This is a genomic window from Halalkalibacter hemicellulosilyticusJCM 9152 (assembly GCF_000513115.1).
Lineage (GTDB): Bacteria > Bacillota > Bacilli > Bacillales > Bacillaceae_D > Halalkalibacter > Halalkalibacter hemicellulosilyticus.
Window position 1 is genome coordinate 115,343 of sequence record NZ_BAUU01000004.1, and the last position, 57,671, is coordinate 173,013.

Annotated in this window: 52 protein-coding genes, 5 pseudogenes and 1 riboswitch (2 of these 58 running past the window's edge); of the genes and pseudogenes, 47 read left to right on the plus strand and 10 right to left on the minus strand. The window is 38.8% G+C overall.

The window, feature by feature from the left end:
* From JCM9152_RS21215 to JCM9152_RS03515, 3 genes are all read left to right on the plus strand, one after another.
* Positions 1–740, plus strand: partial view of a DUF6792 domain-containing protein gene (locus JCM9152_RS21215; protein ID WP_052015534.1) — the 3' end only. 1,312 nt of this gene lie to the left of the window's left edge; the window shows 740 of its 2,052 coding nt (coding positions 1,313–2,052); the start codon falls outside the window, past its left edge; its stop codon occupies positions 738–740.
* A gap of 17 nt (positions 741–757) precedes the next feature.
* The gene (locus JCM9152_RS03510) at positions 758–1,090 is read left to right on the plus strand and encodes a hypothetical protein (RefSeq protein ID WP_035340965.1); all 333 of its coding nucleotides are present in this window, start codon (positions 758–760) and stop codon (positions 1,088–1,090) included.
* Positions 1,091–1,398: 308 nt separating this feature from the next.
* Positions 1,399–1,818 carry an alpha/beta hydrolase family protein gene (locus tag JCM9152_RS03515; protein WP_035340966.1) on the plus strand — a complete coding sequence of 140 codons (420 nt, stop codon included), beginning with the start codon at positions 1,399–1,401 and terminating at the stop codon, positions 1,816–1,818.
* 141 nt (positions 1,819–1,959) lie between these two features.
* Here JCM9152_RS03515 and JCM9152_RS03520 read toward each other — a convergent pair whose 3' ends face one another.
* Entirely contained in the window at positions 1,960–2,751 is a 792-nt protein-coding gene (locus JCM9152_RS03520; RefSeq protein WP_035340968.1) for a phosphotransferase, read from the minus strand.
* A gap of 372 nt (positions 2,752–3,123) precedes the next feature.
* On the opposite strand from JCM9152_RS03520, the gene JCM9152_RS03525 reads away from it, so the two are divergent.
* Positions 3,124–3,468 carry a hypothetical protein gene (locus JCM9152_RS03525; RefSeq protein WP_035340971.1) on the plus strand — a complete coding sequence of 115 codons (345 nt, stop codon included), beginning with the start codon at positions 3,124–3,126 and terminating at the stop codon, positions 3,466–3,468.
* Between the two features lie 97 nt (positions 3,469–3,565).
* Here JCM9152_RS03525 and JCM9152_RS03530 read toward each other — a convergent pair whose 3' ends face one another.
* Complete coding sequence (locus JCM9152_RS03530; protein ID WP_035340973.1) at positions 3,566–4,303, minus strand: MBL fold metallo-hydrolase; 738 nt, start codon at positions 4,301–4,303, stop codon at positions 3,566–3,568.
* 160 nt (positions 4,304–4,463) lie between these two features.
* Between JCM9152_RS03530 and JCM9152_RS03535 the strand changes: the two genes are divergently transcribed.
* The 9 genes from JCM9152_RS03535 to JCM9152_RS03575 all read left to right on the plus strand — a co-directional run bounded on the left by JCM9152_RS03535 (position 4,464) and on the right by JCM9152_RS03575 (position 16,130).
* Positions 4,464–5,465 carry a sugar-binding protein gene (locus tag JCM9152_RS03535; RefSeq protein ID WP_035340975.1) on the plus strand — a complete coding sequence of 334 codons (1,002 nt, stop codon included), beginning with the start codon at positions 4,464–4,466 and terminating at the stop codon, positions 5,463–5,465.
* On the plus strand, positions 5,462–6,886 hold the full coding sequence (locus JCM9152_RS03540) for a sensor histidine kinase (protein ID WP_052015536.1): 1,425 nt from the start codon (positions 5,462–5,464) through the stop codon (positions 6,884–6,886). The genes JCM9152_RS03535 and JCM9152_RS03540 overlap by 4 nt, the downstream gene beginning before the upstream one ends.
* Positions 6,883–8,463 carry a response regulator transcription factor gene (locus JCM9152_RS03545; protein WP_035340976.1) on the plus strand — a complete coding sequence of 527 codons (1,581 nt, stop codon included), beginning with the start codon at positions 6,883–6,885 and terminating at the stop codon, positions 8,461–8,463. The genes JCM9152_RS03540 and JCM9152_RS03545 overlap by 4 nt, the downstream gene beginning before the upstream one ends.
* Positions 8,464–8,760: 297 nt before the next feature.
* Entirely contained in the window at positions 8,761–10,188 is a 1,428-nt protein-coding gene (locus JCM9152_RS03550; RefSeq protein ID WP_052015538.1) for a sugar porter family MFS transporter, read from the plus strand.
* 375 nt (positions 10,189–10,563) lie between these two features.
* A complete protein-coding gene (locus JCM9152_RS03555; protein WP_035340978.1) occupies positions 10,564–12,162 on the plus strand; it encodes a xylulokinase in 1,599 nt (532 codons plus the stop codon).
* 404 nt (positions 12,163–12,566) lie between these two features.
* A complete protein-coding gene (locus JCM9152_RS03560) occupies positions 12,567–13,700 on the plus strand; it encodes a glycerate kinase (protein WP_035340980.1) in 1,134 nt (377 codons plus the stop codon).
* 240 nt (positions 13,701–13,940) lie between these two features.
* Complete coding sequence (locus JCM9152_RS03565) at positions 13,941–15,131, plus strand: DUF4317 domain-containing protein (RefSeq protein ID WP_035340982.1); 1,191 nt, start codon at positions 13,941–13,943, stop codon at positions 15,129–15,131.
* Between the two features lie 63 nt (positions 15,132–15,194).
* A riboswitch (guanidine-I (ykkC/yxkD leader) is annotated at positions 15,195–15,291 on the plus strand.
* A gap of 183 nt (positions 15,292–15,474) precedes the next feature.
* Entirely contained in the window at positions 15,475–15,816 is a 342-nt protein-coding gene (locus tag JCM9152_RS03570) for a DMT family transporter (RefSeq protein ID WP_035340984.1), read from the plus strand.
* Entirely contained in the window at positions 15,816–16,130 is a 315-nt protein-coding gene (locus JCM9152_RS03575; protein WP_035340986.1) for a DMT family transporter, read from the plus strand. The genes JCM9152_RS03570 and JCM9152_RS03575 overlap by 1 nt, the downstream gene beginning before the upstream one ends.
* Before the next feature lie 68 nt (positions 16,131–16,198).
* Here JCM9152_RS03575 and paiA read toward each other — a convergent pair whose 3' ends face one another.
* Together paiA and JCM9152_RS03585 are read right to left on the minus strand one after the other, a co-directional pair.
* Positions 16,199–16,717 (minus strand): spermidine/spermine N(1)-acetyltransferase, encoded by a 519-nt coding sequence (gene paiA / locus JCM9152_RS03580; RefSeq protein WP_035341123.1) that lies wholly within the window; start codon positions 16,715–16,717, stop codon positions 16,199–16,201.
* Between the two features lie 26 nt (positions 16,718–16,743).
* Positions 16,744–17,197, minus strand: a pseudogene (locus JCM9152_RS03585) (MarR family winged helix-turn-helix transcriptional regulator).
* Between the two features lie 235 nt (positions 17,198–17,432).
* Here JCM9152_RS03585 and JCM9152_RS03590 point away from each other — a divergent pair.
* From JCM9152_RS03590 to JCM9152_RS03655, 14 genes and pseudogenes are all read left to right on the plus strand, one after another.
* Positions 17,433–17,723, plus strand: a complete 291-nt coding sequence (locus tag JCM9152_RS03590; RefSeq protein WP_035340988.1) for an RNA polymerase alpha subunit C-terminal domain-containing protein — start codon at positions 17,433–17,435, stop codon at positions 17,721–17,723.
* Positions 17,724–17,814: 91 nt separating this feature from the next.
* Entirely contained in the window at positions 17,815–18,261 is a 447-nt protein-coding gene (locus JCM9152_RS03595) for a 2-thiouracil desulfurase family protein (RefSeq protein ID WP_035340990.1), read from the plus strand.
* Positions 18,262–18,361: 100 nt separating this feature from the next.
* Complete coding sequence (locus JCM9152_RS03600; protein WP_035340992.1) at positions 18,362–18,925, plus strand: DUF6434 domain-containing protein; 564 nt, start codon at positions 18,362–18,364, stop codon at positions 18,923–18,925.
* Between the two features lie 117 nt (positions 18,926–19,042).
* Positions 19,043–19,231 carry a hypothetical protein gene (locus tag JCM9152_RS03605; protein ID WP_035340994.1) on the plus strand — a complete coding sequence of 63 codons (189 nt, stop codon included), beginning with the start codon at positions 19,043–19,045 and terminating at the stop codon, positions 19,229–19,231.
* 62 nt (positions 19,232–19,293) lie between these two features.
* Entirely contained in the window at positions 19,294–19,620 is a 327-nt protein-coding gene (locus JCM9152_RS03610; RefSeq protein ID WP_035340996.1) for a hypothetical protein, read from the plus strand.
* A 42-nt stretch (positions 19,621–19,662) separates the two neighbouring features.
* Positions 19,663–20,205, plus strand: a complete 543-nt coding sequence (locus JCM9152_RS03615; protein ID WP_035340999.1) for a GNAT family N-acetyltransferase — start codon at positions 19,663–19,665, stop codon at positions 20,203–20,205.
* Positions 20,206–20,335: 130 nt separating this feature from the next.
* Positions 20,336–20,869: a GNAT family N-acetyltransferase gene (locus JCM9152_RS03620; RefSeq protein ID WP_035341001.1), complete on the plus strand. Its 534-nt coding sequence runs from the start codon at positions 20,336–20,338 to the stop codon at positions 20,867–20,869.
* Positions 20,870–20,955: 86 nt separating this feature from the next.
* Positions 20,956–21,213 (plus strand): hypothetical protein, encoded by a 258-nt coding sequence (locus JCM9152_RS03625; RefSeq protein ID WP_035341127.1) that lies wholly within the window; start codon positions 20,956–20,958, stop codon positions 21,211–21,213.
* Between the two features lie 129 nt (positions 21,214–21,342).
* Entirely contained in the window at positions 21,343–22,110 is a 768-nt protein-coding gene (locus JCM9152_RS03630; RefSeq protein WP_035341003.1) for a nucleotidyltransferase domain-containing protein, read from the plus strand.
* 238 nt (positions 22,111–22,348) lie between these two features.
* Positions 22,349–23,230 carry a GNAT family N-acetyltransferase gene (locus JCM9152_RS03635; RefSeq protein WP_035341005.1) on the plus strand — a complete coding sequence of 294 codons (882 nt, stop codon included), beginning with the start codon at positions 22,349–22,351 and terminating at the stop codon, positions 23,228–23,230.
* Positions 23,231–23,366: 136 nt separating this feature from the next.
* On the plus strand, positions 23,367–24,107 hold the full coding sequence (locus tag JCM9152_RS03640) for a class I SAM-dependent methyltransferase (protein WP_035341008.1): 741 nt from the start codon (positions 23,367–23,369) through the stop codon (positions 24,105–24,107).
* Positions 24,108–24,218: 111 nt separating this feature from the next.
* Positions 24,219–24,971: a GNAT family N-acetyltransferase gene (locus tag JCM9152_RS03645; RefSeq protein WP_035341011.1), complete on the plus strand. Its 753-nt coding sequence runs from the start codon at positions 24,219–24,221 to the stop codon at positions 24,969–24,971.
* A gap of 198 nt (positions 24,972–25,169) precedes the next feature.
* Entirely contained in the window at positions 25,170–25,523 is a 354-nt protein-coding gene (locus JCM9152_RS03650; RefSeq protein ID WP_035341013.1) for a DUF2200 domain-containing protein, read from the plus strand.
* Between the two features lie 107 nt (positions 25,524–25,630).
* A pseudogene (locus tag JCM9152_RS03655) lies at positions 25,631–25,939 on the plus strand (hypothetical protein).
* 102 nt (positions 25,940–26,041) lie between these two features.
* On the opposite strand, the gene JCM9152_RS03660 reads toward JCM9152_RS03655, so the two are convergent.
* A complete protein-coding gene (locus JCM9152_RS03660) occupies positions 26,042–26,806 on the minus strand; it encodes an IclR family transcriptional regulator (RefSeq protein ID WP_035341015.1) in 765 nt (254 codons plus the stop codon).
* A 553-nt stretch (positions 26,807–27,359) separates the two neighbouring features.
* Between JCM9152_RS03660 and JCM9152_RS03665 the strand changes: the two genes are divergently transcribed.
* The 10 genes and pseudogenes from JCM9152_RS03665 (at position 27,360) to JCM9152_RS03710 (ending at position 44,296) form a co-directional block, all read left to right on the plus strand.
* Complete coding sequence (locus JCM9152_RS03665; RefSeq protein ID WP_035341017.1) at positions 27,360–28,289, plus strand: dihydrodipicolinate synthase family protein; 930 nt, start codon at positions 27,360–27,362, stop codon at positions 28,287–28,289.
* A 101-nt stretch (positions 28,290–28,390) separates the two neighbouring features.
* Complete coding sequence (locus tag JCM9152_RS03670) at positions 28,391–30,367, plus strand: YjhG/YagF family D-xylonate dehydratase (RefSeq protein WP_035341020.1); 1,977 nt, start codon at positions 28,391–28,393, stop codon at positions 30,365–30,367.
* A 371-nt stretch (positions 30,368–30,738) separates the two neighbouring features.
* Complete coding sequence (locus JCM9152_RS03675) at positions 30,739–31,479, plus strand: gamma-glutamyl-gamma-aminobutyrate hydrolase family protein (protein WP_035341022.1); 741 nt, start codon at positions 30,739–30,741, stop codon at positions 31,477–31,479.
* Positions 31,480–31,496: 17 nt separating this feature from the next.
* On the plus strand, positions 31,497–32,132 hold the full coding sequence (locus tag JCM9152_RS03680) for a hypothetical protein (protein ID WP_035341025.1): 636 nt from the start codon (positions 31,497–31,499) through the stop codon (positions 32,130–32,132).
* Between the two features lie 297 nt (positions 32,133–32,429).
* Complete coding sequence (locus JCM9152_RS03685; protein WP_035341028.1) at positions 32,430–33,305, plus strand: DUF6359 domain-containing protein; 876 nt, start codon at positions 32,430–32,432, stop codon at positions 33,303–33,305.
* Between the two features lie 110 nt (positions 33,306–33,415).
* Complete coding sequence (locus JCM9152_RS03690; RefSeq protein WP_052015540.1) at positions 33,416–36,412, plus strand: 5'-nucleotidase C-terminal domain-containing protein; 2,997 nt, start codon at positions 33,416–33,418, stop codon at positions 36,410–36,412.
* A 443-nt stretch (positions 36,413–36,855) separates the two neighbouring features.
* Positions 36,856–38,786: pseudogene (locus tag JCM9152_RS03695) on the plus strand (fructose-1,6-bisphosphatase).
* 264 nt (positions 38,787–39,050) lie between these two features.
* Positions 39,051–40,943 carry a PTS mannitol transporter subunit IICBA gene (locus tag JCM9152_RS03700; RefSeq protein ID WP_035341030.1) on the plus strand — a complete coding sequence of 631 codons (1,893 nt, stop codon included), beginning with the start codon at positions 39,051–39,053 and terminating at the stop codon, positions 40,941–40,943.
* A 114-nt stretch (positions 40,944–41,057) separates the two neighbouring features.
* Positions 41,058–43,145, plus strand: coding sequence for a BglG family transcription antiterminator (locus JCM9152_RS03705; RefSeq protein ID WP_035341032.1), 2,088 nt, complete (start codon positions 41,058–41,060; stop codon positions 43,143–43,145).
* 6 nt (positions 43,146–43,151) lie between these two features.
* A pseudogene (locus JCM9152_RS03710) lies at positions 43,152–44,296 on the plus strand (mannitol-1-phosphate 5-dehydrogenase).
* 159 nt (positions 44,297–44,455) lie between these two features.
* Here the strand turns inward: JCM9152_RS03710 and JCM9152_RS22270 are convergent.
* Positions 44,456–44,575 (minus strand): annotated as a pseudogene (locus JCM9152_RS22270) (5-methyltetrahydropteroyltriglutamate--homocysteine S-methyltransferase); the annotation flags it as partial.
* Between the two features lie 260 nt (positions 44,576–44,835).
* On the opposite strand from JCM9152_RS22270, the gene JCM9152_RS03715 reads away from it, so the two are divergent.
* The 4 genes from JCM9152_RS03715 to JCM9152_RS03730 all read left to right on the plus strand — a co-directional run bounded on the left by JCM9152_RS03715 (position 44,836) and on the right by JCM9152_RS03730 (position 48,875).
* The gene (locus tag JCM9152_RS03715) at positions 44,836–45,708 is read left to right on the plus strand and encodes a helix-turn-helix transcriptional regulator (RefSeq protein ID WP_035341035.1); all 873 of its coding nucleotides are present in this window, start codon (positions 44,836–44,838) and stop codon (positions 45,706–45,708) included.
* A gap of 348 nt (positions 45,709–46,056) precedes the next feature.
* Positions 46,057–46,743 (plus strand): thiaminase II, encoded by a 687-nt coding sequence (gene tenA / locus JCM9152_RS03720; RefSeq protein WP_035341037.1) that lies wholly within the window; start codon positions 46,057–46,059, stop codon positions 46,741–46,743.
* Between the two features lie 73 nt (positions 46,744–46,816).
* The gene (locus JCM9152_RS03725; RefSeq protein ID WP_035341039.1) at positions 46,817–47,608 is read left to right on the plus strand and encodes an alpha/beta hydrolase; all 792 of its coding nucleotides are present in this window, start codon (positions 46,817–46,819) and stop codon (positions 47,606–47,608) included.
* A gap of 175 nt (positions 47,609–47,783) precedes the next feature.
* The gene (locus JCM9152_RS03730; protein ID WP_035341041.1) at positions 47,784–48,875 is read left to right on the plus strand and encodes an AI-2E family transporter; all 1,092 of its coding nucleotides are present in this window, start codon (positions 47,784–47,786) and stop codon (positions 48,873–48,875) included.
* A gap of 157 nt (positions 48,876–49,032) precedes the next feature.
* On the opposite strand, the gene JCM9152_RS03735 is transcribed toward JCM9152_RS03730, so the two are convergent.
* Positions 49,033–49,614: a DUF4256 domain-containing protein gene (locus tag JCM9152_RS03735; protein ID WP_035341043.1), complete on the minus strand. Its 582-nt coding sequence runs from the start codon at positions 49,612–49,614 to the stop codon at positions 49,033–49,035.
* A gap of 1,113 nt (positions 49,615–50,727) precedes the next feature.
* Here JCM9152_RS03735 and JCM9152_RS03740 point away from each other — a divergent pair.
* The 5 genes from JCM9152_RS03740 to JCM9152_RS03755 are packed head-to-tail and all read left to right on the plus strand — an operon-like array spanning position 50,728 to position 53,681.
* Positions 50,728–51,339 carry a TetR/AcrR family transcriptional regulator gene (locus JCM9152_RS03740; protein ID WP_035341045.1) on the plus strand — a complete coding sequence of 204 codons (612 nt, stop codon included), beginning with the start codon at positions 50,728–50,730 and terminating at the stop codon, positions 51,337–51,339.
* On the plus strand, positions 51,339–51,539 hold the full coding sequence (locus JCM9152_RS23905; RefSeq protein WP_369384514.1) for an ATP-binding cassette domain-containing protein: 201 nt from the start codon (positions 51,339–51,341) through the stop codon (positions 51,537–51,539). The genes JCM9152_RS03740 and JCM9152_RS23905 overlap by 1 nt, the downstream gene beginning before the upstream one ends.
* Positions 51,536–52,192, plus strand: coding sequence for an ABC transporter ATP-binding protein (locus tag JCM9152_RS03745; RefSeq protein WP_369384515.1), 657 nt, complete (start codon positions 51,536–51,538; stop codon positions 52,190–52,192). The genes JCM9152_RS23905 and JCM9152_RS03745 overlap by 4 nt, the downstream gene beginning before the upstream one ends.
* On the plus strand, positions 52,189–52,905 hold the full coding sequence (locus JCM9152_RS03750; protein ID WP_035341047.1) for a fluoroquinolone export ABC transporter permease subunit: 717 nt from the start codon (positions 52,189–52,191) through the stop codon (positions 52,903–52,905). The genes JCM9152_RS03745 and JCM9152_RS03750 overlap by 4 nt, the downstream gene beginning before the upstream one ends.
* Positions 52,902–53,681 carry an Rv2686c family ABC transporter permease subunit gene (locus JCM9152_RS03755; protein ID WP_035341049.1) on the plus strand — a complete coding sequence of 260 codons (780 nt, stop codon included), beginning with the start codon at positions 52,902–52,904 and terminating at the stop codon, positions 53,679–53,681. The genes JCM9152_RS03750 and JCM9152_RS03755 overlap by 4 nt, the downstream gene beginning before the upstream one ends.
* A 109-nt stretch (positions 53,682–53,790) precedes the next feature.
* Here the strand turns inward: JCM9152_RS03755 and JCM9152_RS03760 are convergent, their stop codons facing one another.
* The 3 genes from JCM9152_RS03760 to JCM9152_RS23115 form a co-directional block, all read right to left on the minus strand.
* Positions 53,791–54,636: an AraC family transcriptional regulator gene (locus tag JCM9152_RS03760; RefSeq protein WP_035341051.1), complete on the minus strand. Its 846-nt coding sequence runs from the start codon at positions 54,634–54,636 to the stop codon at positions 53,791–53,793.
* 68 nt (positions 54,637–54,704) lie between these two features.
* Positions 54,705–56,126: a sialate O-acetylesterase gene (locus tag JCM9152_RS03765; RefSeq protein ID WP_235715611.1), complete on the minus strand. Its 1,422-nt coding sequence runs from the start codon at positions 56,124–56,126 to the stop codon at positions 54,705–54,707.
* The gene (locus JCM9152_RS23115; protein WP_235715612.1) at positions 56,113–56,559 is read right to left on the minus strand and encodes a hypothetical protein; all 447 of its coding nucleotides are present in this window, start codon (positions 56,557–56,559) and stop codon (positions 56,113–56,115) included. The genes JCM9152_RS03765 and JCM9152_RS23115 overlap by 14 nt, the downstream gene beginning before the upstream one ends.
* Before the next feature lie 735 nt (positions 56,560–57,294).
* Here JCM9152_RS23115 and glpK point away from each other — a divergent pair.
* Positions 57,295–57,671: the beginning of a glycerol kinase GlpK gene (gene glpK / locus JCM9152_RS03770; protein WP_035341059.1), read on the plus strand. Its footprint extends 1,132 nt past the window's final position; 377 of the gene's 1,509 nt are visible here — the first part of the coding sequence; its start codon is at positions 57,295–57,297; the stop codon falls past the right edge of the window.

The window sequence follows — 57,671 nt, forward strand, 5'->3', positions numbered from 1 at the left end:
ACGATTTCCTTTTTGAATTTGAAACGTTTGGCAAGAGATTAGAAAAAGTAAATAAGGATTGGACGACCATCCAAACATATACATCGACAATCGTCGATTATTTTCATGTGAGTGCAGAGGCTCATAAGATGGATCATATTATTGATTATTTGGGCAAAAAGTCGGGTTCGGATATTTACAAAGTGTATGATCCTGAATCAAACGATATGATCTATGTTCATGACGGCTTAACGTCGGAGGCTTTGTTAGATAAGTTGGCGAATGTTAATTTATTTGGTGCAGTAGGTGGAACTAGTCGAACCAATCGCTCAGGTGGACAGGAAGTCTATGTGAATATTTCCTCGGCAATTCGAATTTTTCGAAAAGGGAAAGAGGTTTGTGCGAACTTATTAATGGAATTGTCGCGAATGCAGCAGGCGTATGAACGGGACGTACTTGGTGATGATGAGCGAAGGAAGCAGCGTTTGCGTCAGCAGATTCATCAAATGGAGCAGAACCCGAATGTGTATCAAAGGCAATTCTTCGGTCAAACGACGCAGGTCTACTCGATACGAAGAATTTCTGTACAAGAATTTATTCCGGCTTTGCCACAAACGATCACAGACTCTTTCGAGGAATTTTTTTACCACTATCGAAAAGACTTAAGGCAAACGACGATATTGATTGAAGAAATGAGAGTAGCCATCGAGACGTTGTTTGAACATGATGAACATATCTCGAACATTTTTAAATATGCATAGAGAAGGTGGAAACCATCATGATGAAAACGATGAAAGTGAATGTCCCCTTTCATAGCTATGAAGATTTAACCTACAAAGCGGCTCCCTTTCAACGACAATTGTTACGTATGAGAAGCGAGCACCAAGAGCTTAATCGCTTCATCCAAGGGGAATTAAAGCAATCAGAAGGAGCTGTCATTGAAGGAATGCTAGGTGCGATGAACCGCCAGCATGCCAGTACGATTGATATGATCGATACATACTATGATTTGATTGGCCGAAGCATGTCGGATTATTCAGGTTATATGAACCGAATGCGGAGACAAGATGTACTCGTGTATTATGAGATCGCGAATGGAGCGCTTCAGTAGACATGTAAGGTGACGGTGATTATTGCTATAAAAGTACAAGGAAATGCTGAAAAAGTGGCTGGGACAAAAGCAAAGTGTTTCTCTCTGAAGACGAACAAGTCAAATAAGTGTTAGCAACTTCCTTTGCTCAGGGCGAAGTGGATCACTTGCAACAATGAGATCGTACTCTCTTTTTGACTGAAACTCTTTTGTCCCAACTTCTTTCTATTAACCTAATACGTCAGATATATTTTTGCGAATTAATGACGATATTTTATAAAATATTTAAAAATGTATACGTTTCCATATTAAAAGATGTTTAAATAAAATTGTTAGATTTTCGATTACCACAATTCAAGGTGGCGGTAGTTTCTGCAGGAATTGGTAATTTAATTAGCAGCTATACACAAGTTGACTTAACGAATGCAATACCTGATTTTAATTACGGATGGGTAGAGGGTGGCCAAGCGAATATGGGTGCTACTTTATGGGAGGAACGAGAGCGTTTTATAAGAAATTCACCAATCTTTGATTTTCATAAAATTAACACGCCTGTTCTAATTGTGCAAGGGACGAGAGATCATATATGTCATGCGGAAGCAGGCCCCATATTTTCATCCTTAAATAGATTAGATAAAGTAGCGCAATTGGTCCTGTATGATGAAGAGCATTCTCAGGGTTCGTGGTGTCAAGCAAATGTAGAGGATTATTATAATCGCATTTTTGAATGGTTAAATAAATTTCTTTAGGGTCACTTTTATTATAAGTAGTCTGCATGTTGAGCATAAGTGTGATCAATCTTAGAGTAAGCGTGCTTTCAATTTGAGGAAAGCACGCTTTTCCGTTTGTATGATAAATGTTATAGAGCTTGAAGAAATCAACGCCCACGATTAAACCCACTCTCGTCCATACGTTTGAATAAACGCCATATCGTTTTGATAATGTTCAAGGTGCCCTTCTTCTATCATCTTTTGAAAGGCAGGATCACCTTCATTGGCTTTCCTTTCAATGGTTTGACATAAACCTTCTAATCGTAATAATACCGTTTCCAAATAATCATCTTTCCTTGTCTCACCATAAGAGTCAAAAAACAGTTGAACTCTTTGTTTTACACGGTTCGCATGCTGTGACGTTTCATAATAAACCTTTTCACCAGCTTCAGATAGATAAAACCTACTTAAAGGGACACATGTATAAAGTGTATAAGCGATATCCCAAAGTCTTGGACCAGGACCAGCAACATCAAAGTCAATAATGCCAACGGGTCTTTCATGGTTAAAAATAATGTTGTATCTAGCAAAATCATTGTGGCATAGCACTTCGAAATGAGGGGGAGTTTTGTCTATCGGCTGCCAATCATCTGATAATGGAAAGTCACTTACAGCGTCATGGTAAAGGCGTAACATTTTCGCGATTTCTTTCAGAGATTGATTAGACCACATGTATGCTTTTAAAGGGTCATTCCCAGCTTCACCTTCAATAAATGATAATACCTCTCTCCCTTTTTCATCAATACCTAAAAATTTTGGTGCGTAATGGTAACCTTTGTTCTCCAAATGCTTTAATAAAGAATGGATTTTCATACTGTCTCGCTTTAAATCTCGTCGCACCGTATCTCCTAAACGATAAACGTTAGACACATTTCCTCCTGTAAGCAATGACTCTTTTTCATGCTTTCCCATCGATAAATCCTCCTTTCTTTCTTAAGACTCACCTACTCCTATTACAAGAACGGACTTCTAGCTTCATTGACATACCAGTAATATTCGATAAAAGACGTTTCGTTCCTTTCATTATTTGCTGGAAGAATGATAAAAAAATCTTAGAGCTTCTACCAATATTTTAGTTATGATCCTAGTTTGTCGGGCGTACAAATGAGGGAATGGCTTAATTAAAAGAGATGTGTCGGCTCCATTTGTTACAAGGTTGGATGCAGGCAGAGCACGTCAACCCACTTTAATGTAGAGGGTAATTGAAAAGTTAGAAACCAAACTTTTTCAGTGCCCTTAATGTAACAACTAAGCACGACGTAATTGTTGGAGGGAGATGGAAAGATGATTGAACTAACATTTGTCCTGTATACGATGAATATGGGAATAGCTGTCTTTGTTAGTGGGTTTTATGGCTCATTCATGATTCAAAATACGGGAAAATTTGAGGTGCATTCGACGATCGCAGCGTGTATTCATGTTGTCTTAAGTGTGATTGCTATAAGTAGCTGGTTTCAACTTTCTTTGATTGTAAGTTGGTTTGAAATTATTGCTGGACTCGTACTAGGCTTATTCTTATTTATTATCGGACAAATAGCTTTATTTATATTCTTATATGAGCACAAGGAGAGGTGGATGAAGATTTACGATAGTCAGTTCGCCGAAGCAGGTCACTCCACTAATAGTTAACGTTGAGAAAGGAGAACCTCATTTCGCTATACAGAAGAAACAGGCCTTCTGTAAGAATGAGGTTTCGATTAAAGATTGGCGTGTCCTTTTACGAACCTTATGAAAAAGACAATCCTGCCTTTGCGAGTATTACCTCGCCATCAAATACTTCCTTCGCCCTTTTTACTAAATCTCGATGGTCGCCGAAATGAGGCAGGTGGGTGAGCACTAACGTTTGTACATTCGCTTCACGTGCCAGCTTTGCGGCGAGTACAGGGGTCATATGGCCTGTTTTGGCTGCATGCGTATCTTCATATAAGGAAGCTTCACAGATGAGAAGATCGGTACCTGCTGCAAATGTGACAAGCTCATCGCACCAAAACGTATCGGCTGTGTAGACGAACTGTTTCCCTGTTGTTGGATCTAGAAATTTCATAGCTAAGCAATAGGCAGAGTGCTCGGTTTTGCAGAAGGTTACCTGCCAAGGTCCGATTTGGACGGGCTTGTTTTCTTCAATAACATGGCCTTCAGTCACATCGTGAAAATGTAACGATTTGAATGCAGCTTTGTTCTTATTGTGTCCATAGATTGGAAAGAGGGTAGATGACTTGTGTAATTGATTATATATTAACCTACTATACTGTAAGCTCCCAACATCGGCTATATGATCATGGTGATAGTGGGAGAGAATGAGCCCGTCTAAGTTGTGCAAAGGTAAGTAATTTTGTAATTGAGCTAAGGCTCCACTTCCACAATCAATGAGCAAGTGGAAATCGTTTTGTTCTAGTAAATAGCAGGACGTTGCGGCGTTTTTCTCAGGGTATGCACCCCAAAATCCAATAATGGTTATTTTCATACGGATCTCCTTTAAGAGGCTTCTCTTTTGGAATGACTCTTTAATTGTGTGTGACTTATTAGACAGTGTGCCCCATGAATGAACGAAACATTTGATTCATTCCTGTAATAAGCGTAACATACAAGCATCTACTTATTATAGGATTGAGCAGGAGGGCAACATGAATCGGAAACCTATTCATTATTATGTCTTACTTTCGTTGCTTATTGTAGCGATTGGCTTTTCTTTTTATTATTATCAACAAGTGCAAACGTATGAACATAGGATTGATGATGAGATCGCTCCTGATTCATCACTTCCGACCTATCACTTTGTGTTAATCGGTGAGGAGATGAATCATGATTATTGGCGTTTAGTTGGAGAAGGGGCGAAGCAGACCGAAGAGCGTTATGATGTGTTTGTTGAGTATAAGGGGCCAAGCCGTTCGAATCCGGAGGAGCAACTGAAGCTGTTAGATATGGCGATTAAGTCCAAGGTTGACGGAATGATTGTGCAGGCGTTAAATGAGTCGTTCACACCGTTGATTAATCAAGCTGTAAATGAAGGCATTCCTGTGATGACAATAGATACAGACTCGCCAGAGAGTTTACGTGCTGCTTATATTGGAACGGATAATTATGTAGCTGGTCAATTAGCCGGTGAAGCATTAATTGAAGATACGAACGGACAGGCGACGGTAGGAATAATAACGGGTAGCTTTGACAATACGCATCATCAGCTACGTGTTCAAGGGTTCAAGGATACGATTGAAAAGGTTGATGGAATTGACATTGTAGCGGTGGAAGAATCGAACATTACGAGAGTGGAGGCTGAGGAGAAGGCATACACGATGTTAAGTGAGCATGATGAGATTACGGCGATGATTGGGACTAGCTCGTGGGATGGCATAGGAATCGTGGCAGCCGCCCAAACGCTTCAGAAGCAGGAGAGCTTGTACGTCATGACGTTTGATCCATTGGAGGAAAACATTCAATTACTCGAAACGGGCGAGTTGGATGCAATAGTAGAGCAACAGCCACTCGAAATGGGCTACAGAAGCATTGAGATGATGCTTGATCTTATTCAGGGGGACGTGGTGGACGAGATTTATCATACGAATGCATCCATTATCCGAAGATCGAACATAGATAGCTGGAAGCGTGAAAAGGGTGAGTCGCTATGATCAAGATTCGGACGAAGCTACTTATTTATTTTGTCGCACTCTTATTGCTAGTTGTCCTCGTCTTTTTCGTTCGCGAGCAAAGTCATCAGCGGGTGCTGGAGTTGAATGATGAAAGTGTTGAACAGCTTCTATTGCTTAATGAACTGACGAGAATGACGAGTGAAACGTTTCAATCATTGCAAATCTATGTCCATGAACCATTACCGCAAAACCATTCCTATTATGAAGAGGATCAAACCCAGCTCCTTCGCTTGCAGCAGGAGTTTCAGAGGACAGAAAAGGATGGTATTGCTAAGAAGAACTATTTGAATTTGCTTAGTAGCTTTCTTGAACAGACAGATCAAACGGTCGAAGGTGTTGAGCGACGAGATGTCCAGCAATATTCACTCTCGTTAAATGAAGCAGAAATCATCGCAGGTTATATTCATGAACAGACGCTTGAATTGATTAATGATGAATTGACAGATTATAAAGAGCTATCGCTATTAACAGAAGCGAAAATCTCCTATACAGAAAAGATGGGGACGGCGATTATTGGTTCGATTATTCTATTGAGTGTCCTGTTTGCCTTATGGTTCTCCGATGGAATTACGCGGACGATCGGACGTTTAACGAAGGCAGCTCAACGCATTGCTGGAGGGAATTATTCAGGTGAAGATGTCATTGTAGCAAGGAAGGATGAGCTGTGGTTTTTAACGAAGACGTTCAATGAAATGAAGAGGAACATTTTGCAATCTGTGACAGATATCGAAGAAAAAGCGAGGTTAGCGCAATCGCTTAAAGAAATGGAATTGAAAAGCTTACAAAATCAAATTAACCCTCATTTTCTTTTTAATACGCTGAATTCCATTTCGAAAACGGCCTATATCGAAGGGGCAGAGCGGACAAGTGATTTGATCTCATCGGTCTCAACGTTGCTGCGTTATAATATTGGCAATTTGAATCGAGAGACGGTATTGAAGGATGAAGTTCGAATTGTGAACGAATACTTTTTTATTCAGAAGACGCGCTTTGGTGATCGGGTGACGTTTGTAGAGGATGTTGATCCAGCGTGCTTATCGACGCCTATTCCATGCTTAACGCTACAGCCTATTATTGAGAATGCCTTTATGCACGGGATTGAAGAGATGAGCGAAGGAGCTCATATTGTTTTATCGATTCGTGAGGAGAATGAGAAGGTTTGTATTGAAATTAAGGATAATGGTGTCGGGATGGATCAGGAAACGATTGATCGATTACTGGATACTCACGCTAATAGGAAGGGAGGCTCTGGCCATTCGACTGGTATCGGGATGAGAAACGTCATGACTAGGTTGAAGTTGTTTGATAAGGAAAGCCAACTCCATATTGACTCTGAGCGTGGCAGTGGCACAACTGTAAGGATTTACGTAACAAAACAGGAGAGAGGAGAGAGACATTGATAAAGGTAATGCTAGTAGATGATGAGTCGCTTGAACGGGAAGGCTTGGAGCTTATGCTATCAAACAACCGCTCGGGATTTGAAGTGGTAGCACAAGCGCAAAATGGTAAGCAGGCTGTTGAGCTTGCACGAGATAAGAAGCCAGACTTGATTTTTATGGATATTAAAATGCCGCAGCTTGATGGTCTTCAAGCCATTGAGCAAATTCTCGCTATCGAGCCAAATGTGAAATGTATTATGGTGTCTGCCTTTGATATGTTCGATTATGCACGCCAAGCGATGAAGTTTGGTATTAAGGAATATTTGCTGAAGCCGAGTAAAGTGTCTGAAGTGCTTGAGGCCTTCGATCGAATGGTAGCAGAGATTGAGGAGGAGCGAAGGCAAGGGAGTGAAGTATTAGAGCTGAATCAGCGAGTAGAGAGAGTTGGTTCCTTTATCGAAATGGAATTGATCGTTTCATTAATGCTCGATCATGTTCATGAGTTTGAGCGGGAGGATTGGCAAAAGTGGCTCGATCTTGATCAAAAGCAAGGCTTTGTCGTTGTTTTTTCATTTGATTCTGAGAAGCTTCACCCTAATAGGCAAGAGAAGAGTCGCTGGTATAAAGTGTTGAAACAGACAATGGATCAGGAGGGTGTTTCTGCACTTGTCGGACCATTAACGGGGTTTCAAGTGCCGAGCTTTATTTTATTAACAGATGAAGATGGAGCGGGGGAGAAGCTAAGGCAGAATATAGCAGGAGCGATTATTCATCAGGTGCAAAAGCAACTAGAGGGCTGTCGACTGTTGGCAGGAATCGGCTCGATTGTATCGGATGTTCAACATTTTTCACAATCCTATGAAGAAGCGATCTATGCCTTAGAATTGGTCTATCATCATGAACGTGCCGCCTATATGGTTTACAGTAGTCATTTACGTAAGCAGCGAAAAGAGCTGGTTCCGTATGAAGTAGAGAAGAAGCTTATGCATGCGGTTAAAACAGGCGATAGCCAGCAGGGGCTGCAGCTGTTTGATACGTATTTCCAGCTCATTCAGCAAGCGTCTCATTCAAAGATTGAATTGATAAAAAAGGCGACCGAAAACTTCTTTACCGTGTTAGCGCGAGCGATGAATGAGCTTGGCTTTGACGATGATGTTCAGATGAGCTTTGAGCAATTAGAAACAGCTAGGCAAATCAAGGAACGCGCGAAGACACATTTGCTCGTCATTATTGAACGGTTAGGAGAATGGAGGACGACCGGTGTCGATCGTTTACTTCTACAAGCGAAGGAATATATTGATGGTCACTATCATAAAGCCGTTACGTTAGAAGAGGCAGCTGAAAGAGTAGGGCTGAGCTCTTATTACCTAAGCAAGCTTTTTAAAGAGCATTTTCAACTGACGTTTATTGAATATGTTACACATACGAGAATGACTAAGGCTAAGGACTTACTGTTAGACGGGAAAACGCCATTAAAGGAAATTGCCTTGACGATCGGCTATAAGGATCCGAATTATTTTAGTCGCGTATTTAAGAAGGAAACAGGTATGAGTCCGAGAGAATATCGAGGCAAGTATCAAGGCCACGGAAAAAGTTAAAACGAAACTTTTTCCGTGGCCTTAATTTGTTGCTATAGAACGACAACGACGTTTATATGAAAACCATTACAAATTTGTCTAGGTGATAACAAAAATGTGCAGGTGATTATGATTTTGAGCTAGATTTACTATGTTACATTGTCTGTAAACGTTTTAAGCGTTATGAAATGAATAATGAAAACGACAACATTTAGAGAAGAAACAGGGGGTGCTAGGGCATTAGACTATGTCGATTTTCAATGATTCACTTAAATGAGATATAGAAGTAGTACGTGATAAAGATAGGAGTGGATTTCAATGTTACAGAAACAGTCATCATGGTATGTCATATTAATTGCAGTTGCGGCTGGGGTAGCGGGGCTTATGTATGGTTTTGATACCGCGGTTATTTCAGGGGCGATTGGCTTTCTTGCTGAGCGCTATGAGTTAACACCTGCGATGCAAGGTTGGGTTATTTCCTGTGTGATGGTCGGTGGTGTGCTCGGGGTGGCACTGTCTGGATTCTTAAGTGATCGATACGGACGAAGAAATATTATGTTCTTATCAGCAGTGCTCTTTATTATTTCGGCAATTGGCTCTGCTTTTGCAACAGGTGTGTCGATGCTAATTGTGGCGAGAATTATTGGTGGTTTTGGAATCGGTTTCGCGTCGGCTCTGTCTGTGACGTATATTAGTGAGTGTGCACCGCCGAAAATTCGTGGAAGACTCGGTTCGCTTTATCAGTTATTTACGATCTTCGGGATTTGTGCAACGTTTTACATTAACTATGCAGTGGCCAACAGTGGTACGTATGCGTGGGGATTAGAGGAAGGCTGGCGCTGGATGCTAGGCTATGGCGTATTGCCAGGGTTAATCTTCTTCGTCTTATTGTTCTTCATTCCAGAAAGTCCACGTTATTTAATTCAAAAAGGGCGTGAGAAGGAAGCGTTTCAAACATTGACGCGTATTAATGGAGAAGAAGTCGCAAAGCAGGAAGCGAAGGAGATTAAAGTCTCGATTGAAACAGAGAAAAATACTTCTGTTAAACAGCTACTAAAGCCAGGGTTGCGTATGGCGATGGGTGTCGGGATATTCCTTGCTCTCTTTAACCAAGTGATAGGTATGAATGCGGTCACATACTATGGACCAGACATTTTTCGTAGTGTAGGCTTTGAAAATAATACCGAGTTCTTGGCGACAAGTATCATCGGTAGTGTACAAGTTTTATTTACGATTGTCGCTCTATTATTAATTGATAAGCTTGGACGTAAAAAGCTCATGGCAGTTGGTTCGATTTTAATGGCACTGTTCATGGTGTTAATTGGTAGCGTCTTCTATTTTGAACCGGCTAGTAGTGGTCCTTTACTCATCATATTCATAGCGGGCTTCACCGCAGCATTTTGTGTATCAATGGGACCTATTCCTTGGATTATGATTCCGGAAATCTTCCCGAACCACTTGCGTGCGAAAGCAGTGGGAATTGCGACAATGTTCCTTTGGGGAGCAAACTGGGCAATTGGTCAATTCACACCGATTTTAATTAATAATATGGGTGGAGCATTCACGTTCTGGATGTTTGCTGTTATTAATGCGATTTGCTTCACATTTGTTATGACGATCGTTCCTGAAACGAAGAACAAGACACTCGAGGAAATCGGGCAAATTTGGTTGAAGAAAAAGAACGCAGCAGAGCCTGAGAAGAATGTATTTACTGAAAATAGTGTGCAGGAAGTGGTTAATAAATAATAGATGAATTTATTTTGATCTTTCTAGAGTTGAAGCCTAGTTATAAAGGCTTCAATTCTTTTTTGTGAAAATTAGAAGGGATAAAATTCTTAGTTGAACCTAAAAGCCTTAGTAACGACTTTACATTACGCCATTTTAAAAAAGACGTTAGCACATTTTTCTTATACAATTTAGTATGATTGAATAATAGCTTAGCATAATATAATAGAGAAAACGTGAATAAGTCTTTCGTTAAACGCTTGAATGTACGTACTAATTTTAGTAATATAAACATATCAATTTAAATATACGTACAAGATAATTGATTCTATTTATGGATATTACCATGTAAAAAGAAACGGATGAGAAGGCTATGAATCTAGTGGAGGCGATAGTATGAGTATTGATGTGAAAAATGCGATTCAAAATGGGAAGACGTCACTTGGCATAGAGCTTGGATCAACACGGATTAAAGCAGTTCTGATTGGGGAAGATCACACTACCATTGCAACAGGCAGTCATGATTGGGAGAATCGTTACGTCGATCAAATTTGGACATACAGTATTGAGGAAATTTGGAAGGGCATACAAGATAGTTATCAAAAGATGGCTCACGATGTGAAGCAGCAGTATGGTGTTACGTTACAAACGGTCGGAGCGATTGGTTTTAGTGCGATGATGCATGGGTACATGGCATTTGATCAACAAGATCAGCTGTTAGTTCCATTTCGTACGTGGCGCAACAATATAACGGAGCAAGCTTCTAAGCAGTTAACGGAGCTATTTAACTATCCGATTCCACAACGTTGGAGCATTGCACACTTATATCAAGCGATTCTAAATGGAGAAGAGCATGTAAATGATGTGGCATTTCTAACGACTCTAGCTGGCTACGTTCATTGGAAGCTTACAGGGGAGAAAGTGCTAGGAGTAGGAGAAGCATCAGGTATCTTTCCTATTGATTTGAGCAAGAAGGATTTCAATCAAACGATGATTGCACAATTTAATGAAAAGGTCACTGCAAAGCAAATCAATTGGAAGCTAGAGGATATCGTGCCAAGTGTGCTAGTAGCAGGTGAGAGTGCCGGCTTGCTGAGTGCTGAAGGAGCTAAGCTACTAGATGTTACAGGTGAATTGCAGCCTGGAATTCCACTTTGCCCGCCAGAGGGTGATGCAGGTACGGGAATGGTAGCGACTAATAGTGTTGCCAAGCGTACAGGTAATGTGTCAGCAGGGACATCAGCCTTTGCGATGGTTGTACTCGAGAAGGATTTATCAAGGGTTTACCCGGAAATTGACCTTGTCACAACACCAACAGGTAACTTAGTGGCGATGGCGCATTCGAATAACTGCTCATCTGACTTAAATTCATGGGTTGGGCTATTTGAGGAGTTTCTAGGGGCAATGGGTGTTCAAACGGACACAAACCGAATATTCGAAACGTTATTCAAGCAAGCTCTTCAAGGTGATCCAGATGGTGGCGGCCTCTTGTCCTATGGTTATTTGTCTGGAGAGCATATGACTCATTTTGAAGAAGGACGTCCGCTATTTGTTCGTTCATCAGAAAGTAACTTTAATTTAGCGAACTTCATGCGCGTGCAATTATTTACAGCATTTGGTGCGATGAAGATCGGGATGGATATTTTGACGAAAGAAGAGAATGTGAAATTAGATGAACTTCTAGGACATGGTGGAATCTTTAAGACAGAAGGTGTTGGCCAATCGATTCTAGCAGCGGCTATGAATGCCCCTGTCTCTATCATGAAAACAGCCAGTGAAGGCGGAGCTTGGGGAATGGCTCTACTTGGAGCATATATGATCAACAAAAAGAACGATGAAACGTTAGAAGACTATTTAAATGAGCGCGTCTTTGTTGATCAAGAAGTGAAAACGATCGTACCAGATCCAGCAGATGTAGCCGGTTATGAGCAATTCATGGAGCGTTACAAGCGAGGTTTAGCCATTGAGCGAGCAGCGGTTGAAAATCATCAATAGATAAAGAGGTAGGTGGAGAACGATAGGGGTGGTCCTGTCGTTCTTTTGGTTGCTAAGGAATTTATATGTGGTTCTCAATTTTAATTTCTTCGATGGACTGTAGGATGGACAGAGACGGGGCGCATCGGTCAAGTGCTATATGCGGTTCCTTATTCCTCTATTTTTTCTGAATCTCACTTTTTCATGTTGTTACGGTTCCTTATTCCTCTATTTTGGATTTTATTGCTCCTTTTGGTCTTATTTAGCTTAAATAAAAGAATGAGGATTCCTTTTTCTTCTCAGGAAGTGGATTTTTCCTTATTTAGGGGAATGAGGATTCCCCTTTCTAAGCAGCTATTGAGGGAAATTCTGCTGAAGTTAGACTACGCAATCAAAATCAATAACTATGGGTAGGTGCTATTTATATGAATATACTAATTGCTCCTGATTCTTTCAAAGGTTCGCTTGATGCTAATCAAGTTTGTCAGACCATCAAGGAAGCCATTCATTCGATCGATTCCTCTATCAATATAAAAATGGTTCCATTAGCTGATGGTGGTGAAGGGACAACCGAAAATATGGTGCGTGCGACAGATGGAAAACGAATCAAGATAAAGGTTCACGATCCTCTTAATCGGGAAATTGAAGCTTTTTATGGTGTATTAGGTGATGGTGAAACGGTTGTCATTGATGTAGCACAAGCATCTGGTTTACTACGCTTAGATGAAAAAGAACGAAACCCACTCATTACAACTAGCTATGGAACAGGAGAGCTTATTAAAGCTGCTCTTGATCACGGATATCGGCGCTTTATTATTGGTTTAGGAGGAAGTGCGACTAACGATGCTGGAGCCGGTATTTTACAAGCGTTAGGGGCTCGGCTTTTACAGAATAATGGTGAAGAACTTCCGCTAGGTGGAGGCGCGCTATCAGCACTATCATACATTGATTTGTCTCATTTCGATAAAAGGATTAACGAATCATCCTTTTTGGTGGCAAGTGATGTGACAAATGTTCTCTGTGGAAAAAACGGGGCGTCGGTCGTATTTGGACCTCAAAAAGGAGCTACAGATGAAATGGTTCCGCTGCTTGATCAGAACTTAGCTCACTTTGCTTCTGTCGTAAAGACATTGAATGGTTCCTCTCTTTTTTCTATAAAAGGTGGTGGTGCAGCAGGAGGGATTGGCGCAACTCTTGTTCATTTCTTTCAGGCAAAGATGAGATCGGGGATTGATTTAATGATGGAGGAGGTTCATTTTCGATCATTATTGCAAAATGTGGATCTAGTTGTGACTGGAGAAGGGAAATTAGATAGTCAGACTTTATCAGGAAAGGTGATTAAGGGAGTTGGTGAAGAAACAAAAAGACTGGCTATTCCGACTATTGCGTTTTGTGGTCAATTGGATTTGAGTCCAAAAACGTTAGAGAAGATCGGTATTACAGCTGCTTTTTCCATCGTACAAACAACGTGTTCGATAGATGAAGCTCTTGAAAATAGTGAAAAATGGTTAAGGATGACGGTAATGAATGTATTTTCAGTATTACTGCCAAAGTCATAAGCATGTGAATGAGGAGGAGTTCGTATGGGATTCCGCTTGATTTTGATATGCATGATTCCTATTATTGTATTTAGATAGATATTGAAATAAAAACCTTGGTGGATAGTGTTTATTCTGCCAAGGTTCCTTGTGTTTAAGGGGGTAAAGTAAACTGAATAGACTATGTAAATCCTCTCACTGAAATCTCACGCATCTATGGTAAAATGAGTGTTGATATTGAAAGTAGGAGTGGAATATAGATTGAATAAAAAAGACATCGCCCATATGCGTAGACAGTTTAGAGTGAACAATGACAAATTAGAGATAAAAGAAATATTTAACGTGTACATTATGAAAGAATCAAGTGAGGTGTATCATCAGCAATGCTTAGCATTTGAGCTATTAGAGGATGAACAGAAAGAGTTATTCATGATTAATTTCAAGAAGGTCCTTTCTGGGAATTTGGACGAGAAGCTGTTTGAGTTGAAGTTTAAGCGTGATGCGGAAAATAGTAGCCAGCTCATTCTTCATCATGGGCTGATTAGTCAAGATACCGAGCAATGGACGAGTCAGATGCTACAAATCGTTGAAAAGATGCTGAAGGATAAGCAATATGAAATGGATGTTGTGATTACGTTTATTCGTGGTGAGTACCGAAAGCCGATGAAGCGTCAAAGTGAAGAGGTAGAGGGAAGTAATCAAGACACGGTGTATTCTCATCCATTTATCCTATGTAGTATGAATCGAACGGAAGATCCGAAGAAGGAATTGCTGTTTGATTACGTTGAAAAAGAGTTTAAATATAATGTAGTCGTCGATCCGATCATCGATTTAAAAGCGCCAATCACAGGCTTCCTGTTTCCTTCTATAACGGATCATGCTTCAGATGTGAACCATATTCTTTATTCAACAGGCAAGTCGAATGAATTGAACGAGGATTTCATTGAAGACGTGATTAATGCTGAAGAAATCATGACAGCGCAAGATGACAAAGATGCATTTGAAGAAATTGTTCGCAGCGTTGCTGGCGATCAAATGAATACAAGGACATTGTCGAATGTATACGATGAGGTAAACCGAATCATGGAAGAAAATGAGGAAGAGGAAGTACCGAAATTAGATTACCGCGATGTCGAGAGAGTATTAACAAGTAGCGGTATTGAAAAGGTCGATCAGGATAAAGTGGAAGTTGCCTTTAAGAGCGTCATTGACGATGAGAAATATGAGTTGAAAGCCAATAATATCGTTCCCAAATATACGTCTAAATCAATTAAAATAAAGACGAAAATCGCTGATATATCCATTAGTCCACAGGATTTACGGTATGTACGTCAAGTTCATGTGAATGGCAAACAATGCTTATTAATTGAAGTGGAGGAAACGACGAAAATTGAAGGATTTGATATGATTCCAGAGGTTTTGTTTGAAAAGGCGGATGACTTGGGAGAGTAAGAGACTGTGTATACCACTTGCAACCACCATGAAACGGTGTATAATAAAAATGAATTGCATAGAATAAATGTTTTCTAGGGTTCCGCAACGCTTTGTTGGTCTGGTCCGAGAGAAAACTCACAGCTATGCTGTGTCACGGAAGGATAAAAGCCTGGGAGATACTTTTTTAGTGATCTCTCAGGCTTTTTCTTTTTGTCAAAGGATAAGAATGTATAAAATTCGAGGAAGGAAATGTAAGGAAAATCGAAGAAGTTAGCGAGATCATCCGAAGAAGAGCGTTGGCTCCGCACAACGCAGTTAAGAAAAGACGCTAACACGTTTTTCTTATTGGAGGGGGATTTTCATGAGTAGAGATTGGATGAAAGTGTTTGTTGCAGCTTTTTTTGAAGTTTTATGGGTTATTGGCTTAAAGCATGCTGATGGCACTTTGGGTTGGGCAGGGACGATGATAGCCATTATTATTAGCTTCTATTTGCTCATTATGGCCGGGAGGAGACTTCCAGTGGGAACGGTTTATGCCGTATTTGTTGGGCTCGGTACAGCGGGAACGGTTTTTTCTGAAATGATCTTTTTTGGCGAACCTTTTAAAGGGGTGAAACTAGTTCTTATTGTACTGTTATTACTAGGTGTTATTGGTTTGAAGTTAGTGACAGAGGATCACGCACAGAAAGGGGTTGAATCCTGATGGCATGGATATTTTTAATTATAGCAGGTGTTTGTGAAATCTTTGGTGTTGCGATGATCAATAAATGGCATAATGATCGAAAAAGACTATCACTTGCTTTGTTAATAGCGGGATTTGGGTTAAGCTTTCTCTTTCTTGCTTATGCGATGGAAACAATTTCAATGGGGACAGCTTATGCCATTTGGACTGGAATTGGCGCCGCTGGCGGAGCAATTATTGGCATGCTTTTATATAATGAGCCAAAAGGTTGGAAGCGACTGTTGTTTATTCTTATGGTGTTAGGATCAGCGGTAGGATTAAAGTGGGTTTCTTAAAAAGGGAAAGTAAGAGCACTGAAAAAGTTGATTTGTACTTTTTCAGTGCCTTTGACAGTCATCCTTATTTATTTAAGCATTTTGGTCATGATAAAATCTGTTTGTTCTTCTTCTCCCATATAAAAAGCATGAGCTCCTGTTTGGACAAACCCCATTCTCTTATAAAAAGCAATTGCCTTTGAATTTTTCTCCCATACGCCTAGCCATATTTTTTTCTGATTGTATTCTGTTGCTATTTGTAAAGCTTTATCTAGTAAGTGCTTACCAAGTCCAAGCTTTTGATACTTATTTTTTAAATAAATTCTTTCAATTTCAAGCGCATCATCCCCTAGCCTTTCAGATTGTGCATCATTCATATTGAGCTTTAAATATCCAGCTAATCGATTATGATAATAGATAAAATAGAATTGAGATGAAGGAGTGGTTAATTCTTTTTCTAATTGCTGTAAATTAAATGCTTTCTTCAAGTAGGCATCCATATTCTCAGGTGAGTTCTGATGCTTAAATGTCTCGTTAAATGTTTCATAGCTCACTTTTTGAATTGTATGTAAATCGTCAAGGGTACATTTTCTTATAGAAGTAGTCATCACAATGTGTCTCTCCTTTTGTATAATTAATAATTTCGTTTGTTTCCTTTTTTTACATATTCCCAGTCTTTCTCAATGTTTGTTCTTATTCTTTGAAGCTGATTGAAGATCATTTCTATTTCATTATCGTTAAATCCAGATAGGGCAACCTTATTTGAATGATCATTTTCTCTTTTAATATAAGGATAGATCCTTTGTCCTTTTTCTGTGGGATAAAGTTTTTTTTATTTTTTTATTTTGTTTATCGGCCTTTTTTTCGATAAAGTGATGTAGTTCAAGTTTTTTTATCGCTCGTGCAGCTGTTGATCGGTCTACTTTTATCATTTCGGCTACTTTTTCTTGTATAATTCCTGGATGTTCGCAGATTCGCACTAGGTACAAATACTGTCCTTTTGTAAGATCATATTCTTTAAATTCAATATTACTTATAGAATCTAAAGCTCTTGCTATCATGCCAATTTCCCGTAGGATAGACTTCACCATCGTTCACCTCTATTTTATATTTGATGCAAATGCAATAATAATGATATACTTAAGATATGTCAAAATTATTGTAAATGCAATAAAAGAGCCATTGATGAGAACCAACATGCTGAATGGAAAAAATCATTTCATTCATACCATAATGATTTTTGGTTGATTAATAAGCTACTATAATGAATACGCAAATTGTGATATGTTAACATTAATCAAAAATTAGCTAGGAGGAATTAATGTGACATCCGAAAAAACGTTGAAGGTTTGTGAAAAGGGACATACGTATTACAAAAGTAGTGATTGCCCGAGTTGTCCTACCTGTGATAAGGAGAGTAAGCCAAATAGCGGCTTCCTATCGAAGCTTAGTTCACCTGCAAGAAATGCGTTGCTTCACGAAGGAATTGACACTTTGCAAAAGCTGTCGACGTATACGGAAAAAGAAATATTACGCATTCATGGAATTGGACCAGCTTCCTTACCTACTATGAGAACGTTATTAGAAGAAGAAGGTCTATCATTTAAAAAGTAAATCATCAACAATTTGTGATGTATATGATGCGATGGCATAAAGCCAATGAATTCGTTTGATAAAGAATATATGTACTTGTGAGGTGGCGTTCATGATTTTGGTCAGTTCCTGTTTAGCTGGATTAGAAGTGAGATATAACGGTACACATAGCTTGGATAATCGGATCAGTAAGCTAGTTAATGAGGAGAAAGCTGTGACGATTTGCCCCGAGCTGCTTGGTGGATTTTTAACACCGAGGGAGCCGGCTGAAATAGTAGGTGGCAACGGAGAAGATGTACTTGATGGAAACGCTAAAGTCATTGAAAAGTCTGGAAAAGATGTAACGGCTCTTTACCTTGAAGGTGCTCATGCTACTTTACGTAAAGCAAGAGAAATAAATGCTTCAATCGTTATTCTCAAGGAGAATAGTCCATCCTGTGGGAGTTCAATGATTTATAACGGTGAATTCAAGGGTGAAAGGATTGTTGGAAATGGTGTTACTTCAGCCTTATTAAAAAGAAATGGTTTCCAAGTGATGTCAGAGGAGGATTTTGTTTAAAACGATCTTTCAGCATTAATGGAAGCAAGCTCTATGATAAAATATAATGGAGGGGAATATATGTTCTTGAGGACGTTGAGAATACAAGGAGCTGAAGGTTATGAGACCGAATCTAACAAAAGAAATGAGCATGAAAGATTTCAATGATTATTACTGGCTAAAGGAAGAATTACAAACTTTTTGTCGAGAGAACGGAATAAGTGCATCTGGTTCAAAAGGAGAGATTTCTAATAGGATTCATGTGTTTCTCGATGCAGGCGAGATTAAAAAGCCAATTAGAAAATCAAGGGTAAGCAATAAGGTAGATAAAGCATTAGATTTGAACCTTGAGACAGTCATTACGGAAAACCATCGCTGTAGTCAAGAGGTACGAGCGTTCTTTAAGACGGTTATCCCCAAATTTCATTTTTCTACGTATATCCAAAACTACTTTAAAAATAATATTGGAAAAACGTATCGTGATGTTGTCGATGCTTGGTATGAAGAAGAAGACCGAAGAAAAGACCCTACATACAAGAAAAAAATCGCCCCTCAATTTGAATACAACCAGTTTATACGTGATTTTTATACGGACCCGAAAAACCAACAGAAAAGCCGAAAAGAAGCAATTGAAGCATGGAATACAATCAAAAGCCTCCCAGGAAGTAATAAATATACTCCCTAACTATAGACTTAACGAGAGAGACAGCGTGCCGTAAAAGGACGCTCTTTTTCTCTTTTTATAAAGGAAATTAATGTTAAAATAAAAAAGAAGTTAAAAATTGGAGAGTAAGGAGGAACTATGAAGAAGGAAAAAATAACAGTGACATTATCCTGTGTGGTCATATTGTTAGTCGGTATATTTTATATTAATGCCTCTGCAGAACGTAGTGAAAGACCTGTTTTAGTGTTAATTTTAGGTTCAATCATGATTGTCATTCAACGGATCGTGATGTGGAATTTGAAATACAAGAACAGAAAACGCTCATGAATGAAAGAAGCTGCTAAAACGTGCACAGGTTTGTAGAAAAATACGATTAACGAGGTGGTATTTTGAAGCGGATTAATCATACAATTATGGGATACAGCGTATTGCTCTGTGCGTTAATAGTTATTTTCATTCCTAGCCGATTTATTAGTGATGGGATGGGGAGGTATACGTATGGCTACCCTTTAACGAGTATAACCATTTATCAAAGAGAGCCTAATAGTATATGGTTTGGAACTAATTTTTTCACAGGTAATGATGGCTTACACATTAATCTTTTAAGTATATTAGTGAATGTCCTAATCATTTATTTGGCTATCCATTTTGTCACTAAAAGGTGGAAACGGAGAAAAGAAACGATCACTCTTAAACGTCAACAAGGTGCAAGCTAGTTGGATAAAATTTCTATTTACAAAAAACAGGGGACCTACAATATGGTTGAATTAATATTTTTTGAGCGTGCTAATGTTAAGCAACTGATTAACTGGATTGAAACACCAGAGTTTTTACTTCAATGGGGAGGACCTGCTTTTAGATTTCCTTTAGATGAACAGCAATTAGAAAGCTACCTTGAAAATGCAAACAAAGACTACTCTACTATTTTCGTTTATAGCGTTATAGAAAAAGAAACAAGAAAAGTTATTGGGCATATATCATTAGGGAAGATTGATAGATTAAACAGATCAGCAAGAATTGGAAAGGTCTTAGTTGGTGAAAAAAGTAAAAGAGGGCAAGGGATAGGTCAACAAATGATGACAGAAATTCTTAAAGTTGCCTTTGAAGAGCTTCGATTACATCGAGTTAGTCTCGGAGTGTTTGATTTTAATGTTGCGGCGATTGCTTGTTATGAAAAATTAGGATTTGTAAAAGAAGGATTACTCAGAGAATCAAGGAAAATGGGTGACCAATATTGGAGTTCATGGGAAATGAGTATTTTAGAACATGAATGGTTTGAAAGAGATAAAGTGTTGGTCTAATGTTGTCGAGTTCTGAAATAAGAGTCCTTTTTCTTAATGGTTACACGTGATGGTTTCTCACATTTCGTTGGAAATAAGCAGTAAACCATAGTATTGAAATATAAATAAAGTGGTTGAGGATGGAGGTATAATGACAATCTTTCAAAATGGTCACCTAAAAGTTCGTAAATTAGAAAAAAAGGATAAGTTTCTGCTGGCAAAATGGCTGTCAAACCCTAAAGTTCTTGAATTCTATGAAGGGAGAGATAATCCCTTTGATATAGTAAAGATTGAAAGGGAATTTTATCTACCTGAAGATAATGAAGTCAGATGCATTGTGGAATTTGACGGTAATGAAATTGGATATGTTCAATTCTATCAATTGGATGAAGAAACGCAAAAAGCCTATGGGTATACTACAGAAAATGTATATGGTGCAGATCAATTTATTGGTGAAGTAGCGTATTGGAATAAAGGGATTGGAACACTACTTGTATCATCTATGGTACGATATTTAACTGAAGAAGTGCAGGCGAAAAGAGTAGTGATGGATCCTCAAACAAGAAATAAGCGGGCTATTAGATGCTACGAGAAATGTGGATTTAAAAAAGTAATGCTACTTCCTAAAAATGAATTGCATGAAGGTGAATACCAGGATTGTTGGTTAATTGAATATTGTACATGATTTTTTAAATAACTAGCGACATATCCTCTGTTCTTTTACAGGAGTATACGATACAAATTTAAAAATGAGAGGAACGTTTGCGGAAAATGAGTAAATTGAAATGGTTCTTGTATGTGAGTGCAGCCTTGTTAGTGGTCATTCCAATATCTGTAGCCCTAATGTCTGATCATGCTACATTCAGTGCAGCTTTTAGTCATACAGTCATAAGCATAGCAATGATATTAGTCATACTTGGGAAAGTGATGACTATATTGGAAAAACGAAGAGAGAATAAACGTTTCGAACCAGATGTCGGAGCCGTTATCGGATTGAGCATTGTCTTAGTTTTCAGTCTGATTTTTTAGAATGAAAAGGGGATTTTGTACAGAGGTGTATCCATGTCTCATAGTTATTTAAAAAATAGGCTGATTAGCATTATAAGAAAAATGATAGATTTACTAAACGGTTTTTTGCTAAAAAGGTAGGTGATCATGATGAATATTCCCACAAGAATAGGTACAGATAGTGCCGGGTTTATTTTAAACAATACCGCTAAAGAAAATATACAAAATGAATTTAAATACGTTATACAAGCTTCAATTAATTTATTAAGGAACGTGTTTGCAGAAAAGTTACATAGTGTATATGTTTATGGGAGTGTTGGCAGAGGAGAAGCAGTTGCTAATGAATCCGATTTAGACCTTACAGTAATCGTGAATTCTCCAACAACTCTTACTGAAAAAGACGAACTTAGCAAAAAGACTTTAGCCCTTTTAAAACGACATAAAGAAATCATTAAAATAGATTATGATATTGGAGAAATGACGGAAGCTTTGGCACAAGAAAATTTTTATGAGTGGGGTTTTTGGTTACGGCACATGTGTACATGTATTTATGGAGAAGATTTATCTAACAACTTTCCTAGAATGAAACCAAACAAAAAAATAAGCTGTGCTCTAAATAGTGACCTATTAACAGTCATTGATCACTATTTACAAGAGCTTACTAAAGAAAATATATCTGGAATTTATAAGCGTACAATGATTAAAAGGTTGATTAGAGGGGCATATTTAACGCTAAATGTTAAAGATGAAAGTTGGTCAACAAAGGTAAATGAAAATTTAATGATCGTTCAGTTGTATTTTCCTAATGAAGAGTTGTTTGAGCAGATTAAATTATTGAAATGCTCACAAAAAACAATTAGAAATAGTGAGCTTATTAAAATAATGGAAGATTTCAAATTATGGTTGAAAAGTACTTAAATAGCTTTAAAGGAATTTCATGTTGCGATAAAGGCTCTAGCAACATTGTCGATGTATCTAATTCAATATGAATCTTTTTAGAATGTTGTTTGTCCCCTAGAAAAGAAATGATGAGCTAGATCAGGTTATGAAAATCAATGTTGTTAGGTTTTATTCAAGAGCTTTCGTTATTCACAACAAATAATAAGCTCAGTTAATCCGGTTACAGCATAATAAACATCTTTATAGAGGTGACAAAATGTCTAAGATAACATTTTATAAGGATTACAAAGATAATGAAAAATTAAGAAATAGCTTCAACGAACTAGCTATGTCCGTTTTTGGTATCCATTTTGAAGATTGGTATCAAAATAACTATTGGAAACACCGATATATTCCGTATTCATATGTACAAAATGATCATGTTATAGCAAATATCTCGGTTAATCAAGTGGATTTAATCATAAACAATGAGAAAAAAAGAGCTATACAAATAGGGACCGTTATGACACATCCTGACTATCGAAATAGAGGGCTATCGGGAAGTCTGATGAATAAGGTTTTGGAAGAATACAAGAATAAAAGTGATTTTATCTATTTATTTTCCAATAATAATGTATTGGACTTTTATCCTAAATTCGGCTTTAAACCTGTTCATGAATATCAGTTCTCAATGGAATGTTTAGTAGATTCCACAGAAGTGAATACTTTCCGTAAATTAGATGGTACTAGTGTGGAAGACCTTCATTTCATTTATCATTTTGCATTAGAAAGAATTCCTGTATCAAAGCGTTTTAGTACGGCTAACACTCAAGAACTACTCATGTATTATTGTATCTACGTTTTTAACAATCACATTTACTATCTACAAGATGAACAAGCCATCGTAATCTTTCGGCAAGAGGGTCATCAGCTAGATATTTTTGATATTGTAAGTAAAAAAGAGGTCAACATTAATAAGATTCTCTCAACCATTTCTAATCAAAATACGAAGAAAATTGTCTTTCACTATACACCTGATTATCAAGCAGTAAATTTGAAAAGAGAAATTCTTAACGAGGATGATTTATTATTCGTAAAAACTAATGGGAACGAAGAGTTTCCATCGTATATAAAACATCCAATTACATCTCAAGCTTAAAAATAAGCAATCCGCTTTAGGAGCAATAAAGATGATGGCGATTTCATTTCTTGGGATAGAGAAGTGGAATACATATTAGGAGTAACTACCTTGAGGAAGTCATTTTTTAAAAAATGTGGAAAGTAGGTTTTAAAAAATGAATGAATTAGAATTTTACGATAAGGTTGGAGAAGTAAACGGATGGGATTTTAGTCATTTACAAATGGAGACTGAAGGGATGAAGTGGGAGTTTTACGAAGAAGTTATGAAAAGAAGCAAACGTTCAGATGTTCTTTTGGACATTGGAACAGGTGGAGGCGAAAACGTATTAAGAATCGCTTCTTCCTTGATGTTCTTAGTGGGAATTGACTTTTCAACGGGAATGATGGAGACCGCTCGATCAAATCTTAGGAAATCAAAGGCTTTAAACGTACGATTTTCCCAAATGTCTGCTGATGATTTGCAATTTCCTGTCGGTTTTTTTGACATTGTTTCAGCCTGCCATGCACCGTTTGTTTCAACAGAAGTATTTAAGGTATTAAAGAAAGGTGGGATTTTTTTTACACAACAAGTAAGTGAAGCAGATAAATTAAATGTAAAGACAGCTTTTGGAAGGGGACAATCTTTTGGAGAAGTCGATGGTACGTTAAAAGAAAGGTACGTAACGGAACTATATGATGCGGGCTTTACTGAGGTTCAATCCTTTGAATACGATGCAATCGATTACTATAAAAGACCTGAGGATCTGATATTTTTACTTCAACATACACCGATTATTCCTGATTTCGGGAAGAGAGAAAGAGACTTAGATAGTTTGAACGAGTTCATCCAAAACAATCAAACCAAAAAAGGAATTCGTACAAATTCAAAAAGGTTCTTACTCGTAGCTAACAAGTAATGTAGATGGCTGCTGAAAAGAGACCGTTAAATAGAATGTAAACTGTAACTCAGGCTTTTATGAAGCTTTCGGAGAATCTCAGTATGATAGTCAAGGGAGAGATTTAGTTTAATGGATAATAAGCTAGTCATACAAAAAATTGAGGAGCTATCAATGAATGCTCTACCAGCTCTTCAAACACAGCTTGTTGACGGTTGGATAGTAAGGTTTTCTGATGGTTATTCCAAAAGAGCCAATTCTATTTATCCACTTTACTCTTCAAATGATGTGATAGAAGAGAAGATAGAAAATATGAGAAAGATGTATCGTCGCAAAAATTTGAAAGTTATTTACAAGCTTACGACAAATGTATTCCCAAATGACTTGGATCGTATTCTTGAACAAAAAGGGTATGTACTAGATGGATTGACTAGTGTCCAATTATTATCGTTGAATGACGTTGACGTTCCATCAGCAGATAAAACCGTTTTATATAGCACTTTTGATGAGGAATGGTATTTCTATTTCTGTGAATTAAATCATGTAAGAGGTACTGACCAAGTTACATTAAAAAAGATATTAAAAAGGATCGTTCCTGAAGTTTGCTATGTCATTTTGTTTAACGACAGAAATGAGCCTCTTGCTTGTGGAATGGGCGTACTAGAGGGGGAATACATAGGGTTGTTTGATATTGTTACTAATGAGAAGTATAGGAACCAAGGGTATGCAAAACAATTAATTGGTACTCTTTTAAAGTGGGGTAAGGAAAATGGAGCCAAACATGCCTATCTTCAAGTTGTATTAAATAATCGTCCAGCTTTAAATCTTTATTCGAAATTGGGTTTTAAAGAAGTGTATAGATATTGGTATCGGATAGAAAGTTAATAATGGTTTAAATAGAAAAGAGGGAACGCAATGGAGGCAATTAATAAAATTTGATGATCAAACATTCCAAGATGTTTATATTGATAAGTTGCACACTCACTTAAAACATCAACAAATAAGTTGTAAATTTCTCCATAGAAAGTTTTAGCTAAACTACTCAGCGATTTTACGTCAAATACAAAGAAAGGGGCGTGTCTCATGACCAAGCATAAGATTTATACAATGAGCTTTGCAAGTGTGTATCCGCATTATGTCACAAAAGCGGAGAAGAAAGGGCGTACGAAAGCAGAAGTTGATGAAATTATTTGTTGGTTGACAGGCTATAGCGATCAAGAGCTAGAAGCGCAATTAGAGCAGCAGACAGACTTTGAAACCTTCTTTGCCGATGCTCCTAAGATGAACCCTTCGCGAACGTTGATCAAAGGTGTAGTCTGCGGCGTGCGAGTGGAAGATATTGAAGAGCCAACGATGCAGGAAATTCGCTATTTGGATAAGCTAATTGACGAGTTAGCAAAAGGAAAAGCGATGGAGAAGATACTGCGCAAAGGATGATGAATATACTATATCGCTGAATGAGATGTGATGATCATAGTAGTAACGATTTGCCTATAATTTGTAGCTGCCATTCAAGAGTATGAAACGTTATAGGAGGTTTTAGCGTGGGATTTGTTATGGCGATAGCACCTGTTGTCAGCGTTGGAGCGATTGTCATATTTAGCATAGGAAGGCTGGAACTTAAATATTACGAAGGGAATCTTGGTAAGAAGAAATCAAAAAGAGCTTAAGCTTTATTGGATAGTTTAATGCCAATTGGAATGGTTTTTGGCTGTGCTACTGGTAGCGTTGTCGGTTTGTTTCTTCCAATTTCTTTCTTATTTACAACTAGTTTAGGTGCTGGAATCGGTTATTTATTTGGTTATTTTGCTTATGAAATGTATAGTAGAAAGGACGCTGTTTTTAATAAGTAGCTTGCATCTAAGGAGAAGAATCCAACCTTTTTCAGCGCCCGTGAAAAGACCTCATCTTGATTAAGCCTTAATCGCTGAGGATCTTTTTTATACTTTTTTCTATTATGTCGCTGTTCCATAACGTACCTCTTCTGATAGCTTGGCACCTGTATCTTTTAGTAAATTCAGATAGTCTTGAAGCTGTTCATCATGTACATTTGAGACTAATGTTGAAATACTAATCGCAGCAAGGAGCTCTCCTTCGAGATTTTTGATCGGGACGGCTATGCAGCGAACACCCGGCTCGTTTTCCTCGTTATCAATAGCGTATCCGTGTCTTAAGACATCATCTAATTCTTTTTGTAGCGCATCATGATTTTTTATAGTTTTATTCGTTAATGGCGTGAAGAGGTAATCGGATAGTAGCTTCTTTAAGTTTTCTTCATTTTGATACGCTAATAGGATTTTCCCAATAGCCGTTGAATGAAGAGGGATTCGTTTGCCGATTCTTGAGTAACGAATTAATGCTTTTTCTCCTTCTTTTTTGTCAATGTATACTCCTGCATCTCCGTCTAAAATGCCAAGGTGGCTCGTTTGACCGGTTTCTTTGGATAACTTGAGCAAATATTTTCTAGCGACATTTCTAAGATCAAAGGTACTTATCACTAAATTACCTCGTTCAACTAGCTTCATTCCTAGTCTATATTTTCCATTGTCGGGGTTTTGTTCAATGTAGTTGGCTTCCTGAAGTGTTTTTAATAATGAGTGAACGGTGCTTTTATGGAGTCCCATTTCTGTACTTATTTCTGTAATTTTTAGTTCAGTCTTCTGCTCATCAAATAGATCTAAAATCGTGAGAGCGCGTACGACAGATTGAATGATTGGCATGATCAACCCTCATATTCTTCTTATTTTCGCAATAATCTAACCCTTTCATTTTAACGTAGAAGCTAGGTGAAGGAAAGAGGGTGTCTTGAAGTAGAAATGGAGGACTGGTGAGGCTCCTGTTGGTGGGCCTTTAAGCAATGAGCTTTGAAAGCTTGATATGAGGGGGTTCTCGTATTAATCGAACAACGAATGAAGCCATTACTACTCAAATGAAAGGTACTGAAAAAGTCGATTTGTCTTTTTTGAGTGGATTGGGGCAAGGCGCATGACCACCTGCTGCATACGGTTCTTCATTCCGTTATTCTCTTCATGTTTCTCTTTTACATGTTGTTCCGGTTTCTCATGCCTCTATTTCACTTTTTAAGCTCATTTTTAACACTTTTTACTCGATTAGAGGAATGAGGACTACCCTTCGTCTTTAAGCAACGCTTTTTTAACCTTTTAGCGGCAAGACGATTCCCTTTGGTCTTTGATTCTATGATATAATAGTTTCGTATTTCAAATAATAGCATAAGGTTTTATAATATAAAACTAAATAAGGAGGAGAAACATGATGGGAAATGTAAAGAGCTTTCAAGGTGTGATACCGCCTGTGTCCACTCTTTTTAATGAGCAAGGTGTGCTAAATACAAGACAAATGGGCCAGCTTATTGATCATTTAATAGGAAAAGGGGTGAATGGATTATTCTTTCTTGGAACGGGAGGAGAATTTTCGCAAATGTCAGTAAATGAACGAAAAGCAGTAGCTGAATTTGCGGTTTCCTATGTGAATAAGCGAGTACCTGTCTTAATTGGCACAGGAAGTACGAGTACAAGGGAAGCGATTGAGTTAAGTCAGGATGCCAAACGGGTCGGTGCAGATGGTGTTGTTGTCATTAACCCGTATTATTGGGTTTTGTCTGAGGATCATTTGTTTAGCTATTATGATGACATTGCTAAGTCTGTAGATCTACCTGTCGTTCTTTACAACTTTCCAAATCTCACAGGTCAGGATTTGTCTGTCGACCTCGTGTTAAAGCTTGCTGATACACACGAAAACATTGTCGGTATTAAGGATACGGTTGACTCTGTCGGACATATTCGTGAGTTGATTATTAAGGTGAAAGGGAAGCATCCTCATTTTTCAGTGATGTGTGGATTTGATGATCATTTGTTAAATACGCTTCAGTTAGGTGGAGATGGGGTTATTTCGGCAAGTGGAAACTTCGCTCCTCAGTTATCGGTTGGAATTTATGAGGCCTTTCGCAAAGGCGACTTAGAAAAAGCAGCAAAGCTCTATAAGCAATTAGCTGTTCTTCCACTATTGTATAAGATTGATAGTCCATTTGTGAATGTCATTAAGGAAGCGATGAGGCTATGTGGGATGGATGTTTCGACGTATGTTCTCCCGCCAACGAAGCGTTTAAGTGAAGAGAAGGTTGAACAGGTGAAGCAGGTGTTAGAAAAAGCAAACGTTCTGCCAGATAAGAGCGGAGAGGGATAAGAATGTGATGGTTCAAAAAAATTGGCTGTAAGTAAATTTGCGTGATCGGCTTCGTACACGAATTAACGACTGGCACGACAAAATAAAAATTGGAGGTTGTTATGTCATTAAATGATATTTTCTCTGATGAAGATCAATCCATTTACAACGTGAAAACACATGCGAGAGGGCCAATAGGAGAGCTACCTCTTACAGCACAAATGCTTGAGGAATCTCCGAGTGGTGATTTGTTTGGTATGACGCAAAACGTTGGAATGGGATGGAAGCCCCAAGATCTACTTGGTAAGCAGGTGTTGATACTGGGAACAAATGGTGGTATTCGAGATCACGATGGCAGTCCTATTGCCTTAGGCTACCATACTGGACATTGGGAAGTAGATCTATTAATGTCAGAGGCAGCTAAAGAGATTCGTGGAAAAAAAGGGGTGCCCTTTGCTGCATTTGTAAGCGACCCATGTGATGGTCGTTCTCAAGGGACTGTTGGAATGTTTGATTCTTTTCCATTTCGAAATGATGCAGCGCTTGTTTATCGTCGGTTAATCCGCTCTCTTCCGACGCGGCAGGCGGTGATGGGTGTGGCGACCTGTGACAAAGGGCTACCGGCGATGATGATTGCTCTTGCAGGAACAGCGGACTTGCCGACGATTATTGTACCTGGTGGAGTGACGCTGCCACCTACCGTTGGCGAGGACGCCGGAAAGGTTCAAACGATTGGTGCGAGGTTTGCTAATAAGGAAATTACGTTAAAGGAGGCGGCTGAATTAGGCTGTGTTTCGTGTGCGACATCGGGTGGTGGCTGTCAATTTCTAGGTACAGCTGCAACGGCGCAAGTGGTGGCAGAGGCGCTAGGTATGGCGATTACTCACTCGGCATTGGCTCCTTCAGGACAGCCGATTTGGGGAGAGATGGCGAGACAATCGGCTCGTGCGGTATTAGCAATGGAAAAGAATCAGCTGACGACAAAGGACATACTAACTGATAAGGCGATTGAAAATGCGATGGTTGTTCATGCTGCCTTTGGTGGTTCTACGAATCTTTTGCTTCATATTCCAGCGATTGCTCATGCAGCAAACTGTCGTATTCCGACTGTAGAAGATTGGATACGAATAAACAAAAAAACGCCAAGGTTAGTAAGTGTTTTGCCAAATGGACCTGATTATCACCCGACGGTTCGTGCTTACCTTGCTGGAGGTGTTCCAGAGGTGATGTTGCATTTACGAAAGCTAGGTTTGTTACATGAAGATGTGAAAACGGTGACAGGAGTGACTCTTGGAGAGAATTTAGATTGGTGGGAGCATTCAGAGCGAAGAGCGGAGATAAGGAAGCGTTTATTTGCGGCTGATCGTATCCAGTCTGAAGAGGTTATTATGAGCCCGGAACAAGCAAAGGAGAAAGGGCTTACGTCAACAGTGACGTTTCCAGCGGGGAATATTGCGCCTGAAGGAGCTGTCATTAAGTCAACATCAATTGATCCGTCTGTTGTTGGGGCGGATGGGGTGTATCGCCATACGGGAGTAGCAAAGGTGTTTACATCTGAAAAGGATGCGATCAAGGCGATCAAAACAGGAGGAGTCGAAGCAGGTGATGTGATGGTTGTAATCGGTGGTGGACCACTCGGGACGGGGATGGAAGAAACCTATCAACTAACGTCCGCCCTTAAATATTTACCGTTTGGGAAGCAGGTGTCGTTATTGACTGATGCTCGTTTTTCGGGAGTGTCGACTGGAGCATGTATTGGTCATATTGGTCCAGAAGCATTAGCCGGAGGTCCGATCGGAAAGCTACGTGATGGCGATATGATTGAAATTGTGATTGATTGTGTAAATTTGGAAGGGACGGTTCAATTTATTGGAACTAAAGATAAGCAGCTGCCCATCGCTGATGCAACAAAGCTGCTGAATAGTCGCAGCACTCACCAAGAGCTGAAACCAAATCCTAAGCTACCTGATGATACCCGGCTTTGGGCAGCACTGCAGGCAGTAAGTGGAGGAACGTGGCGTGGCAGTGTTTATGATGTAGATCGAATTATAGAAGTATTGGAGGCTGGGGAGAAGGCGTTGGCCCGTGAGGATCTGTGAATGCAGCTGTGATGGGAGCCATCCTTGTATAGAAGAGTAGGGAAACGATTGTGTTAATAGATCTAACACAATCGTTCTTTTTTTAGTATCGATACTGAGGATAGTAAGGCGTTGTGCTGTATGACTGATATGGAGGTTGGGGTGCTTGGTGTTGGTAATTGAGGTGCGGATAGGATGGATTCAACTGTGTGGGCTGGTGGCAATTCTTGTATGGTCCGATATAAGTACTAGGCTGGATAGGTGCACCGCTCCCCACACTACGTACAAGAGAATCGTGATTCATACTTAACGTATATTTCTCATTGTCTATTTGCAAAATAAGGAATGACTTATTGTTGTGAAAGACAGAGATTAAAAGGAGAGTGTGAAGCATGGATTCGTCTGCATATCCAGTCATTGGCCTAACAAGCTCGGTTGTGACACATAATCAAATTATGAGCTATCATATACATGAAAAGTGTGTCCGTTCAGTCATTCAAGCAGGTGGTGTTCCTATGATGATTCCTAATGGATCTGCTGAATTGATAGAGGTGTGGGGGAATGTTTGTGATGGGATTATTTTAAGTGGTGGAGAGGATATTGATCCCTATTCCTTTCATGCGCATCCAAGTCCGGAAGTTAAAGAAACTAGTCCAAAACGTGATGAAACAGAGATTGGGTTGATTCGATACGCTCTAGAAATGAACAAGCCCATACTAGGACTTTGTCGAGGTATGACGATGTTAAATGTCGCATTAGGAGGAACGGTCATTCAAGATATCAAGTCGCAACATGAGAACGCCATTAATCACGATCAACAAACGGTGAGGTCAGAGCCGACTCATATAATAGAAATTGATGAGAAGAGTCGTCTTTTTCAAATTGTAGGTAGTAAGAGTTATCGTGTTAATAGTATGCACCACCAGGCGATAGATAAGCTAGCGTCTGATTTAAAGGTAGTAGCAGTTGCTCCTGATGGTATGATTGAAGCGGTTGAAGGAATGAGTGAAGAAGCGCCGCTAATCATAGGTGTTCAATGGCATCCAGAGGAAATGGTTAGTGTAGAACCGGCTATGCAACGGTTATTTGAAATGTTTATAACGGAATGCAGACGTCAAAAGGCGAATGGATAAAAGGGGAGATGAGAGTGATGGGTCTGTCTACTAACTATGTTTGGTACGCGAGCTATGGTTCGAATTTAAGTAGGGAACGCTTCCTATGTTATATCAAGGGAGGGAGACCACGGGGCTCGCAAAAAGTAGAGGTAGGATGTAAAGATCCATCACTGCCTATTGATGAAGCGACATACATGATGAATTATCCACTATACTTTGCAAAGCGATCAGAGCGCTGGCAAAATCAAGGTGTAGCATTTATTGGGTTATCGAAAGATGAAAGGGTTCATACATATAGTCGAAAATATTTAATAACCGCCGAGCAATTTATTGATGTCGTGAAGCAGGAAAATAATGGAGCGACGATTGAGATCGATTTAGAAGAGGTCATTCTTAACCGCTTCAAGACATTCAGAGATTCTTGGTATGGGACGATATTATATGTAGGAGAGGAGCAAGGCTACCCAATATTAACGTTCACGGCCGATTGGGATTTAGATGTTCCGTTTGTGAAACCATCGAAGGAGTATGTCAGCATGATTATTCATGGTTTAAAAACGACGTTATCATTAGATGATAGCGAAATCGTTGATTATTTATTAAAAAAACCAGGGATCAATGGAGTCTATACACACGATGAACTTGAAGAGATTGTTAGAGGAGTGGAGTGAGTTAGTATAGAGAGAGCGTAAAATGAAGGTGGTATCAGAATAAACGATGCCATCTTTTTTAGTGTGGTTATAAACGATTTAGGATGTTGTCAGAGAAATCTGTTTAAAATATGACAGGATTGTCCAAATATATACAGCATCTACATGGAAAATTAACATCACCTTAAAATTGATTTGATAGGATAGCCTTGTGTAAATGACTCTGTTGTCTTATGAAGGGGAATGTCATCGATCAACGTGTCGTCGAATTCTTTTTCAAAAAGAATGGGTCAAAAAAATTTATATAGGAGGCTATTTATGAGGAAGAGAAAAAATATGTTCATGCAAACTCTCATCTATGTGTTAGTGCTAACACTTGTGTTCAGCCCGTTTCATTCACTCGCAGCTGTCGTAGCAGATGAGGATGTTCTCTCTGTACAAGATGCGATTGCAAACAATGAAGGAACAGGAACGGTTGAAGGGTATATCGTTGGACATACCGTAAGTGCAGGTAACTATAATTTTTCAGCACCGTTTGCCAATGATTTTAACTTAATACTGGCAGATGATCCTGAGGAACGAAATCGTGAAAATATATTACTTGTTCAAATTACAGCTGGTTTTCGAGGTGAATATGGACTAGCTACAAATCCTAGTATCATCGGCGAAAAGGTTCGCATTAGTGGTGATTTGGAAGCTTATTATTCTCAAGCGGGGTTAAGAAACCCTTCGCAAATGGCCTTTGTTGATGGTGGTTCTATTAATCCAGACCCTGAGCTACCGGAAGTCACAGCGATAGCGGATGTTCGCGAAATGGCACAGGGTGAAGAAGTTTCGGTAAGAGGCGTTGTTACGACAACACCTGGAGCGTGGGGTGGAAGTGGATTTTATTTGCAGGATGCAACAGGAGGTACATACGTATTTGGTTCTAATCAAGTGAGTCAAGGTGATGAAGTCATTATTACAGGTGAAACAGGTGAGTATAATGGCGAATTTCAAATTAGCCAGTTGTCGAATGTAACGGTTTTAGCTGATGGTAAGTTACCGTCACCAGTGAAAGCATCACCGGGTGAAGTGGGTGATGCCAATCAAGGACAGCTCGTAACATTGGAAGGTGTGACGATTGCTCGTTTAACAGAAGTGAACAGCTTTGGTACGTTCGAATTTCAAGCTGAATTAGGCGATGATCGGTAGTCGTTCGCGTTGATAATCGGACTGGGCTTGTTTATAACGATTTTGCTAGGTCAAACGGAGAGGTTGTTGATGTAACTGGGGTTGCAAGTGTATTTAATGGAACATTTCAAGTGAAGCCACGTGGCGATGCAGATATTGTTCCAGCTTCTGATTCAGTGGAGCCAACAGATCCGGTTGAACCACCGCCTAGTGATGATCAATTAGATTTAACGATTTTACACACGAATGATATTCATTCACGTATTGATGATTTAGGGAAAGTGGCAGCGTTTATTAATAGTGAACGAGATGCTGTTGATCATTCACTTTATTTAGATGCTGGTGATATTTTTAGTGGATCTCCTGTTAATGACATTAATTTAGGTGAACCGATCATTGATATTTTAAATGAAATGAAGCTTGATGCATTGGCGATAGGTAATCATGAGTTTGATTATGGACAAGATGTGTTTGCCGAACGTGTCTGGCAATCAAGCTTCCCGTGGTTAAGTGCAAACATGACTGTCGATCCATTGATTGCGATTGAGCAGCCTGAGCCTTATACCATTTTTGAGTTTGACGAGTTTGATGTGGGTGTATTTAGTTTAACGCAAAATCCTCCAGCCACCGCACCAAGTGGAGTCGTAGGAATTGAATTCCATGATTATGTTGATACAGCTCTTGCTTATCAAGAAGTGCTAGAAGAGCAAGCGGATGTGATTATTGCTCTTACGCATATTGGTTATAGTGATGATCGTCGATTAGCGGAGGCGGTCGATTACTTTGATGTCATTATTGGTGGACATAGCCATACCGTGTTAAACACACCTCAAGTGGTGAATGGTACACCGATTGCCCAAGCGGGTGGATACGCTAGCCACGTTGGGAAATTATCGCTGGCGATTGATGCTGAAACGAAAGAGGTTTCTCACGTACAAGGGCGCTTACAATCGGTTAGTCAATTTCAGGAAACGGATGAGGAAGTCCAAGCGATTATTGACGTTTGGAACGAGCAAATGGATGAAATATTAGGCATTGTCATCGGTGAGTCAGAAACAGGTCTTACACGAGATGGTCGCTATGAAAGAGATGTAGCACTCGGAAATTTCTGGACAGATGCAATGGCGTTTGCAGCAGATGCAGATATTGCCTTCACGAATAACGGTGGAATTCGAGATTCTATAGCTGCTGGAGATGTGACGATTGGTGATATTTATCGCATTGAACCGTTCGATAATCAAGTGATGTTATTTGAAATGACTGGAGAAGCGATTAAGGATGTTATCAAGTTTTCTTATTCACGAGATAATCGAAATCAAATTGACTTACAATCGTCAGGGCTTCATTACACGATTTTAACAAATGCGAGTGGACAATATGTGGATGTCGAGTTAGAACTAGAAGGACAGCCTCTTGATCTTGATGCTACGTATCTCGTTGCTGTACCTGATTACATCGGCACAGGTGGATCAGGCTACGATTTCCAAGGAACGGTCTTATATGCAGAAGTTACACCAATGACGACTGCGATGATTGAATACGGAGAATTTTTAACCGCTCAAGGTGAAAAGTTGAATTACGGCTCAGAGGGACGAATAGCCATTGAAGTTGATCCGAATGCAGGCAGCCCGGTTGGGGAAGTAATTGGATCTACTGAACAAGGGTTGTTTAGTGCAAATAAAGGGGTTATGGATGCTAGTCTAGGAAATCTCTATACAGATGCTGTTCGATCAAAAACAAATGCAGACATCGGTCTTCTTAATGGAAGCTCGGTGACTGGGGCGATTCCAGCAGGTAATATAACGCGAGAGCAAATTGAAGCGTTAGATGTTTATCGAAACAAAATTGTTGTAGTGGAAACGACTGGCGCACGTTTAAAAGAAATGATTCTGGCTCAATCGAATTACCATCGCCAAGTAGATGTGCAAGCCTCAGGTATTCATTACACGCTAGTAAAAGGTAACGGAGCGTCGACCTTTGCGGATGTTATGATCAGCTTAGAGGATGGTACAAGTATTGAAGACGATGAAGTATATAAGGTTGTATACAACGACTTTATGCATAATGGTGGTCATTATACGTTAAGTGACTCAACGATTGGAGAGGGTGGTTTCGTATGGGAAGCCGTTGCAGAATTCGTAGAGTCACAAATAGAAGCAATTGATTATGTGGAAGGAAAAAGAATTTCTATTTATGATCCTAGTCAGCCGGTAGATCCGACTGACCCAGATCCCGTCGATCCGGTGGACCCGGTAGATCCGACTGATCCAGATCCCGTCGATCCGGTGGACCCGGTAGATCCGACTGATCCAGATCCCGTCGATCCAGTGGACCCGGTCGATCCACCATCTGAGCCAAAAGATGATCTTGTAGTGAAAGATGGTAAAATCTTTGTTTCTAATGAAATGGTCAATCGCGTCCAAGACAGTGGTATTCTAGAATTGGATGTTCGTTCTGAACCGTTTACTAGACATACAACGATTGAGCTAAGCAGCGAACAAATCGATGATTTAATCGGAAAAGGAGCTATAATTAAAGTCGTTTCAAGCACAGTGACGGTCGAAATTCCAGCTGCTATTTTTGAAATGGGTCAAGGAGCTGTGACATTCACATTTGATGAAGTAAATGAAGAAGAGTTTAAGGAAGAACTAAGCTCGGGGCCCGGGATATTACTTAGTACAATCTTTGATTTTACACTAACTCAAGGAGATCAAATTCTCTCTCATTTTGGAGAGCAATTTGTTACACTGCATTTCCAGGTTGATGAAGATTTACTAACTAATGAAGACAAGGTTCATATTTTCTACTTAAATGAAACAACAAATGTGTGGGAGAAAGTTGGAGGAACGTACTTAGATGGCTATGTGTCTGCCGAGACGTCTCATTTCAGTGTATTTGCCGCATTTGAGGAAGAAGAAAATATCGATCCAACTCCGGAAGATCCTAGTCATCCTGAAGCTGAAGAAGATGATGAGGATAATCAAGATTCAGGAAGCAAAAAAGGATCAGATGAAGATCGTAAATTACCTGATACAGCAACGAATTCAGCTAACATTGCTTTAATTGGTGTTATTCTGTTCTTAGTTGGGTTTATGATCATATTAATGGGACGTAAAAAGCTTGCCTAAGTGAAAATGAAATAGTTCGGGCGGTTCTGTCATTCCACTTGAATTGGAAATGGCGGACCGTCTCTTTATTTATATGAGATATTTCCGGCGTAGAATGCGAGTTGATTTTGAGAGAATTGTCTCAACTTTTAAAATGTCAGTTAGATGCCAACATAAATTCGGTAGGTGCAAGTTTGAGCAGTAAGAGAGGGGGAAAATGCGCTAGATTGAGAATAGGTGCATGTTTTTTAACAGAAAGAAGCGGGGAAAAGTGCTTCAGAATATCATCATAACTGTTCAAACACCCCTTAAAAGTATGTCTTTAATAGGGATTTATTATTAATGTGTTGCACTATTTAATTTATATGATACACTTAATAAAAATAATTCTCAATATAAAGTATGTTTATCGATTGGATGTAGCATATTGTATACATGTTTGTGCTGAAGGGGGAACAGCTGTATTGAATAAAAAATACTTAGATTTGCTTGCTGAGAAATTTGATAGAGAAGAGAAAGTCGTGACGGAAATTATAAATCTCGAAGCGATTTTGAATTTGCCGAAAGGGACGGAGCATTTTGTCAGTGATTTGCATGGAGAATATCATGCGTTTCAACATGTGCTTCGTAATGGTTCGGGTAAAGTAAAAGAGAAAATCATGGACATTTTCAAAGATTCATTGACTCACCAGGAGATCGATGACTTTGCGACGTTAGTTTATTATCCAGAAGATAAGCTGAAGTTGATGAAGAATAAATTTAGTAGTAAGGAAGAGTTGCATCAATGGTACAAGCAAGTCATTTGCGACATGATTACACTTATTCCTTATGCTTCATCGAAGTATACACGCTCGAAATTAAGAAAAGCATTACCGGAGCAGTTTGTTTATGTTATTGAAGAGCTATTGTATAAATCGGATAAATATTCGAACAAGAAGTCCTATTATAAACAAATTTTAGAACAGATCATTACGCTTGGGCAATCAGAAAAGCTAATTGCAGGGCTCGCTTATACGATTCAACAATTGATTGTAGATCACTTGCATGTCGTTGGGGATATTTATGACCGTGGACCTGATCCTGATAAAATTATGGATACATTGATTAACTATCATTCGTTAGATATTCAGTGGGGGAATCATGATGTTCTTTGGTTGGGAGCGTTTGCTGGCTCGAAGGTCTGTCTAGCGAATATTATTCGTATTTGTGCTCGTTATGATAATTTGGACATTATTGAGGATGTATATGGGATTAATCTGCGACCATTGATGACGTTAGCGGATAAATATTATGATGATAATCCAGCATTTCGGCCGAAGCAGCATGCGGATAAACCATTGTCAAAGGATGAGGCTTTGCAAATTACAAAAATTCATCAGGCAATTGCATAATTCAGTTTAAGTTGGAGAGTCCGATTATTAAGCGACGTCCTTTCTTCAATATGTCAGAGCGCTTGTTGCTTGAGAAGGTCGATTATGAGCGCAATGAGGTGACCGTCTATGGAGAGACGTATCCATTAGAGCACACGTGCTTTGCAACCATTGATCGCAATAATCCGACTGCGTTATTAGATGAGGAAGAAGAAGTGATCAATAAGCTGTTGCTGTCTGTTCAGCACTCGGAAAAGCTAGCGAGGCATATGAAATTTTTAATGAAAAAAGGCAGTCTCTATTTGCGATACAATGGGAATTTGCTCATTCATGGCTGTATGCCAATTAATGAAGATGGCCAGATGGAGCAAATGGAAATTGATGGTCAGGTTTACAAAGGTCGGGCATTATTAGATCAATTTGAGACGTATTTACGCTATGCGTTTGCTCATCGAGACCAAACGGATGACCTTGCGACTGATATGGTTTGGTATTTATGGACAGGGGAATATTCGTCGTTATTTGGAAAGCGTGCGATGACGACATTTGAACGTTATTTTATTAAGGATAAAGCTGCACATAAAGAACCGAAGAATCCTTATTATTACTTGAGAGAGAATGAGGAGGTTTGTCGAACGATTTTAGCAGAATTTGACCTTGATCCTGAGCAAGGACACATTATTAATGGTCATACACCTGTTAAGGAAATTAATGGCGAGAACCCGATTAAGGCAAATGGGAAATTAATTGTCATTGACGGAGGTTTCTCGAAAGCGTATCAATCAACGACAGGAATAGCTGGCTATACACTGCTGTATAACTCGTTTGGCATGCAATTAGTCGCTCATCAGCAGTTCAATTCGAAAGAGGATGTCATTCAAAATGGTGCTGATGTCTTGTCGGTGAAGCGAGTAGTAGATAAGGAACTCGAACGGAAGAAGGTCCGAGAAACGAATATCGGGCAGGAGTTAAAAGACGAGATTTCAATGTTAAAGAAGCTTATGGAGTATCGTTATATGGATTAAAGAGAAGGCATGCCTACCGTTTAGGTGTGCTTTTTTATTGTGAGCGAGAGTACCCAGTTACTCAAATATTCGCCTAGTTTGTCCTGTACAATTTGAGAAACAATACATTTGTCATGAACGTTACGACAAAGATAGTTTTCATTGTCATTGAATGTCGCTCTATAGTTCATTTATGCTAAGGTTAGTTAAAGATGTTCAAAAAAGGTTCATATTTTTTTGAACGTACGCCATTTATTATATTTTATTAAAGAAAGGATGATTAGAATGGCTCAATCGAAAGTAAAAGTTGCAGTGCAGAAGTTCGGTAATTTTTTGAGTTCCATGGTCATGCCTAATATTGGTGCTTTTATTGCTTGGGGGCTTATTACGGCCTTGTTTATTCCTGATGGCTTCTTTCCAAATGAAAGCCTTGCCAGTTTAGTCGGCCCTATGGTTACGTACTTATTACCTCTTTTAATTGGTTATACAGGTGGAAAATTGATTCATGATCAGCGTGGTGGTGTTGTCGGAGCGATTGCGACGATGGGTGTTATTGTTGGAGCGCCAGATACGCCAATGTTCTTAGGAGCAATGGTTGTCGGCCCGCTTGCGGCCTTTTTAATTAAAAGGTTTGACAAAGTGATTGAAGGGAAAATTCGATCAGGGTTTGAAATGCTCGTTAATAATTTCTCTGCAGGTATTATCGGGGGAGCGTTGGCTGTTCTCGCATTTTTAGGAATAGGTCCAGCCGTTCAGTCGTTTACACAAGTTCTTGTTGTCGGTGTTGACTGGCTATTGGATATGGGATTACTCCCATTAACGAGCTTGTTAATTGAACCGGCTAAGATTCTTTTCTTAAATAATGCGGTAAACCATGGTGTCTTAACACCAATTGGATTGGAGCAGGTGCAGAATGCTGGTCGGTCAGTTCTTTTCCTATTGGAGGCCAATCCCGGTCCAGGTTTAGGGGTATTATTAGCCTTTATGATCTTTGGAAAAGGAATGGCAAGACAATCGGCATCAGGAGCGTCGATCATTCACTTTTTCGGGGGTATTCATGAAATTTACTTCCCGTATGTGTTAATGAAGCCAATGTTGCTTATTTCTGTTATTCTTGGTGGTATGAGCGGTGTCTTCACCCTTGTCCTTCTTGGAGGAGGCCTTGGTGCACCTGCATCACCAGGTAGTATTATTGCGATAACGGCTGTTACTCCGCCTAATGGAATGGTGTATTTTGCTAACTATGCAGCGATTTTTGTAGCAACTTCTGTGTCATTCATCATTTCAGCAATCGTTCTAAAAACAGGTAAACAAGTCGATGAAGATATGGATGTAGCAACGAAGAAGATGGAACAGATGAAAGGGAAGAAAAGCTCGGTTTCTAGTCAATTTATTAGCACTGGTTTACAAGCAGATCAAGTTAATAAAATCGTATTTGCTTGTGATGCCGGAATGGGATCGAGTGCGATGGGTGCTTCACTTCTACGTAAGAAGGTGAAGGAAGCAGGATTGGATGTTAAGGTGACGAATACAGCCATTAGTAACATTCCAGCGGATGCCGAGATTGTCATAACACAAGAAGAATTGACGCAACGAGCACAGAATAAGATTCCTAATGCGTACCATATTTCTGTTGACAACTTCTTATCAAGTCCTGAATATGACAAGCTTATTGAGAACTTGCAAAATGGTACTTCAACCGATCAATCAGAGGGTGACGAGATCAGTGAGGAGCCTACGATTGAAGAAAATAATGATATGCTTCTTGAGGAAAATATTTTTATTAATCAAGAGTTTAAAACAAAAGAAGAAGCAATTCGGTTTGCGGGTGCCGTACTAGTCAAAGCAGGTTATGTAGAGGAAAGCTATGTAGATGCGATGATTGAACGCGAAGAAATGACGTCGACATACATGGGTAATAATGTCGCGATTCCACACGGTACAGAAGAAGCAAAGAAGGCAGTCATTAAATCAGGCTTTACCGTTATTCAAGTTCCTAATGGGGTAGACTTTAATGGAGAAGAAACGAAACTAATCTTCGGAATTGCTGGTAAAGATGGCACGCATCTAGATATTCTTTCAAGCATTGCTGTCATTTGCTCCGAACAGGAGAATGTTGACCGAATGATTCAAGCGAAAACAGTGAAAGAATTGAAAGCTCTTATTAATAGTAAATGATTGGTTTAGAAAGGCAGGATATCCTGCCTTTCTATTCGAATATCGATTATAATTGAAGCACTTAGTGTTTTCTCTTGAAAGCAGGACATCTAATAAGTGAAATGGGTGAGATGAATGTTTATTACATCAAGGGAAAAAATGATTATTGATCTAATTGTCAAAACTTCGGGTAAGCATACGATTCACTCTCTATCTACGTTCTTAGAAGTTAGTTCAAGAACGGTACAAAGAGATTTGAAATCAATCGAGAAGCTGTTAAAGCCCTTTGAGTTAGAACTGAAGAGGACGGCAACAGAAGGTCTATTTATTGATGGAAAAAATGAACAAATCTATCGATTAATACAGAGGTTGACTGGTATTAATCCGACTGATATCACCCCAGAACAACGAAAGTTGCAATTGCTTATTACGTTACTTCATGATGGACCGACATTTAAGAAGCAAGTTCTTGCTCGCAAGTTAGGTGTAAGCGGAGCAACATTGACTCTTTATTTAGATGATCTGACGGATTGGTTTCACAAATTTTCTATTAACCTGACTAGAAAAAGAGGCGTCGGATTAGAGTTAGTTGGAACGGAGTCGAGTAAACGTCATGCGCTTGCGAATTATTTCTTAGTTCATTTTTATGAAGATTTAATTGAAAGCTTATATTTGCTAAGTCAAGGAAATCGCTCGAATAAGAATATACTTGGCTATTTTTCACCTCGTTATTTAGTTGTGATTGATGAACTTGTGAATCAGAAGATAAACAAAGGGCAAACAAGGCTAGCAGACAATGATTACACAGGGCTAATCGTCTATATTTGCATTACGCTTCAGCGAATTGAGCATCATTTTATACTTGAACAGGAAATAGTAACAGAGCATGACTATACGAGTGAATTTAATCTTGTGTCAACAATATGTGAAGAGCTTCAAGATCAGCTTTCGATTTCACTAGATAAGAGCGACGTTCATTTTTTGACCGTTGTTTTAAAAGGGTCAAAGGTGCAAGCGGCTGATGTTGTTGGTTACGACAGTGTTTTACTAGGTAAGTTGATAAAAAAAGTCATTCAAGATGTGTCTGATCAATTGAATGTTCATTTAATGGATGACTTTTCGTTGTATCAAGGATTGCTAGCCCATATGGAGCCATCGATTTTCCGTTTGAAGCAAAAACTTGATTTATTTAATCCTTTGACGAATGAAATTAAAAGGAAATATTCAGTGTTATTTATGGTTGTGCAGAACAGCTTGGAAAAACAATTTGAGGATATTCACTTTCCGGATGATGAAATTGCGTTTATTGTGCTTCACTTTGGTTCGGCTTTAGTGAAGCGCGAGGAGAGTATAAAGGTACATGCTGTTATTGTTTGTCCGACAGGTATTGGAACGTCCAAAATGCTTGCGAGTCGTGTTCAAAAGGAGCTATCAGAAATTCATAACGTTGAAATATTGTCGATAAAAGAATTCCAAAAAGCTGATTTGAATGAGTATGATCTTGTCATTTCAACGGTCAGGCTGCCTTTTGTTGAAGTCGATTATATTTTAGTTAGTCCGTTGTTAAGCGAGAAAGACATTAGTTCAATTCAAGATTATTTACAAAAGCATCTAGAGGTTGTCACACGAAAGAAGATTCACGTTACAGCTTCCATCGAACGGGATGAGAAAACGAGGAACAATCGTCAAGACGTGAAAAGCTTGTTGAAGGAAATTCAGGAGGTTCATTCAAGCATGGAAGCGATTCTCTCAAATTTACGTGTGTATTGGAAACAATCTGATGAGGGTCATTGGAAAGTTATTGAACAAATAGTAGATGAGATTGAACAAGGTGGTCTCGTGACAAATCATACCAATGTAATAAAAGAACTAAAGGAGCGCGAGAAAAACGGTGGACTTGGTATACCAAATACGAATATGGGACTGTTTCATTGCAGAGAAGAAAGTGTAGCTGAACTCATCTTTCAAGTCGCCCATTTAGATAAACCTTGTACAATCAAAGGCATGGATGGAAAGGATATGCAAATGAAAAATCTGCTATTAATGCTGGCTCCTAAACATATGAGCAAGCGTGAGCAGGAGGTTCTAAGCATGATAAGTACAAGTTTAATTGAAAATGACATTGCGATGATGATTTTTTCGTCTTCGAATGAAGGAATGATTCGTAAGAAGTTAGAGGATACATTTTTAGATTACTTACAAAATAATTTGATAAAGGAGTGATGAATGTTGAAACAAGTCGTTCATTTTGGGGCAGGAAATATAGGGAGAGGATTTATCGGAGCTCTCTTTTCACAATCAGGCTATCATGTCACGTTTGTCGACATAGCTGAACAAATTATTCATCAATTAAATACAGAACGAAGCTATCAAGTGAAGCTAGCTACCGAAGAGCAGCAATCAATGACGATTGAACACGTTTCTGGATTAAATAATTTGAGTCAGGAAAAAGAAGTCATCGCTGCAATTAAGGAAGCAACTTATTTAACAACGGCAATTGGACCGTCTATTTTGCCACGGATAGCACCCTTGATAGCTAAGGGGATTGCAGAGCGCATTGCTATATCAGATGAAAAGCTCTATGTGATCGCTTGCGAAAATCAAATTAGTGCGACTGATATGTTAAAGGAATATATATTAGAGTATCTTGATGAGGGAATAAAGCAGAAGCTGAAAAATAGAATTTTTTTCTTTAATTCGGCTGTTGATCGAATTGTCCCGATTCAGGATCAGAGCTCACTTGATGTACTTGTTGAGCCTTACTTTGAATGGGTAGTGGAGACAAATGAACATATTCCATATGTAGAAGGAATGACCATTGTGGACGATCTTGCTCCATTTATCGAGCGTAAATTATTTACGGTTAACACCGGTCATGTGGTCATCGCCTATTTAGGGTACATGGAAGGAAAGGAGACTATTGATCAAGCGTTAAATGATGAGCGTATCGTACAGCAAGTGAGAGAAACGTTGAAGGAAACGGGTGCTTACTTAGTGAAGGAGTATGGCCTTGATGAAGAGGAGCATTTAACGTATATTCAAAAAAATATCGAACGTTTCAAAAATCGTTATTTAAATGATGGTGTTACACGTGTTGGTCGTGCCCCGATTCGGAAATTAGGTCCACAAGATCGCTTAATCCGTCCTCTTACGCAGGCGTATAAGGCAGGGTTACCGTATACAAACTTGGCTAAAGCGATAGCAACTGCTTAATGTTCGATTATCGTGAAGATGAAGAGGCGTTAGAAATCCAAGCAATGATCAATGAGCATGGTCCTGCTTATGTGTTGAAAGCGGTCAGTATGTTAGATGAAAATAGTGATGTAGTGAAAGAGATTGTTCGTCACTATGATAAGTTGAAAGCAGAAATGTAACCTTTTGATTCTACTATTGTAAGCATTAAATTTATTACACCTTGGCAAAGGTAATAACAACAGTAACATTAGATAAGGATCAGAACTTTGATGTCAATGGAGCTTCAGCAGGATAACGATCCATGAAGGATTTCTTTCATGGATCGTTTGATTACAGGTTTATTTCCAAACATCGTTAGCAATTTCAACAACATGCCGTAGTTTGTCCCATTGCTGTTCTTCAGATAAGACGTTTCCTTCTTCAGTTGATGTGAAGCCACATTGAGGGTTTAAGCAAATTATTATGTGAAATAGTATGAGTAGCTAGACAAAAGTCATAGAGAGTTAATAGAGCCTGACTTCTTAGACATTCAAATAGTTAGAACGTAACTAGACAAAAATAGGAAGCTCAATTAGACTACTAGACAGATAAAGGGATTTGTTAGCTATCATATAATGGTGACGATTACAAAAAATGTTGTGTGCAGGCTATATAAAAGTTTATTATCTTTTCATATGAGTTCAATATCTCTTCTAGACATTAGAAGGAGGAATGGCTAATGGACTGTAATTGGTTGAGCTTCGGTTATAAAAAAAATGATACATACGGAATGGAGCATTATCACACTCATCGTGATTTTGAGATTTATTATTTTCATGAGGGTAGATCTAGAATCTTTATTCAGCATCGTATATATGACTTACATCCTGGTGATATAGTTATATTAAATGGCTTAACGAAGCATCGGACGTGTCCATTCCCTTCCCATTCGAATGTTCGTACGACAGTAGAATTCTTTCCTGAATATATTGAACCCGTGTTACAATCATTAGAAGCGATAGAATTGCTTGAATTATTTCAGAATTTGAATAATTCTCTTATCCGGGTTGAGGATAAAACGCACCTGACAGAGATTGAGTCATCCTTGTTGAAAATCAAACAGATCTTTTCTCATAGTAGAGAAAATTACTTTATTAATAGACGGTTAGTAGAAAGCAAAGTGAAGCATTTGCTTGTGGAACTATTATTTGAAATTAATCATTTATCTCAGTTACCATTTGCCGAAATTGTGACGAAAAAAAGTAAGTCAGATAGACAAATTGAATACATGTTAGCGTGGATTATGGATCATCACATGGAAAAGATAAGCTTGGATCGACTTTCACAGGAATTTAAATTAAACAAACATTATATCCCTCACCTTTTTAAGGAATCGGTGGGTATGACTGTAATGGAGTACGTGATGAATTGTCGAATTGATAAAGCGAAATTTATGCTTGAAATGGAGCCTTACAAAAATATATCAGATATTTCTATGGACGTAGGATTCGAAAGCAGCGCCCATTTTAGTCGGGTATTTCGACAAAAGGTAGGGTTGTCTCCATCGCTTTTTCGGAAGCGACAAGTAAGAAGGAGTTATCAGCAAATATGACAACGTTTGCATGTTGAGCTGAATATGAATTGATATGGTTGCTTTTAACTATATTGGTTACGTATACTAGATAGTAGATTCGACTAGGGGACCGTACTAGTTTCTTCGTAAGCGCAGAGAGAGCAATTCGACCCTTTTTGATCTAGTTCATATTAGCATAGGGAAGTGGAATTGGTCATTGAGTAGATGACAGCATGATGCTACTCTTTGCTTTCAACACTATCTCTTACGTAGGGGATAGTTTTTTTATTGTTCACATAATCAAAATTTATTAAATTCATGGAAGGAAGTGTGAGATGAACCGAAGAAGATAGCACTGCCATTCAATTAAGAAGAGGAGTGATTAGTATGAGTCAATTATTTACAGATCGTCTATGGAACAAAGTTGAGCCGATTTGGAATTCATATTTAGAGCATCCATTTGTGAAGGGACTAGGAGATGGGACGTTAGAGCAAGAAAAGTTCAAGCATTGGTTAAAGCAGGATTATGTCTATTTAATTGAATACTCGCGCTTATTTGCGTTAGGTGCTTCGAAGTCAGAAGATTTAGAAATGATGACTACTTTTGCGAAACTATTGCATGGAGTCTTAGATGTGGAAATGGAGCTTCACCGAAACTATGCAGCTGATTTTGGCATTTCCGCAGAGGAGCTAGAACAAACTGAGCCTTCTGCGATTACGACGGCTTATACGAGCTATATGCTCAATTTATCACAACGCGGTGGGGTTGAGAATGTAGTGGCTTCTGTATTAGCTTGTGAATGGAGCTATCTTTTTATCGGATCATCCCTTGCCAAATGGCCTGGTGCACTGGAGGATAATTTTTATAGAAGCTGGGTAGAAATGTATAGTTCTGCGGAATTTACAGAACTTGCAGAAAGCAGTAAGCAATTAATGAATAAGGTTGCGGAAAGAAAGTCTGAACAGGAGTTAGCGAGATTAGAAGAGATTGTTGTAAGAACGAGCCAGCTTGAGTATATGTTTTGGGATATGGTTGAGGGCAAAGAGGGCTGGCCAGTTCAGGTTGAAACCTAGAAAAAGAGCTCATTTTACTTTAATTTTAAAAACAAGCATAGATTAAAATTTTTTAAAAGGAGATTGATACACGATGGCGATGCTACAAGTTAACTTTTACTCAAAAGCGATGAGAAGAGAAGTCACATTTAATGCGCTCATTCCATTGGATACGATGGAAATGCCCGGGAGAGAGAAAGATGTGCAACAGCCGATGCGAGCTCTATATCTTTTAAATGGGTACACGGGTAGCCATACAGATTGGATTAGTTTTACTAGAATACGTGAGTTGTCTGATAAGCATCGTATTGCTGTTTTCATGCCAGCAGGGGAGAACCATTTCTATGTCGATGATGAGGACAAGGGGGCGCTGTATGGGGAGTATGTTGGCAATGAGATAGTTACCTATACTAGAGAGCTGTTTCCTATTTCTCATCGTAAAGAAGATACGTTTATTGGTGGTTTATCGATGGGAGGATACGGTGCTATTCGAAATGGGTTGAAATATGCAGAAAATTTCAGCAAAATAATCGCATTATCCTCAGCATTGATTACATACAAAGCTCAAAATGCTGATACTGATTTTAATGATGGGATTGCTGATTATAACTATTTTCGTAGAGTGTTTGGAGATTTGACGAAGCTTGAAGGTAGCGATAAGGATCCAGAAGCGCTAATCAAACGTGTAAAGGATGCGAAAGTTGAAATTCCTGCTATTTACATGGCGTGTGGAACGGAGGATTTTTTACTAGACGTAAACCATAAGTATCGCGATTATTTAAATGCTGAGCAAATTGATTTTATATATATAGAAGGGCCAGGAGAGCATTCATGGGCCTTTTGGGATGAATATATCGAGAAAGCGATTACGTGGGCAGTTGAATGATGGTGTTATGAGCGTACTAATTGATAGAGGTTAAAAAGACTACTGAAAGGTAACGTATTTCTTTGCAGTAGTCTTTTTATCGTAGTTTAACGTATTAATAATATGATGACGATAAAATTTGGAAATGCTAAAATGAATGAGAAGAAGTTATCTAAGTCAAAGGAGTCAATTTGCCGTGTACATAAAAACATTAAAAGTCGGGTCTATCATTATCATGCTTTTTGTCATTATTTATTTGGGAACCTTGATTGATTGGATCTTTCGACCTGTTGTCGTGTTTGTTCAAACGTTATTTTTTCCTATTTTGATCGCCGGTATTTTATTTTATCTATTAAGACCTCTCGTTCATTTGTTAAGTAAAAAAATACCTAGAGTGTTATCCATTATGATTATATATGTCGCTTTACTAATAGTGGGTATCATTTTCATATCAATTATTGGTCCGGAAATCCAAAAGCAATTTACGAATTTTATGAATAATATTCCTGTTATTTTTGCTGAGTTGCAGTTATTAATTGCGGAAATACAGCGAAATGATTGGATTGAACGTATTGGTTTAACGGAAACGTTTGAAATTGAAGGTCAAATTGAACAAATAGGTGCTATCATTGGAGGGATTCTTGGCGATCTTGTTCCTAGAAGTGTCGGTTTTATTGGTTCGATCTTTAGTGCATTATTAATGTTATTAATTATCCCTTTTCTCCTTTTCTATTTGTTGAAAGAAGGAGAAAAGCTTCCGAAATATATGGTTCGTTTTTTTAACAAGGAGAAACAAGATGAAGTACGCAAAATATTGACGAATATGGATAAAACGTTAAGTAGTTATATTCAAGGAGTGTTAATTGTTTGCTCGTTCATTGGTGTTCTTTATTATATTGGTTTCACAAGTATTGGCTTAGAGTATGCGTTGATTTTAGCGATGATTGGTATGCTCACCAATGTCATTCCGTATGTGGGACCTTGGATTGGTGCTGTACCATCCTTTATTGTCGGATTGCTTCATTCACCGATGATGGCGTTACTCGTGCTGATCATTGTTGTGGTCATTCAGCAAATTGAAAGTATTTTTGTTCAGCCGCAAATTATCGGAAAGAAGATGTCGATTCATCCAGTAACGGTGTTAATTTTAGTGTTAGTTGCAGGTCGTTTTATAGGTGTGTTAGGAATGATTCTTGTCATTCCGACCTATGCAGTTTGTAAGGTGATTGTAACTCATTTATATGGATTATGGAAGGTGAAGGCGGAGGAAAGAGCGAATATGCCGTGATTCATCTCTATGATAAAGAAGCGCACATGGCATTTTGGTGGATGCTATGTGCGCTTTTAGTGTTTGAATCTTCTATTGATTGAAATACTTTTGTCTCAGTTTCTCAATGTATGGATTCATAACTATGATTCATCTATGCTACTAGTTTGTGACTGTATTAAACCTTTAGTGAACCACGAAACCCTCTAGCAGCATAATAAGAAGAAGCACCGTTATGATAGACGAAGACATGATCATAACGATAATCGCAAAAGAGAGCGCCGCCAAGCTCTCTAATATTAGAGGGTGTTTGAACCCAGCTAGACGTTTTCAAATCAAATTGCCCCAGATTTTGCAACTCTCGATATTGTTCTTCAGTTAAAAGCTCAATGCCCATTTCTGTTGCCATATCGATCGCGTTATGTTTTGGGGGGGGTTTCTTCCTTGATTCCAGCGCTTCACGGTCGTAGCAAGTACTTCTGCGACCTTTAGGACTTTCTGTTGAACAATCATAAAACATATATTCATCCGTTATTTCATCATAGCTAACAACATCTGGTTCACCGCCACTGGTCTCCATTTCATTAAGTGACCAAAGTTTTTCCGAGTTTACTTCTAGCTTATCTTTGAGTGACTCCCACTTAAAGCCTTCATGTCGGTGCATATTTTTCTTGAAGCGGTCTTGTAATGTTTTGAGCAACTCTTCACGTCGTTCGAGCGATAACTCCTTTTTATCGCTATTATCATGTTCAGCTGTCATCTTATTTTCCTCCCTTTTTCAGGTTTTCATTTAAAAGCCCATTCGTAATAGATAGATGACCTAATTTTAATAACCTTAACAGATTAAAAATAGAAAATTCACCCTGAAAGTTATTGTCGTTATTTTCCTTCTTATTATAAGATAAAGGAGCAGTAGTTGAAAGGGGGGCGCATCTGGGATTTTATCGTCATTTTCATTGTTTTTTTCATTATTATTATGATTCCTATGTATTCGCTCATTCGTTTCATTTTAAGTTGGATCAAGCCACGTAAAGGCAAGTCTAGGTTGTTTTGATGGAAAAATAACGGATATTATTTATGTGTTCTTTGTGTCTACTTTTATTCGTACTATATACAGCGGATTAAAAATCCAGAAAATGGAATTTGTATTCAGTAAAGTGAGTTAAGGCAGAATTCTTCTAACTACTAACATCTATTTAAATTACGAATGATAAGGCTATTGGAAAAGTTGATTTGTCCTTTTTCAGTGGCTTTTTTTTACGATAAGAAAGTATAACATTCGAGGAAGAAATGTGAGAAGAATCGAAGAAGCAAGTGGGATCATCCCATGAAGAGCGTTGGCTTCGCTCGATACACGTAATTCTGAAAGAAGCCCACTTTCAGAATTACTGAAAACCGTTGAAACGGCTGCACACAATGCAATTAAGAAAAGACGCAGTCGCGTTTTTCTTAGATAAAAATTTATTAGTATGACATAAACAGGATGAAAAGGTTACGTTCTCGATGCGGTTCCTCATTCCTCTATTTCGCTCCTCATTCCCTGTTTTTATGTTGTTCCGGTTCCTCATTCCTCTATTTAAGCTAGATGAGTCCAAAAGGGGACATGAAAGCCAAAATAGCGGAAAGAGGACTACATTTTCTTCTCAGGAAGTGTTTTTTCTCTTATTTAGAGGAATGAGGGTTACATTTGTTGGTTGGAACTGTGCAAGTAGGTTCGTAAAAGTTGTCGTCCACGCATGATGCACGCATTTATAAGTTTAACCCTATTAACGGCACCGAACAACGCAATCAAGAAAATATTGACATATGCTAAATACAGTCATAATATGAACATATGAATAAAATATAAAAATGTTCATAAGGTGGGACTGAAATGCCAAGTGGATTTAATAAAGAAGAGCAAGAGCACATTAAAGAGAAGTTACAGGAAGCAGGGAGACGACTGTTCGGATCTGTTGGATTGAAAAAAACGAGTATAAAGGATTTAACAGAGTACGCTGGAATTGCGCAAGGGTCGTTCTATAAGTTTTACGATTCAAAGGAGGTTCTTTATTTTCGGTTGTTGGAGAAAGATGAAGAAGAAATCAAACAAGCGCTTATGATCAAGTTTGCATCGGAGAAGACGATGGATGAAAGCGTATTAGCAGAAGGGCTGATCGAATCGATTAAACAGGTCGAGCAATACCCTTTGATTCGCAGACTTTATACGACAGATGAATACGAAAAGGTTGTACGTAAGCTCCCTAAGGAACTTTTAGAAGAGCACGGAAAGGAGGATACGGTCAGTTTAGCACCTTTGTTGGATCAGTTAAAAATGGAAGGGAAAATCGATTCTCAGCTATCAAATGATGTGGTGAGTGGAGCATTAAGAGCGCTCTTTTTAATGATGATTCATAAAAAGGAAATTGGTGAAGAGGTGTATGAGGATAGTTTATATTTTTTAGCCGAAGCAGTGGCAATGAGAGTTTTTAAGGAGGTGAAGTGATGATTCAAGTAAAGAATTTAACGTTTACGTATCCGAAGAACCTTAAACCAACGATACAAGGTGTGGATGTGTCGATAGATAAAGGTGAAATTTTTGGCTTTTTAGGTCCATCCGGTGCTGGCAAAAGTACATTGCAAAAAATCTTAATTGGGGTGTTAAAAGGGTATAAAGGTGACGTCACGTTTTACATCATAATATGAAACATACAGATACACACTTTTACAATCGTTTAGGAGTTGCGTTTGAAACGCCTAATTTTTATCAAAAATTCACAGCAGCTGAAAATCTACAATTCTTTCAATCATTTTATAGAAAGAATCGGTTAGATGGTCAGGAGCTAATGGCTAAGATGGGGCTAAGTGATGCTTATCATACAAGGGTTTCTGAGTTTTCAAAAGGGATGAAAATGCGCTTGAATCTTTGTCGGGCTTTTTTGCATGATCCAGAGCTTATTTTCTTAGATGAACCGACATCAGGCTTAGACCCTGTTAATGTGAAGAAAGTAAAGAACTTTATTTTAGAGAAGAAAGCTCAAGGAAAAACGATTATATTAAATACCCATAATATGAGTGTAGCTGAAGAGCTTTGTGATCGAGTCGCCTTTATTGTCAACGGGAGTATTAAATTGATCGAATCTCCTACAGTGTTAAAGAAGCAATATAGTGAAAAAATCGTTACTGTCATCTATGAAAACGAAGGTGTGGAAATAAGAAAGCAGTTTGAACTTAAAAAGCTCGGGCAACACACTGTGTTTCAGAACATTTTAAAGCAAGATCAAATCGTAAAGATTGAAACAGAAGAAAAGACATTAGAAGATATCTTTATTGCTTTTACGGGGAGGAATCTCCAATGATGAGACTGTTGAAGCAAGACGTTCAGTTTCAATTTAGGCACGGGTTTTATTATGTATATGCTTTTGTTACGGTTGTCTATATTGCGATTTTATTATGTATCCCAAGTGATTATCGTAGCTTTTGGACGGTTCTTATTATTTTTACTGATCCAGGAACATTAGGCTTCTTCTTTGTTGGGACGATTATCATGCTAGAGAGAAATCAGCAGCTATTAACGTACATGTTTATTACACCATTGAAGTTAAGCTCCTATCTTCTATCAAAAATTATTTCATTAACGATTATTGCTTGGGTAACGAGTCTACTTATTGTCATGGTAACATTAGGAATAACGAACTCTATTCTATTATTGTCGTTGACGATTTTTCTTTGTAGCTTCTTCTTTACTTCATGCGGAATGGCGATTTCAGTAGATGCGCCATCACTTAATCATTTTATGTTTCGCTCAATCGTTTTATTGCTTGTTCTATGTACGCCACTTCTCCATTACTTGAACTGGGTTTCTTTTTCAATATTTGAAATAATGCCTAGTTACTCTGCGCTCATTTTGTTGCAAGTATCTATAGAGGGTCAAGGGATAATAAGTGGTGAGTCTCTTATCCATTTAAGCTTACTTATCATTTGGTCATTCGTCGCATTTTCCATCGCTTTCTACCGATTTCAAACATATATATCTGTTCAAACGGGTGAAAGCAAGGAGGTATCGATATGAATTCGATGCATAGAGAAGAGCGAATTTTCAATATGAAGAAAATCGTCTTATTTCTTAAGGGGGATATTCGTAGTACAATTCGCGATCCATTAATGTTATTTGTGTTCACGATTCCATTTCTTATGTATTTGCTCGTTACGTTCGGGTTGCCTTATGTTGATCAGCAAATCGTTCAGTTTAGTCACTTTCAGTTGATGGATCATCGCGTGTTTATCGTTGCGATGATTATGACGATGGTGCCGATGATGGTAGGGATGCTAACAGGGTATTTATTATTAGACGAAAAGGATGATGGAATTTTGCAGTATATGGAGGTTACCCCGTTAAAAAAAGCTGGTTACATCTGGTATCGTGTATCACTACCAGCCTTTCTTTCCTTCATGATCACGATGGTGATGGCATGTATTCTCTTGTTTCGTGAACCTGTTCATTGGAGCGTGCTCGTAGCGGCCGTTGTCGTTGTCTCTCTGTTAGGACCTGTAATTACGATGTATTTAGCTTCGTTCGCGCAAAATAAAGTCGAGGGAATTGCTTATACGAAGCTTATTAACCTTGTCATGATCGCCCCGGTCGTTACGTATCTATTTGATGGATGGTGGACATGGATAGGTTATGTCATTCCATTGACGTGGGGAGTAGAGGCGTTCATCGTTGCGATGAATGGAAATGGTAGTGTTAATTCTATGAATGTTGTGATCCTTATTACAGGAGGAGTAGCTGTGACGCTAGGCTGGTTGTATGTGCTTTACTTGAATTTTCAGCGGAGTGTTCATTGAGAGGATTTTAAGTGTATTAATGGTTATGAGTAACAAATAACCGAAATGAAAATAAAAGCCCTTAGCGTCAGTAGAAACTAAACCTAAGGGCTTTGGTATGCTTTAAGTGTTATTTTTTCACGACAGGAATCCAAATCTCACTTTTTTCATTGACGCTTGCCAATATTTCTGGCCCGCCTGCATGCTCATACACTGAAGTCGGAAACCATTCCGAATAAATTTGACCCCATGCTGTTTGAACCTGAGACCAATCGCCTTCTATTTCAAAGATGGCCCATGTATAGCTAGGGATATGAAGCTCAGATAGTTGAGTGGGACAAGGCTTTGTTGTAGCGACAGCTAAATAATAATCAAGCTCTCCCTCACTAGAACCCTCTTCTGAAAAATTGGCACATACGTTAATCACTCCACTTGGGGCTACATTAGAAAGCTGTTCAAGCAGCAAATATGTTTCATCACTAGTCGTTTCAATCATTTTTACAATTTGAGGATTATCCCCAGTTGGTACTAGCTGTACCCTCTCTTTTAATCCGACAATCCGAAAAGCTTCCTTCTGTTCCAATCTGTAATTCATTTCTGTTCCTCCTTGAATGGATAATTGGAAGGTCATACGCGGATAGGCTTTCAAAGATGAGCCATTGTTTCTAGACTCAGTTGGTGTAACACCGTGGATGCCGTGAAAAGCACGAGTGAAAGCATCGGGTGAGCTGTAGCCATATCTCAAAGCGATATCAATTACCTTATCATTGGAATGCTTGAGGTCGAACGCGGCTAATGTGAGTCGCCTTCTCCGAATATATTCAGATAAGGTGATGTCTGCTAGAAACGAAAACATTCGTTTGAAGTGATATTCGGAGCAATGAGCAAGCTGTGCAACCTTTGCTAGGTCAATACTTTCCTCTAAGTTCGCTTCAATATAACTGATCGCTTCATTCATACGTTTCAGTGAATCCAACTATATGACCTCCCTTCGATTCAAGAATAACAAACCTCCTTTAAAGGTACCCGACATTATGTGCACAATCAAGTCGGGTGTTTCTCAGTCGTAAATGGCGATGCTGGTAATCCTTCTTTATTATATAGGTTGGCTTTTTCAGGATTATCGGACCATGCATAGCGTACATGAACGGGATTATTGATTTGATTATGATATACGATGACGTGATCACCTTTTATCTCAGCCGTAGCAGCGATGAACCTCCGATCAGAACCACAAATTTCAAACGTTTGTAGCTCCCCACTCTTAGTCACTAAACCACTTCCAATATGATTAAATGATAGCTTGATTCGACTATCAGTTCGTTCCATCTTTTTATAGAGCGGCCCACTATACACGATATTTTTATCATAGGCTATATGCTTAGCACATAAGGCGAGTCGCTGGCCGACGCTTTTCTTATCTTGTGGATGTAGATCATTGTGCTCCCCAATATCTATCGTTACCGCCATCGCCGTATGTGAAATCGCTAGTGATTGTCGTTGCTCCTCTCGTAAGATCGCCCAATGATGATGTGGGTCTTCGGTATTTAAATTTGCTAGCTGTGCGTATAAGAAAGGAAGGTCTTGTTGCTGCCAATTCGTACGCCAATCCTGAACAAGCTTGGCAAAAAGCTGAGCATAGCCACTTGGATTTGCCGTATTGGATTCGCCTTGATACCAAAGGACCCCTTTCATATTCATTTGCTTGAGTGGAGCAATCATGCCATTGTACACGCCGCTAGGTTTGTATTGGAAGAAAGTTGGTGGATCAAGTGTTTCTGTTATCGCTCCAATCTTATATTTCCAACTACCTTCAAGCGTGATTTCTTTGCTGTTGGCGATAAGCTTATAAGGCATATCTGTTACAAAGGCTCCTGTCGTTTGTGTACTTATGACGCGGACGGCTAATGTATTCTTGCCAGGCTTCAATATTCCAGCTGGTATGTCGTAACGTCTTGGTGGATAGCGGTATGCAGTTGAACCGATGAGTGTGCCATTTATATACGTATCGTCAGCATCGATAATTGTCCCTAGTATGAGCTTCGCATTTCCCTCGCACATTTCACCAGATAAATGAAATTCTTTTCGAAACCAAACCGCTCCTCTTAATGACTCAAGTTCACTACCCTTCCAGGTGTTCGGAACGCTGAACTCTTGCCAATCATTCGTTGGAAGGTTCTCCTCATACCAAGCGGGCTTCTGCAAGCCAAGATCGTTGGCTTTTAATTGCTTATACCATTTAGAGTGACGCTCTTCATCTTGACGTTTTGTAAGTGAGACAAATGAATCATCTTTGTTTCGATCTAACTCATCATTTACGTTTCCAAGCTCACGTAATGTCTTTTCACTTAGCCATGCTTCAATAGGTGTTCCACCGACTGCTGCATGAACAAGCCCAATTGGTACCTCATATGTCTCGTAAAGCTCGTTTGCAAAGAAATAACCAACAGCGCTAAAATTTAACACATCTTGTGGAGTTACCTTTCTCCATGCCCCCTTCCACTAGCTGTTTTGGGTGATGAAATTGATACGTTTGCGGAACAGAAAATTGGCGAATGGAAGGGTTATGAACCGCTTTCATTTCGTCGGAAAATAAATCGAGTGTTCGCCTTACCGGTAGCTCCATGTTGGACTGACCACTTAACAACCAAACATCCCCAATTAATATATCCTCTATGACGATTGTTTCATCACCTGAAATCGTCATTTCATATGGACCACCATGGTTGAAGCTTCCTAGCATAATCGCCCAATTCCCATCATCGTCAGATGTCGTTTCATATGTACGGTGAAGAAAGGTTAATTGTACCGCTTGAGAAGGTTTTGTTTCCCCAGAAATGGTTATCGTCTGATGACGTTGAAGAACCATTCCACTACTTATGATACTGGATAATTTCATCTAGTTCCCCACTTTCTAATTGTTAGTATTTCATTCATTTTACAATAGATTGCTATTCTTATTGATTGTTATCCTTGAAATTCTTTAGTAATTTAAATGTTTTCTATCGTGGTTGAAGGGTACGAACAAATAAAGTAATTGCTGCGGTCAGGAATATAAATATAGTGGGAGGGGATAGATTGAAGTTAAAATGTAAAAATTCTAGGTGTTTCATCATAGAGATCGAAATGGATACATGGGGTGCTATTAGATCCGTTCGTTATCGGTTGGTTAATGAAGCTCACGTTCATTTAATCATCAAAACATTGAAATAACGATGTACAGCGTTTGTAAGAAAAGATCACTGTGATTTTTCTTTTTTAAAAGGAAAAGGGTTGACAGCGTTTTCAATGTTTGTTTTAATTGTTATTAAGTTAATAATTTCGATGAGACTTGGAGATCGACGAAGCTATGTGTCTAGTTTTTTGTAGACACCTTGTTTCGTTGATTTTTTTTTAGTAGAATGTCTCAGTTTTCATAAAAGTAATGAAAGTTGAATTATTAATGGAAGGGTATCATATCTGCCCATTATTTAAAGGGAAGTAATGTGTATTCATTCCATAAGTTGTCTTAAGGGCTTCTTTGATAATAGTCTACTATTAACATTCTCTCATCTAAAGCTCTTATGAACAGTATGTGATAAGGCATTAAGTGTTAAGGATAAAACAAAAAGTCATTGTTCTTGGAGGTAATGTAGTGGAGAAAAAATATGTATTAGCTTTAGATCAGGGGACAACTAGTTCAAGAGCTATTCTTTTTAACAAGCAAGGAGAAATCGTAGATATTGCGCAAAAGGAGTTTACACAAATTTTTCCAAATCCGGGTTGGGTTGAGCATAATGCCAATGAAATTTGGTCCTCGATCCTAGCAGTTATCGCCGAACTATTAAGTAAGTCAGAGGTTTCACCGAAGGAGATTGCTTCAATTGGTATTACGAATCAACGTGAGACAGTAGTTGTCTGGGAAAAAGAAACGGGTAAACCAATTTACAATGCAATCGTTTGGCAATCGCGTCAAACAGACGGTATTTGTGAAGAACTTAAGGAGCAGGGCCTTAATGAAACATTTAGAGA

Excerpts from the sequence above, each read along its gene's own strand:
- JCM9152_RS03510 (WP_035340965.1), top strand. The coding sequence starts at position 758 with ATGATGAAAACGATGAAAGTGAATGTCCCCTTTCATAGCTATGAAGAT.
- JCM9152_RS03520 (WP_035340968.1), bottom strand. The coding sequence starts at position 2,751 with ATGGGAAAGCATGAAAAAGAGTCATTGCTTACAGGAGGAAATGTGTCT.
- JCM9152_RS03525 (WP_035340971.1), top strand. The coding sequence starts at position 3,124 with ATGATTGAACTAACATTTGTCCTGTATACGATGAATATGGGAATAGCT.
- JCM9152_RS03530 (WP_035340973.1), bottom strand. The coding sequence starts at position 4,303 with ATGAAAATAACCATTATTGGATTTTGGGGTGCATACCCTGAGAAAAAC.
- JCM9152_RS03535 (WP_035340975.1), top strand. The coding sequence starts at position 4,464 with ATGAATCGGAAACCTATTCATTATTATGTCTTACTTTCGTTGCTTATT.
- JCM9152_RS03540 (WP_052015536.1), top strand. The coding sequence starts at position 5,462 with ATGATCAAGATTCGGACGAAGCTACTTATTTATTTTGTCGCACTCTTA.
- JCM9152_RS03550 (WP_052015538.1), top strand. The coding sequence starts at position 8,761 with ATGTTACAGAAACAGTCATCATGGTATGTCATATTAATTGCAGTTGCG.
- JCM9152_RS03555 (WP_035340978.1), top strand. The coding sequence starts at position 10,564 with ATGAGTATTGATGTGAAAAATGCGATTCAAAATGGGAAGACGTCACTT.
- JCM9152_RS03560 (WP_035340980.1), top strand. The coding sequence starts at position 12,567 with ATGAATATACTAATTGCTCCTGATTCTTTCAAAGGTTCGCTTGATGCT.
- JCM9152_RS03570 (WP_035340984.1), top strand. The coding sequence starts at position 15,475 with ATGAGTAGAGATTGGATGAAAGTGTTTGTTGCAGCTTTTTTTGAAGTT.
- JCM9152_RS03575 (WP_035340986.1), top strand. The coding sequence starts at position 15,816 with ATGGCATGGATATTTTTAATTATAGCAGGTGTTTGTGAAATCTTTGGT.
- paiA (WP_035341123.1), bottom strand. The coding sequence starts at position 16,717 with ATGACTACTTCTATAAGAAAATGTACCCTTGACGATTTACATACAATT.
- JCM9152_RS03595 (WP_035340990.1), top strand. The coding sequence starts at position 17,815 with ATGATTTTGGTCAGTTCCTGTTTAGCTGGATTAGAAGTGAGATATAAC.
- JCM9152_RS03600 (WP_035340992.1), top strand. The coding sequence starts at position 18,362 with ATGAGACCGAATCTAACAAAAGAAATGAGCATGAAAGATTTCAATGAT.
- JCM9152_RS03605 (WP_035340994.1), top strand. The coding sequence starts at position 19,043 with ATGAAGAAGGAAAAAATAACAGTGACATTATCCTGTGTGGTCATATTG.
- JCM9152_RS03615 (WP_035340999.1), top strand. The coding sequence starts at position 19,663 with ATGGTTGAATTAATATTTTTTGAGCGTGCTAATGTTAAGCAACTGATT.
- JCM9152_RS03620 (WP_035341001.1), top strand. The coding sequence starts at position 20,336 with ATGACAATCTTTCAAAATGGTCACCTAAAAGTTCGTAAATTAGAAAAA.
- JCM9152_RS03625 (WP_035341127.1), top strand. The coding sequence starts at position 20,956 with ATGAGTAAATTGAAATGGTTCTTGTATGTGAGTGCAGCCTTGTTAGTG.
- JCM9152_RS03630 (WP_035341003.1), top strand. The coding sequence starts at position 21,343 with ATGAATATTCCCACAAGAATAGGTACAGATAGTGCCGGGTTTATTTTA.
- JCM9152_RS03635 (WP_035341005.1), top strand. The coding sequence starts at position 22,349 with ATGTCTAAGATAACATTTTATAAGGATTACAAAGATAATGAAAAATTA.
- JCM9152_RS03640 (WP_035341008.1), top strand. The coding sequence starts at position 23,367 with ATGAATGAATTAGAATTTTACGATAAGGTTGGAGAAGTAAACGGATGG.
- JCM9152_RS03645 (WP_035341011.1), top strand. The coding sequence starts at position 24,219 with ATGGATAATAAGCTAGTCATACAAAAAATTGAGGAGCTATCAATGAAT.
- JCM9152_RS03650 (WP_035341013.1), top strand. The coding sequence starts at position 25,170 with ATGACCAAGCATAAGATTTATACAATGAGCTTTGCAAGTGTGTATCCG.
- JCM9152_RS03660 (WP_035341015.1), bottom strand. The coding sequence starts at position 26,806 with ATGCCAATCATTCAATCTGTCGTACGCGCTCTCACGATTTTAGATCTA.
- JCM9152_RS03665 (WP_035341017.1), top strand. The coding sequence starts at position 27,360 with ATGGGAAATGTAAAGAGCTTTCAAGGTGTGATACCGCCTGTGTCCACT.
- JCM9152_RS03670 (WP_035341020.1), top strand. The coding sequence starts at position 28,391 with ATGTCATTAAATGATATTTTCTCTGATGAAGATCAATCCATTTACAAC.
- JCM9152_RS03675 (WP_035341022.1), top strand. The coding sequence starts at position 30,739 with ATGGATTCGTCTGCATATCCAGTCATTGGCCTAACAAGCTCGGTTGTG.
- JCM9152_RS03680 (WP_035341025.1), top strand. The coding sequence starts at position 31,497 with ATGGGTCTGTCTACTAACTATGTTTGGTACGCGAGCTATGGTTCGAAT.
- JCM9152_RS03685 (WP_035341028.1), top strand. The coding sequence starts at position 32,430 with ATGAGGAAGAGAAAAAATATGTTCATGCAAACTCTCATCTATGTGTTA.
- JCM9152_RS03700 (WP_035341030.1), top strand. The coding sequence starts at position 39,051 with ATGGCTCAATCGAAAGTAAAAGTTGCAGTGCAGAAGTTCGGTAATTTT.
- JCM9152_RS03705 (WP_035341032.1), top strand. The coding sequence starts at position 41,058 with ATGTTTATTACATCAAGGGAAAAAATGATTATTGATCTAATTGTCAAA.
- JCM9152_RS03715 (WP_035341035.1), top strand. The coding sequence starts at position 44,836 with ATGGACTGTAATTGGTTGAGCTTCGGTTATAAAAAAAATGATACATAC.
- tenA (WP_035341037.1), top strand. The coding sequence starts at position 46,057 with ATGAGTCAATTATTTACAGATCGTCTATGGAACAAAGTTGAGCCGATT.
- JCM9152_RS03725 (WP_035341039.1), top strand. The coding sequence starts at position 46,817 with ATGGCGATGCTACAAGTTAACTTTTACTCAAAAGCGATGAGAAGAGAA.
- JCM9152_RS03735 (WP_035341043.1), bottom strand. The coding sequence starts at position 49,614 with ATGACAGCTGAACATGATAATAGCGATAAAAAGGAGTTATCGCTCGAA.
- JCM9152_RS03740 (WP_035341045.1), top strand. The coding sequence starts at position 50,728 with ATGCCAAGTGGATTTAATAAAGAAGAGCAAGAGCACATTAAAGAGAAG.
- JCM9152_RS23905 (WP_369384514.1), top strand. The coding sequence starts at position 51,339 with ATGATTCAAGTAAAGAATTTAACGTTTACGTATCCGAAGAACCTTAAA.
- JCM9152_RS03745 (WP_369384515.1), top strand. The coding sequence starts at position 51,536 with ATGAAACATACAGATACACACTTTTACAATCGTTTAGGAGTTGCGTTT.
- JCM9152_RS03750 (WP_035341047.1), top strand. The coding sequence starts at position 52,189 with ATGATGAGACTGTTGAAGCAAGACGTTCAGTTTCAATTTAGGCACGGG.
- JCM9152_RS03755 (WP_035341049.1), top strand. The coding sequence starts at position 52,902 with ATGAATTCGATGCATAGAGAAGAGCGAATTTTCAATATGAAGAAAATC.
- JCM9152_RS23115 (WP_235715612.1), bottom strand. The coding sequence starts at position 56,559 with ATGAAATTATCCAGTATCATAAGTAGTGGAATGGTTCTTCAACGTCAT.